Raw genomic sequence first — 57671 nt, 5'->3', positions numbered from 1 at the left:
ACAGAAGCTTTTTCTAAAAATCCAGACAAGCCGGAAGAAAAAAATCCTTCGGATATGGAAATCCAGACAAAGACGCTTTATGGAATGGCAGAAAGTTTCCTAAAAGCGGTTAAGTCCTTAGAAAGGTAGTCCGATATACAATACATAAGACATGGAACGTCGATAGACCGCAAGGATGCGGGCATGAATGGAAGAAAGGAATCAGGATAAATGAAAGTAAACCATAACATGTCAGCTGTAATTACAAATAAACAGTTATTGCGTACAGAAAATAAAGTAACCGAGGCAATGGAGCGTCTGTCCTCCGGATTAAAGATTAATCATTCCAAAGATAATCCGGCAGGTATGGCAATTTCCAATAAATTAAATTTACAGATTGAAGGACTTGACCAGGCATCCCAGAATGCGTCTGATGGTATTTCCGTATTACAGACAACCGATGGAGCCTTAAATGAAGTGACTTCCCTGATACAGAGAATGCGTGAGCTTTCTGTACAGGCAGCCAGTGATTCCAATACACCGGATGATAAGAAAGCAATTCAGCAGGAAGTAGAAGAATTAAAGAAAGAAATTAACCGTGTCAGCAAGGATACCGAGTTCAATACCAAATCCTTACTGGATGGCAGCATCCAGCGAAGAGTATATGGAACCAACGCTACAAGAATGGCAGTATCCAGTAATGTAACCGCAGCAGATTATACCGTAACCATCAATCAGGCAGCTGAGACTGCAAAGAAGGATGCAGATACCGTTGCATTTAATGATATGACAGCAACAATCGGAGCGTCCGGTAAAATGAAAATTAACAGTTCATCCGTAGAAATAGAAGCAACCGATACCTATGAGCAGGTCTTTGAGAAAATCAGAACAGCCGGTGAGTTAGGCGAGACTACCGTAAAAGCAGATGGCGGTAAGCTTTCCTTTGAATCCACTGCATATGGCGAGACAGGCAAAGTAGAAATCACAATCAGCGATGCTGCGTTGGCAGCACAGCTTGGATTTAATTCCATGACACCGGCAGTATCTTACGGAACCAATGCTGAGGTAGATATTCATGCTGCAGGAAGCGGATTTTCAACCACTGCAACTGCCGCAGTCGATGGCAATAAAGTAACTATTACAGACCGTGATGGATTTGAAATGTCTTTTCTTACCAAGAGCGGACTTGCCGCAGGAAGTACTGCTAAATTAGAAGTGACCGACATTGGAACCATGGATCTTCAGGTAGGAGCCAATGAAAACCAGACCATTAAAGTAGATATTCCGGAGATTGATACCGAGACCTTATATCTGGATGATTTAGATGTAACAACTGTAACCGGAGCAGACCGGGCAATCGTTGCATTAGATAATGCACTGGCAAGAGTATCTTCCGTACGTTCTGCCATTGGAGCCTGTGAGAACCGTCTGGATTCTACTGTAGGAAGTCTTGATGAGACCAGCGAGGATATGACATCTGCACTTTCCCGTATTTCAGATGTAGATATGGCAGAGGAAATGACCAATTATACACAGCAGAATGTATTGTCCCAGGCAGCAATTTCCGTATTGTCCCAGGCAAATGACATTCCACAGCAGGTATTACAGTTACTTCAGTAATCAAAGGAGACTGTCATGGATAGTAGAACAAAGCAGGACTTTACCAGAAGGATTACCCAGAGTAACCGCAGTGAACTGGTAGTGGTTTTATATGATATCTGCTTTTCTTATCTTGATGAAGCAGAAAAAAATCTGAAGGAAAAAGATTTTGATGTATACAAAGAAGCCGTCCGGAAAGCTGATGCAGTGATTGGAGAACTTCAGGCGGCATTGAATTTTCAATATGAACTTTCCCCACAGCTTTATCCGCTTTATTCCTATTGCAGAAGAGAGCTGATGCGCAGTATGTATCAGCAGAGCGGTGACGGCATTGCCCATGCAAAAAGAGTTCTGAGCGGTTTGTATCAGGCCTTCTGCGAGGTCGCAAAGCAGGATACCTCAGAACCCTTAATGCACAATACCCAGCAGGTATATGCGGGTATGACGTATGGAAAAGAACAATTAAATGAAAATTTTCAGGAGTCAGATACTTCCAGAGGATTCTTCGCGTAAGAATCCTCTGTTTTTTGTTTTAAGCGGCGTAGCAGAAATTTATATTTCAGCTGCATGGCATTTACTTCATAAATATAGGCATCAATCAGATCCGGTTCTACAACATTCTGAAAATTCGCATATGCGAAGTCTAAGTCATTCTTTGTCCGGTTTAAATCATCTAAAAGTAAGCGGTAGCCGGCATCCGGCGCAGGTGTGTTTTTTACAATTCCAAACAATACGATCCCCACTTTCTTTATGGAAAATAAATCCTCTTTTTACTAAGTATAATCAGAAAAATCCAATCTATACAAAAAAAGGAATATTTTTTTTTGCAGAAAAATATGTTAATGGTAAGGAAATGGATACTTGAAAAGGATTTTAAGCAGTGTAATGAGTAAAGAAACAGGAATTATGGTGATTATAGGCATTTGTCTGCTGGTTTTGTTTATCGGAATCTTAAAACAGAGGGCAGACCTTGTCTTAAATTTTGTTGTCCGGATGGCAGCAGGAGCGGTGGCAATTGTCTTTTGCAACCAGCTGCTTTCGAAGAATGGCATAGACGTTATGGTGGGACTGAATCCATGGAGCCTTACAACGGTGGGACTGCTGGGAGCAGGAGGATTTACCCTGCTTTATGGAATTATGGCATATCGTCTGATGTAATATTTGTGAAATGTGACGAAAGAAAAAACTTTCCCAATTCGACATGTACAAGGTCATGGGGACATCGTATAATGCGATTACAGCGAAGGGGGAAGGAATTATAACAATACTAGTGATAATTATGCTTGGACTGGCAGTTTGCTTTGACTTATGGAAGTCAAAAATACCGAACTGGCTGACGGGCATGGGGGTGATGACAGGATATGCAGCACATATCCGGGGAGAAGGAGAAAAGGGAATTATACTGGTAACAGTAATGATGTTAATTCCCGTGATTCTATTCTATTTATTATTCTTGATGCATGCAATGGGAGCCGGAGACATTAAGCTTTTTATGGCACTCTCCTGCATGACAGATTATTCTATTGTGCTTCACACAATTATTTTTTCCTTATGTTTGGCAGCAGTATACGGATTGTTCCGGCTGATAAGGCAGGGAACATTAATACAGCGTATATTGTATTTTAGAACTTATATGCAGAGCAGTCTGGTGAGAAAACAGTGGGTGCCTTATCGGGAGCAGTCCGGTATGGATGATTCCTGCATGCATCTGGCACCGGCGGTACTGGGCGGCTATTTACTGACATTGGGGGTGGTGTAATGAATCAGATATCAATTGCAATCTGCGATGCGGACAGTGCCTATGGAAATAAACTGGCAGAATATCTTCTAGAGACAGGAAATGTGGCAAAGGCAGAGGTATATACGGACTGGAATAGTGTAGAGGCAGATTTAAATGGAGAAAAAAGAGATATCTGGCTGGTTAATTCAGGGCTGCTGAAAGAAGCAGAAACCCTTCCCTTAAAGGAAGAAATGGTATGTCTGGCAGAAGAACGGCTGGGAGCAAGAGAGGCGGCACTGCCGCATATTTATAAGTACCAGTCTGCCAATGCCATCCTTCAGGAAATGTATGCATTACTGGCGGAGCATCCAACGGAAATCTGTCTGCGGGGAAGCAGGAAGGGGCGTACCATAGGACTGCTGTCACCCTGGTATGACGGGCTGTCTTTATTGGCAGGACTGGCTGTGGCACAGGTTTTGGCAGAGAAGGGAAAGGTTTTATACATTAATACCAGAGGATATTGCGGCATGAAGCTGCCGGAAATGGAAGAAAGCCATAATTTATCCGATGTTCTGCTATCCCTCCGGCTTGGAAGTACCAATGGGGGTGCCAGTGTGATGAGCGGAATTACTACTGTGGGTGAACTTGGCATTATGGTTCCGGTAGAACAGGCAGTTTTATTGGGTGAAGTAAAAGCACAGGATTATCACAGGCTTTTAGAAATTATATGGCAGGAATTGTCCTTTGATTATGTGATATTAGAGATACAGCCGGAGCTTGCTGATACGGGAAGAATTATCGAAGAGTGTGACAGGGTGTATGCATTTTTAAAGCAGGAATATGGAATGGATACGGTAGAACAACAGCTTATGTCACAGGAAGTAAAAGGAAAGATTCAGATAGTAAAGATTCCGGAACGATTGCAGACAGGTGAAAGATATGAAAATTCCGGCAGTCCGGTTGCAGCAGCAGGCTATTTCAAAGATTGGATAGCGCAGGAAATAGAAAGAGAAGAAGGCAATGAAAAAGGAATGCCTTAGGAAAGAAGTAGATAAGGAAATGGATAAGAAAGTGAATAAGAAAGTACATAAGTAAATGCGTAAGAAGATGTATGGGGGAAAGGCATTCAGATGGAGACAAAGGAGAATTTAAAGGAACGCTTGAAGCATCAGGTAATGGAACGGATGGACATTTCAAGAACCATGGAAGATGAAGAAATCTTAGAACTGGTGCAAAAGACTTTGGAAGAAGACAGCCATAGAATGCCTATGAGTATTTCCATGCGGCAGAATCTGATTCGGGAAATCTTTCATTCCCTGCGGAGGCTGGATATTTTGCAGGAGCTTATTGAGGATGCTGACATTACAGAAATTATGGTAAATGGGACCAAAGGAATCTTTTATGAAAAGGCAGGGAGGCTTTATCAGTGGGACAAACACTTTACATCAGAAGAAAAGCTTCAGGATGTCATACAGCAGATTGCAGGAGGCAGTAACCGTATGGTAAATGAATTACATCCTATTGTAGATACCAGACTGCCGGATGGCTCCCGGGTAAATATTGTCTTAAAACCTATTGCCATAGATGGAACAGCGTTGTCCATCCGCCGTTTTCCCAAAGAGCCTGTCCGGATGCAGACACTGATAGAATGGGGGTCTATTTCAATGGAAGTGGCAGATTTTTTAAAGCATCTGGTATGTGCCGGTTATAACATTTTTGTGTCAGGAGGAACAGGAAGCGGCAAGACAACATTTCTAAATGCCCTGTCGGAATTTATTCCAAAAGAAGAACGTGTGGTTACCATTGAGGACTCAGCGGAGCTGCAGTTGCTGGGGCTGCCCAATCTGGTGCGTCTGGAGAGCCGGGATATCAAGCTTCCGGGGGCAGAGGAGATTACCATCCGGGATTTGATAAAAAGCGCACTTCGTATGCGGCCAAACCGGATTATCGTCGGGGAATGCCGTGGGGCAGAAGCACTGGATGTCCTGCAGGCAATGAATACCGGACACTCCGGCAGCCTGAGTACCGGACATGCCAATTCGGCAATGGATATGGTAAGCCGCCTTGAGACGATGGTGCTGATGGGAATGGATATGCCGCTGGCAGCAATCCAGAGCCAGATAGCATCGGCCATTGATATTATCATACAACTTGGCAGAATCCGGGATGGCAGCAGAAAATTGCTGCAGGTTGTGGAAGTGAAGGGGGTAGAAAATGGCAAGGTATGTTTACACGAGCTCTTCCGGTTCCGGGAGAAAAAAGAACAGGGAAGCATCGGCGGAATCTGGGAGAAGAAAGGAGAACTTCTCTATCAGGAAAAATTACAGGCTGCCGGATTATCGTAAATATCATTTTAGGAAAAAACAGTTTTTATTATATGTTGGAGAATTTCTGCTGCTGGATATTCTGATAGGCTGGCTGTTTTATCAGTCCATTCTGGCAATTCTTGCAGGATTTGGTTTATGTCCAGTATTTCTTCGAAACAAAAGGAATTCTGCTAAGATACAGCGCCAGAATGATTTAAAGCTTCAGTTTAAGAATGCACTGCTATCGGCAGCAGGAGCAATGCGGGCAGGATATTCCATTGAAAATGCGTGGCGGGAAGCAAAAAAAGATGTGATACAGCAGTATGGCATGGAAAGTGATATGGCGGTGGAAATGCGCCAGATGATACACCAGATGGACTGTAATGTGCCATTGGAGCAGCTGTTAGAGGATTTTGCAGAGCGGAGCCGGATAGAGGATGTAGAGCAGTTTGCGGGAATTTTTTCTTATGCCAAGCGGAGCGGCGGGGATTTTACTGCAATTATGGGAAATACAGTTCGGCAGATGGCAGACCGGATGGAATTGCAGGAAACCATAGAGACAGCATTGACAGCAAGGAAGATGGAACAGAAGGTAATGAATGTAATTCCCTTATTTATACTGGCATTTGTCAATGTGACATCGGGAAGCTTTTTGGAAGCATTGTATGGGAATGTGGCGGGGGTGCTGATTATGACAGGGTGTCTTATTCTCTATGGACTGGCATATCTTTGGTCAGAGAAAATCGTAAGACGTATTGGAGAAAGTATATGTTAAAGAAAATGAAGAAGCAAAAGAAAAAGCTGGCAATTCTGGTACTTTTGGCAGCAGTTTTACTGGGAATTGCAGCGGAGTGGATGCAAAAGCAGGAATCTCATTTTAAGGAGAACCGTTTAATAAGAAATGAACCGGGGGAAGGAGACTATCAGGAATCTTTAAATTATATAGAAGAAGATAGTGGGGAAAAAGGGCAGATTGTATTAAATCTGCAGGAACGTACTTTAACAGCAGCGGAATGGAAAGAGATATTGCCGGAGGCAGAAAAAGAAGCAGAAGAAGTATTTCGAAACGGGCAGCAGGCAGACCATGTCAGTGGACAGGTGGTTTTATGCGAACGTGTTAAAAATGGTCTCATTTCTGTGGAATGGAAGTTAGAACCGGATATCTGGATTGATTTACAGGGAAATATAGAGGAAGAAAATCTTTTGCCGGGGCAGGTGGTGAATGCTACCGCAATTTTATCGAATGGAAAAAATCAGGCAGAGTATTCCTTTCCTATCTGTCTTTATCCTTCAGAAAACCAGAATGAAACAAATCTGGGGAAAAAGATAGAACAATATCTTTATAATCAAAATGCAGAAGAAAAAGAAGTGGAGCTGCCACAGAATATGGATGGTGTAGCACTTCACTGGGAAGAAGAAACCGAGAAGCCGTTGGTTATTTCTCTCTTCCTGGGGATATTTGCAGCAGTAGTGATTCTATGGAGTGGGAAAAAGGAACAGCAGGATGCAAAAAAACGTTGGGAAGAGGAATTGGTAAAAGATTATCCGGAAATGGTTAGTCGATTGGGATTATTATTAGAAGCCGGTATGTCATTGCGTCAGGCGTGGAAGAAGCTGACAGATACATATGAGAGTAAGCAGAAGAAGCAAAGACTGCCAAAACGTGCCGGTTACGAGGAAATGCTGCTTACCAGAAGAGAATTAGAGGATGGAATGGGGGAAAGCCTGGCATATGAGCGGTTTGGAGAACGATGCGGGCTGGCATCCTATCGCAGGTTTGCATCTATTCTGACACAGAATCTCAAGAAGGGAACGGTAGGAATCGGCAGAATTCTTGCAAAAGAATCAGAGGATGCATTTTCCCAGCGAAAGACTATGGCGCAGCGACTGGGAGAGGAAGCAGGAACAAAATTATTGTTTCCCATGCTAATGATGATGGTGGTGATTATGGTCATTCTTGTTGTGCCTGCATGTATGACCATGCACATATAAGTACCAGGCAGCCGTAAGAAGCTGTCGGTGGCAGGCTTCGGCTGTAAGGAGATAACAGGTAACTAAAACAATAGGTAAATAAAGGAGGAAGGAACATGAAAGATGTAGTAAATGTAAAACGAACAAATCCAATGAACGTTGTAAAAAGAATAAAAGGAAGTCTGACCCGGTTTTTAAAAGAGGAAGATGGAGTAGGTGTTGTGGAAGTGGTTCTGATTCTGGTGGTTCTGATTGGACTGATTGTTATTTTTAAATCAAAACTGACGGTTCTTTTAAACAGTATCTTTTCGACAATTACCCAGCGGACCGGTTCTTTGTAGAAAATGGAAAGAGCAAGGGAAAAAGGGGGTATTACATTGTTCTTAAGCCTTGCATTGACGATGATTTTAAGTCTGGTATTTACTCTGCTGGAATCTGCACGCCTCTATGGATTAGAGGCGCAGAGCAAAATGGAAACGGAGCTTTTGCTGGAATCCAAAATGGCAGAGTATGATACCGCACTTCTTGAGCAGTATCATCTCTATTTTCTGGAGGCAGGCAGGAAAGGAGAGCCGGAACTTAGCAGTCTGGAACAGTCATTGCAGGAACTTGGAGAAGAGAACCTTAAGGCGAAGCCGGGATTCTTAAAAATGTCATATACCAATCTTTATGAGATGCAGTTAGAGAACTGCTATATTACGAATTATACAATGGCAACCGATGATGCGGGAGCTGAATTTCGAAGGCAGGCAGCAGATTATGTAAAGCGTACCATGGGAATTGCGGCCATTGAAAAATTATATGAAAAGGCAACAGAAGCAAAGGAACTGACGGAAGACAATAAAGACATCGAGAAGAAGTTCGAAGCTGCTATTCAGGAGACCGATACACAGAGTGGGCTGGAAAGAAACACAAAACGGAATGCCGCAAATCAGAAGAATGAGAATCCACTGGATTATGTAAAAGAACTTAAGAATAAAAGTATCCTGTCACTGGTGGTAGAAGATGTATCAGCGGTATCGACACAGACCATTGATTTATCCGATGATATTGCAAAGAGAACCTGTTTTACAGGAAATGGGCAGGCACAGCAGGAGGATATGACAACGGGACTTTTCTTCCGGGAATATTTACTGAAGCAGTTTAGTGATTACCGAAATCAGAGTGAGTCGAAAGTGTTGCAATATGAGATGGAATATCTCATTGCAGGGAAAGATTCTGATGTGGCAAACCTTGCTGGCGTTGCAGAACGCATGCTGGCGATTCGTGAGGTGGCAAACTATATTTATTTGAAAGGGGATGCCGAGAAAACGGCACTGGCGAATACCATAGCACTTGTAACTGCGGGCTGGACAGCTAATCCGGCGGTAGTCAAGGTGGTAGAAGAAGGAATTCTTGTGGCATGGGCATTTTCAGAAAGCATAAAAGATGTAAAAACGCTTTTAAAGGGTGGCAAGGTTCCTTTTTTAAAAGGAAATGCCGAGTGGACATTAGACGTTGGAGCATTGTCGGAATCCTTTGCAAAAGAAGAGGAAAGTAAGACCAGTGAAAGTGGTTTAAGTTATGGGGATTATTTAAGAATTTTATTATATCTTACCGGACAGGAGAAGCTTACCTATCGGGCAATGAATCTGATGGAGCAGAATGTCAGGCTGCTGCCGGACCGGGAGAATTTTCGGATGGACTGCATGATTGGTAGTATGGAAATACAGTGCAGTTATCTGTCAAAACCATTGTTCTTCGGGTGGTTTGGAAGTGGCGAAGGCTTCAAAGGAGATTATCATTTTCAGGAAAAAAATTCATTTTCCTATGTTTATTAACAAAAGAAGAAAGGGGGTGCATAAAGGTGTCTCTTCTCAGAATTCAAATAAAAAATCAATATAAAAAAACTCTCTCTAACCCAGATAATACAAATCTATTGTATAGCAATTCTACAAACAGAAAAGAGACACCTTTATGTGCCTCCACAACGGCGTCTATGACAATAGAAGCAGCTATCGCATTGCCACTGTTTGTAATCTGTATACTATCGGTAATCTTTCTTTTCCGGGTATTGGAATTACAGCAGGATGTGGAATATGCCTTGCAATATGCCGCCAGAAAAAGTGCCATTCATGCACATATGACACATGAAAGCGGGCTGGAATCTGTTGTGCCAATTGCAGAAGCAAAAATCCTGTTTCAAAGAAAATTAGAAGAACTGAAGGCACCGGTAATTTATGTGGAAGGGGAAGAAAAGGGGTTCTCTTTTTGGCGTTCTGAATTAATGGGAAATGATATTGATTTATGTGTATCTTATCGGATTGAAAATCCATTGCAGTTATTGGGACTATTTTCTTATGACATGGATCAGCGGGCAAAAGTGCATAAATGGATTGGTTATACAGGCAGTGGAAATGAAGATGGAACTTATGTCTATATTACAGAGACAGGGAAATCCTATCACTGGTTTTCGGACTGTACCTATTTGGATTTGAGCATTCTGGCAGTGCCGGAAGAGACGGTATCCGGATTACGGAATGACTCCGGGGCGAAATATAAAGATTGCGAAAAATGCCGCATAGGAAAGAAAGATACCAAAACAGTATTTGTAACAGAATATGGAGAGGCAGTGCACAATAGTCTTTCCTGCAGTGGGTTAAAGCGTACCGTATACCGTATTTTGCTGGAAGAAGCGGGAAATCATTCACCCTGTGGAAAATGTGAAAAGAGAAAAGCTTCCTGAGGAAATAAATGTATCAGATAAAGAAACGTATCAGATAAAGAAACGGCAGATAGCAGGTTATAAGCAGTAAGTAGTAGCTAGCAAATAACGAATAATAAGGAGATAAGGGGATGGTGACGATATGTTCTGTACTTGGAATGTTGGGGATATGTTCCATCGAAGATATCCGAAAAAAAGAAATACAAAGCGTAAGAGTATTGTGTTTTGGCATTGGTGGGATTTTACTGCATCTCTGGCAGAGAAACCAGTCATTATACAGCATGTTAGGAGGGATTGCCGTCGGGGCAGCAGTTATTATTCTGTCACTGGTGTCTGGTGGAATTATTGGAATTGGCGATGGACTGGTACTTTGTGTAGCGGGAATTTACATTGGAGGAATCAATACCATGCGTCTGCTTCTGACAGGACTTTTCCTGTCCTCTCTGTATGCACTGGTATTGCTGTTCATGCACAGAAAAAGACGAAAAGACACCATTCCTTTTATTCCGTTTCTGTTGGCAGCATATCTCATTCTGTTGATTTTATAAGACAATGGAAAAAGAAATGTTATCTGCCGGCTTCTTATACCATAGAGGCAGCAGTTATAGTGCCAATGATATTGGCACTATTCTGTACCCTGATTGTAGTCAGCTACGAACTGCATGACAGGGTAAAGCTGGCGGCGGAAGAAAGCAGCAAGAACAAAATAGAATGTATGGAGGAAATTTATATTGGAGATATGTTATAAGAGAAATCTGAATCAGAGTTATATGTTTATTACATCAGATCCCGCGTATTCCGGATATCAGATTCATATGTGCCGACAGAATCATATTCATAATTTATTGCAGTTTGAACCGGTAGTTTCAGAAGGGGAGACACAGTTTCGATATGAAATTACCGGAAAACGTTCTTTGGATCATGTTTTGGAGAGCAGTGATTTTGCCATAGATATGTTTGCAAAAATGTTAGAAACTTTATTGGGAATCTGTCAGGAAATCCGGCCATATCTTTTGGAGGAAGAGGGAATTCTATTAGACCCGGAGAGTATTTATCTTGAGAATGGAACCAAGAAGTTCTATTTCACCTATTGCCCCGGCAGACAGGAACCTGTTACAGAAGGATTCCGAAAGCTGATGGAATATCTTCTGGCAAAGATTAATCATGAAGATGAACAGATGGTTCTTGCATCTTATGAGGCATATCAGAAATCAACAGAAGAAGGATTTTCTTTGGGTGAAATCCTAAGGATATTATATCAGTACCGGCAGCAGGATGTAGAGGATTATGTACCGGTCCGGCAGAAATCTGTTTCATCTAAAAAGGTAGAGGCATTGCAGAAGGGCATTATGCCATGGGAGCAGGAAAAGAAAGATGCAGCTGTGGAGGAAAAGCCAACTGCAAAGAAAAAGAAGGGGTATTGGAAAAAATATGAGATAGATACAATTGAAAAGGATGATGAATATTATAAGAAGGATGCTCAAAGCTGTGGCTGGAATATGGCAATGGAAGAAAAATTGCAGGAATGCATTGCTGCAATCAGCCGGATTCCGGCATTCTTAACAGGAAAGATAAATCATGAGAAGGAGGAGGAACCAATCGTGTGTACACCTATGGATTACAAAGAAATGCAGGAGGAAAATCCGACCGTTTATCTTGGAACGGAGCGGGCTCCGGAAGGAGTTCTGCGTTATGATGGAAAAGAGGATATTTCGAATATCCGGATGGAGTATTTCCCTTTTATCATAGGTAGCAGTGAGCAGGCGGACGGAAATGTATGTATACAGGGAGTCAGCCGCATGCATGCCCGCATTACCAGAGAAAAAGAGGATTATTATGTGGAAGATTTAAATTCCATGAACGGAACATGGCTCAATGGGAAAATGCTGGCATATCGGGAGAAGGAGCAGTTATGCATGAATGATGTGATTCAGCTGGGACGTGAGAGGTTTACATTTCTTTAAGAAAAAGGTTATATTTCCTTCGTTGACAGTGTCTTTTGAAAGTGTTATTGTCAGATTCATAAAAGACTGGAAGAAGGATAAGTTATATTGATTCAGAAAATAGATGCATGTTTAAAAGAGCGGGGATATTCCTTTATCAAAGTGTCACCGGAAGAGGTTGGGGTATACTATAGATTTACAGAAGGAAGGGCACAGGTGGTTGCTGGAATATTTATGCATCCGGGATTTGTACTGGAAACAGAAAAATTGCAGGCAATTCAGACAAAACTGCAGGAGCTGTTTCTTCATCCGGAAGGAAGGATTCCGGGCTGTGAACAGAATATGGCAATCTATCAGGTGGAGTTACTGACGTTACTGGTTGCAGATGATATAGGACAGGCACGTATGCTCTGTGGCAGCTGTCGGAATGTCTGGCTTATTAATGAGCAGACAGGGCAGCTTATGATTTTTGAAAACCAGCCGGGAGATTTCTATGGATTAAGAGATACATTACAGGAACAGATATCCGGTGGTGGAAGGCAAAGAGGTTATGCTTCACAGGGGTATGCACAGACGGATAATTACCGTAGAACAGAAGAGAAGCGAGGTTTTACTTTGTGGCAGAGGATAAAACAGTATCCGTCCTGGTGTAACGCCGGCATTGTTTTGATAAATATCATAGTATTTCTGTCATTGAGCGTACTTGGCGATACGGAATCTGCAGCTTTTATGGAACAACATGGAGCAGTATTTCTGCCGGATGTATTTGGACAGGGAGAATGGTGGAGACTGTTTACGGCCATGTTTTTACATTTTGGACTGGCACATCTTGCAAATAATATGATTGTATTATTCTGGACTGGAGACAGACTGGAACGTCTGATAGGAAAGTGGCGCTATCTTATCATTTATTTTGGCGCAGGATTGTGCGGTAATCTGCTTTCACTTCTGGTAACACAGGGCAAAGGAACCCTGACGGTGTCAGCAGGTGCCTCAGGTGCCATTTTTGGTGTATTTGGAGCTTTACTCTGGGTAATAATTGCCAACAGAGGAAGGGTAGAAGAACTGAATATCAGAGGAATTGTAATTATGATTGCATTGAGCCTATATTATGGATTTACCAGTACCGGAGTGGACAACTGGTGTCATGTAGGCGGACTGATTAGCGGATTTTTCCTGTCACTGCTTCTATATCGCAGAAAGGATTGATTTTATTCCGGAAAATTTATATACTGTTGATATATGATTGAATGAAGTAAGATGAAAAACTTAAGATACGGAGGCAGAAATGAAAGTAAATATATATTACGGTGGTAGAGGACTTCTGGATGATCCTACTTTATATGTAATCGGGAAAATGGAAGAAGTTTTAAAAGAGCTTCGTGTCAGTGTGGAACGATATAATATATACGAGCACAAGAATAGCATCTCTACGTTGCCGCAGACCTTAAAGGATGCAGATGGAATCATTCTGGCAACGACAGTAGAGTGGCTTGGAATTGGTGGTTATATGCAGCAGTTTTTGGACTCCTGCTGGCTTTACGGAGACAAGGAAAAGATTAAGACAACCTATATGCAGCCAATCGTTATGTCAACCACGTATGGAGAACGTGAAGGGGAACTGACATTGTCCAATGCATGGGAAATTTTAGGCGGTCTGCCGTGCAGTGGAATGTGTGGCTATGTAGATGATCTGGTAAGCTTTGAAATGAATCATGACTATTCCCTGATTATTGAGAAAAAAGCAGAAAATCTTTATCGTACAATTTCTCAGAAACAGAAGAGTCTGCCGACTTCTAATCAGGCGGTAACCAGAACCATCCTGCGGACACAGCAGATGGATTTAACACCACAGGAGAGTGAGCAGTTATCACAGTACGTGGCAGATGATTCTTACGTAAAGAAACAGAAAGAAGATATTGAAGAATTAGCGTCCATGTTTAAGGATAAGTTAAGTGTACAGCAGAATGACACGCAGACAGAATATATTACAGAATTAGAAAGCCATTTTGTGCCACAGGGGGATTTCACGGCGAACTATCTCTTTATGATTGAAGAGAAAAAGAAACCATTGGTAGTCGAAGTAGCAGGAGAAGAGTTAAACTGCTATTATGGACAACAGGAAAATGTAGATGTATATGCGAAACTTACGGGAGAAGTCATGAATAATATTTTAGCTGGCAGAATGACATTCCAGAGAGCATTTATGACCGGTGAGATGACTGCAAAAGGAAACTTTAAGACATTGCGTACCTTAGATCAGATTTTTATTTTTGAATAGAAAGAAGGAGTAACCATGAAAGACGATAATTGTATTTTTTGTAAACTGGCAGCAGGCGATATTCCGACAAATACCGTATATGAAGATGATACATTCCGTGTCATTATGGATGCTAATCCTGCAACAAAGGGACATTCCTTAATTATTCCCAAAGACCACTTTGCAAATCTTTATGAAATGGATGAGGAAGTAGCAGCAAAAGCAATGAAGCTTGCCAAGAAAATGGCAGTTCATATGAAAGAAAAATTAAACTGTGATGGATTTAATTTACTTCAGAACAATGAAGAGACTGCAGGACAGACAGTATTTCATTTCCATATGCATCTGATTCCAAGATACAAGGGAGACAAGAATGATGATATTTTAAAATATACCCCATTAGAGCTTTCTGATGATGAAATGAAAGAAATTCTGGATATGATAAAAGTAAAATAAAAAGAAAAAATAAAGGTGTAAAGTCTTATATAAAATCAGGACTTTACACCTTTTGCACTTATGCTTTCTTCTTCTTTTTCTCACTGGCTTCTTCAATGAGCTTAAGAATGGTATGAATAGAATCTAACTGCTGGCTGGACTTCATATTAGAAATATAAGTCTCCTTTTCTGTCATGACTTTCTTAATGGCAGCATCTAAGGTTTCTTTGGTCAGATTCTCTTCTTCTATCACATAGCTATACCCCTGTTTTTCAAAAGAGCGGGCATTTAAAATCTGGTCACCACGGCTTGCTGCAGCAGACAGTGGAATCAGAATATTTGGCTTGTGAAGAGCAAGCAATTCACAGATTGCATTTGCGCCGGCACGGGAAATGACAAGAGAGCTTAAAGCAAACATATCCCGAAGCTCTTTTCCAGCGTATTCAAACTGGACATATCCGGAACGGTTGTTATATAATTTATCTATGTTTCCTTTCCCACAGAGATGGATAATCTGATAGTTGGCAAGCAGATCATCTAAGAGACCACGTACCGCATCATTAATAAATTTGGAACCGCTGCTTCCACCGACTACTAAGATAACCGGTTTATCCATGGTGAAACCACAAAGTCTGGCAGCCTGTTCTTTGTCACCACTTAAAAGTTCCTGGCGGATTGGAGAACCGGTAAGAACTGCCTTATCCTTTGGAAGATAGTCTACAGTTTCCGGGAAATTACAGCATACTTTGCAGGCTGCCGGAATTGCAATTTTATTAGCAAGACCAGGTGTCATATCAGATTCATGAATAATAGCAGGAATACGGAGGCGTTTCGCTGCAAGAACGACAGGAACGGAAACGAATCCACCTTTCGAAAAGACAACGTCCGGTTTGATTTTTCTTAAAAGAGATACAGACTGTGCGTAGCCTTTGATCACACGGAACGGATCTGTGAGATTACGGAGATCCTTATAACGACGGAGTTTTCCTGAGGAAATTCCATAATAAGGAATGTTCTGTTCTTCAATTAACTGTTTTTCCATGCCGGCATAGGAACCGATATAAGAGATTTCATAACCAGCCTCTTTTAAAGCAGGAAAAAGAGCTATGTTTGGAGTTACATGACCGGCGGTACCACCGCCTGTTAAAACGATTTTTTTCATGAAAAGAATCCTTTCTTTAATATCAGATTACTTATAATGTAAAATGATTTGCTGAATAATATATTATACTCTTGGTAAAAAAAGTCAACTCAATTTAAAACCTTATACAATCGTAAAAATACCAGAAAATAAAGCGGGGGGTATGTGAAAATGAAAGCATTATATTATCGGTACTTATTTGAAAATGTGGAAAATGGAATGATTCAGGCAGGCAGTATCTATAATGAGGAGAATGACTGCAGTGTGAATTATGTATACTTATCCGGAAATCCTACGAACAGTAACATAAACGGCGGTGTAAGTAGCAAAGACAACAGCAGAACAAATGATATAACAGGCATCGGTATCTTGGACAAAAGAACCATCAGAAGACTGGCCGGGGCACCGATAGATCTTGTGGTAGTAGGAGAATATACGAGGGACTGTCTTGGCATATTGTATGCACTATTGCAAAATACGACGATTCAGACGGTGATTATGCCTTATGTAGCACCGATTCACCGGATGCTGGTGGAGCAGTGGATATCGGAGGAACAGGATATGGAAGAGAAGGCATTACCGGAACAATGGATATTGGGGCCGAAAATGTCACCGGAAAAACGATTAGAATTTTCCTGCCTTATCCGGCATCCTTACCATGCATTAAAGAATATGGGGGTGGAAAATGTCTATTTATTATATGGAAATTGTCCGCCCTGTTCCCTGGACGCAGTGCAGAATGCCAGAAAAGGAAATTATTTCGAACTGGCAGATGCAGAGGATTTAGAAACGATAAAGATTATGGAACGGGAATACATTCCGGTGGTCAAGGCCGGATGCATCATTGAAAATAAGTGGGTATTTTATTTTTCTGCATATGGAATGAATGTAATGGAACTATATCAGTTTACCAGAAGATATTATACGAAAGAAGGCTATGACAGGGCACTTCGTCATCCGGAAAATACACAGTATCAGGCGGGAATGCAACGGTTATTAGAGGCATATAAGAAGACTTACGGTTTGGAAGCATTTGCAGCAGTTATTATGTATGCAGGTCCGGGTCAGGTAAAAGAAAGCGGAAGTAAAATCAATGGTGCCATGTATGAACAGTCTTTTGGCAGAGAAAATCATTGTTCTCCGTATCTGGATGCCGGCAGAACGGTATGCATGTTAAAATGTATCCAGCGAAATGATTATGGAATGCTCCGGAACCAGTTTACCAGGGAGAGCAGAACCCTTCGAATGGGCGTACTGTTTTTGGGAAATATTGATATGCACAAAAATATGGAAGAGATTTTAACGCGTTATCGGGGCTATGGAAAGACGGTACGGATTGTATCGATTCCCGGCAATGACGATGTGTCAAAATGGAATCCGGAATTTCCGTGGAAATTTGAAGGAGAAGGTATCCGTTATTGGGTTGGAAATATCAATGAGCGAATGGATACGAGGATACTAAAAGATATTCTGCTGGCTGGGTCCTATAACCGGATTATCAGCGTAAATGAAGAATATGGCTGCTGCCTTTCCGGCTATATGTTGGATGGGGAAGAATATCAGCAGCTTTTGTAGAAGACCGCAGAAACAAAGGGAAAAATGGAAAAAGATGCGGCGAAAACACGGCGTTGTCCTCTTTTCAAATGGAATGTTCCTTTTTATAATAGAAAGAAAAAGGAAAAGAGGTTATAAGAATGGGAGCTTTCATGAATTTGGTGTATGAATATGCAAATTACATAATTCTGGCAGGAATGCTCTTACAAATGATAATAATTCTGCAGGTTCTGGTTAAAGTGAACCGGACAGGACGCAGATTGCAAATGATACAGGGAAAAGTAGAAGATTATTTGAATGTCATATTAACAGAAGACAGTGGAAAAGAAGAACCATTGGTATCGAGACAGGAAGAACAGATGCGGGATTCTATTGAAAAGAAGAGAAAACAGCAGGAAGAAGCGGTATTTAATGCTGTTTTGAAGGAAATTTTTCCTTGATAAATGCATATAGGTTTGATAAAATAAACTCTAATGAAATTTTATTCATAATTAGGGAATTGTGTATAGAAAAAACAAAGGAGTGAATTTGAAATGAGTAAAGTAACATTTGATTACTCAAAGGCAGCTTCCTTCATCAGTGAAGAAGAAGTTGGCTATATGAGCAAACTTGTAGACAATGCAAAAAAAGAGTTATTGGATAAAACCGGAGCCGGAAATGATTTCTTGGGCTGGCTGGATCTTCCGGTAGATTATGATAAGGAAGAGTTCGCAAGAATTCAGAAAGCAGCAGCTAAGATTCAGTCTGATTCTGAAGTGTTAGTAGTAATCGGAATCGGTGGTTCTTATCTTGGTGCAAGAGCCGCAATCGAATTCTTAAGACATGGATTTTATAATAATGTTTCTAAGGAAGTTCGTAAGACTCCTGAGATTTATTATGCAGGAAACAGCATCAGCGGAAGCTACTTACAGGGACTGCTTGATGTAGTAGGAGACCGTGATTTCTCCGTAAATATTATTTCAAAATCAGGAACAACAACTGAGCCTGCAATCGCTTTCCGTATCTTCAAAGAAAAGTTAGAGAAGAAATATGGTAAAGAAGAAGCTGCAAAGAGAATTTATGCAACCACAGATAAAGCAAAGGGAGCATTAAAACATCTTGCAGATGAAGAAGGATATGAGACATTTGTAGTACCGGATGATGTCGGAGGACGTTTCTCCGTACTTACCGCTGTAGGACTTCTTCCAATCGCAGTAAGTGGTGCAGATATCCAGAAATTAATGGATGGAGCTGCAGAAGGAAGAAAACTTGCTTTAGAGCAGGATTTCACAGAGAATGATGCATTACAGTATGCAGCAGTTCGTAACATTTTATTAAGAAAAGGCAAAGCAGTAGAAATCCTTTGCAACTACGAGCCAAGTCTTCATTATGTATCTGAATGGTGGAAACAGTTATTCGGAGAGAGCGAAGGAAAAGACCAGAAGGGTATCTTCCCGGCATCTGTAGATTTAACAACAGACTTACATTCTATGGGACAGTTCATTCAGGATGGTTCCAGAATTATGTTTGAGACTGTTATGAACGTTGAGACTCCGAAACACAATATCACAATTCAGGAAGAACCGGTTGACTTAGACGGATTAAATTATCTTGCTGGAAAAGATATGGACTTTGTAAATAAGAGCGCAATGAACGGAACCATTCTTGCGCATACCGATGGTCAGGTTCCAAACTTCATGGTAAAGATTCCAGAACAGAACGAATTCTATTTAGGAGAATTATTCTACTTCTTCGAGTTTGCATGTGGTGTCAGCGGATACCTGCTTGGAGTAAATCCATTTAACCAGCCAGGTGTAGAAAGCTACAAGAAGAACATGTTCGCATTACTTGGAAAACCAGGTTATGAAGAAGCAAGAGAAACATTAATGAAACGTTTATAAAAACTGCTGAAGCAGGGTAAGATGGAATCATTTAAATTTGAATCAGTCCTTGCATTACAGCAAAAAAAGAACTCCATCCGATTGGATATCCAGCCGGGTGGAGTTCTTTCTTTGCTTTACAGGAAATTGCTTTCCTGTAAAGAAAAAAGCTCTGCGAGGATGCGCACTGTGGCGTATAAGGTAGATGTCGCAAGCGACCGCCGCAGGCGCGAGAATGTGCCTTGGCACATTCTTTGTTATGCATATTATAAAGTAAATGAATTCATATTTTCTTCCAGGATGGAAGCAATCTCTTTCAGACGATTTGCATTTTCCATGATTTCCTGCATAACATTGCTGACTTCCATAACGGAAGCGGAAGTTTCTTCGGTACTTGCTGCATTCTGCTGGGCAATTGCGGTAAGATTCTGTACGACATCCACAACATCTCCACGGGCTTTATCAAGCTGTGTTGTTTTGGTAGCAATCTCGCCTACGCCACTGATAGAAGAACTGATTCCATCACGAACCTGTTCGAATACCTGACCGGTCTTATGTACGTTTTCGCTCTGCAGGTTCATAATAGTTTTAACCTCATCCATGGTCTTAACTGCTTTTTCAGAATCTTCAATCAAAGCATGGATAATCTGGTCAATCTGGTTTGCAGATTCATTGGACTGGTCAGCCAGTTTCTGAATCTGCGATGCAACAACGGCAAATCCACGTCCTGCCTCACCAGCACGGGCTGCTTCGATAGAAGCATTTAAGGAAAGCAGGTTTGTTTCTTCTGCGATGGAAGAAATCAAAGTTGTAGCTTCTTTAATTTTCAGGGCAGAGATATTAGTTATATTGGTCTGTTCATAAATAACATCAATAGAAGCAATTGCCTGCTGGTTGATGTTGTCCAGCTCTTTCAGGGTGGCAGCAGCTTCCTCGCTGGATTCACGCATCAGGTTAGCAGTGCTTGTAAGACTTTCAACCTGACTGTTGGTATGTTCAATCATGTTACCCATATTAACGATATCATCGGTAGCTTTCTGGGTTTCGGAAGCCTGATTGGTTGCTCCGGTAGCAATTTCATTTACTGCGGTTTCTACATTTCCCACGGTTGATGTTGTGTGGGATGCATTGGTATCCAGTTCAGTAGATGCATTGTAAAGCAGTTCACTCTGGGACTTAATCTGTGAAACAATTGTGACTAACTTCTCACGTAAATCTCCGATAGCTCTTGCCATCTGCCCGGTTTCATCCTTACGTTTGCTGATACGGATGGTAGTTGGGCTTTCTGCAAAGTTCAGGGAAGAGAAACGCTTAATAACGTTGGTAATTTCTACAATCGGACGGGTCATTTTACTTGCAATAAGAAAAGAAATGATTCCCAGTACAATAAAGATAACAATTGCGGCACTAACGGCGCGGACATAAATTACATCTTTAGCACTTAAAATATCTCCACGGTCAGCAGTAATGACTAAAATAGCTGCTTTATTGGAAGTAACATAGTAAGCCGCATATTTTTCAGCACCTCTGAATTCATAGATTGCCATACCCTTCTGCTGTTCTTTACCTGCTTCCAAATCAGCTACCACCTGTTTAATTGCGGTATTTTCTACAGGCTGTCCGACTTTGCTTGCATCCGGATGGTAAATCATGGTTCCATCTGAACCAACCACATAGGCGTAACTGGAATCCAGATCATTGATACGGACATCACCAATCAGAGTTTCAAGATATGCCTGATTTAAAATAATGTTACCGCTCCGGTTCAGGGCAGCATCAACATTTAATCCGCAGGTGTCACAGACATCACGCATATAGCTTTCTGCCAAAGTGGAAATTGCATTATCAGCAACCGGAATAACTATAATCAGAAGAGAAACAACACTGATGATAATACTCAGCAGAACTAACTGTACAACATTAAAACGCATGGAGTGAAGTACGGCCTTTTTCTCCTTCTTCTCCTTAGGCACTTTTGGTGCTTTCGGCACTTTCTGCGCTTTCACAGGCTTTGGAGCCTTTACTGGACTCTGCTTCAAAGCAGAATCTTTTTGCTTACGTTCCTTCATAAAAATACATCCTCCTTGATAACCATTACGAAAAAAGACGAAATCTTTTCTTGTGATTTTGCGTAATTATTATTAGGAAATTATATCATGAATTGGATAAAAAGTACAGAAACTTGACAAATAAAAATTACTTTGTTATAATCCGTGATGTAACAAATTTGTAATAAATGTAATAAAAATGAATAAAATGACATATACTTGTTAATAATCCTTAAAAAAAGAAAAACAGGATATATGTTATGGAGGTCAAAATGAATTTAAGAAAAAGAGTGATTGAGAGCACAATTATAGCAGTGATGCTTACCGTTGTAACCGCAGTCACAGCAGTTATGCAGACAGCACCAGTAGAAAATGTACCGGAACCACAGCAGGAAACAAAGGCTGTGGCAGATGTACAGGCAAATGGCTCCGCCGGCATTATAGAAGAATTGGCATCATTGGGAGACGCGGCAACCGAGCAGGCATCCATTGAACGTGCAGATGTAGTGGTTGTTGCAGAAGCACAGGAAGAGGAGCCTCAGCTTAGTGAGGAGCAGCAGGCATGGAACAGTAAGCTTATGGCAAATGTGGATGATTTCTTATATATAAGAAGCTCCGCAGATGGAGAGTCTGAAGTAATTGGAAAATTATATAAGGGTGCAGCAGCCGATATCGTAGAGACATTAGATGGCTGGTATCATATTACATCCGGTTCTGTAGACGGATATGTAAAGAGCGAATACTGTGTGGCAGGTCAGGAAGCATATGCTTATGCACAGACCGTATGTGACACCGTAGCAACCGTAACCACCGGCGGTCTTCGTGTCCGCAGTGAAGCAAATCCGGATGCATCTGTTATCAAGGCAGCATCAGAAGGAGATAAGCTTGTAGTTGATACACAGACAGAATCTCCGGAAGGATGGGTCGCAGTCAGCTTAAAGAATTCCACTGCATTTGTATCTGCAGATTATGTAACCATATCCTTAAATGTAGCATCAGCAGTTTCCATGGAAGAAGAAAGAGCTGCATTGGAAGAGAAGGCTGCAGAAGAGGCAGCAAAGAAAGCTGCACAGACTACAACAACCATGGTAACACAGAATGCATCTGTAGCAGCAAACTGTGATGAAGTAACACTTCTTGCTGCATTAATCCAGTGCGAAGCAGGCAGTGAGTGTTATGAAGGCCAGCTGGCAGTCGGAGCAGTTGTTATGAACCGTCTGAGAAGTGGTGCATATCCATCCAGCCTTTATGATGTAATTTACCAGAGCGGTCAGTTTACACCAGCAGGAAACGGAAAAGTTGCATCTGTTATTTCAAGCGGTGTCAGCGGAAGCTGTTTACAGGCAGCACAGGAAGCATTATCCGGTGTAGATAATACCGGTGGAGCATTAAGTTTCCGTCGTGCAAGTTCCGGTCAGGCAGGAGTAGTCATCGGAAACCATGTATTTTTCTAGGAAAATGTAAGAAAATATAAGAGAGTATAAAGTCAGGGTGTCAAAAGAAGTTTTTGGCACCCTGTTGTAATCTTGGAAAAAGTATAGTAATATGTGAATAGTTATTCAAAATATAAGTTTTGGAGGGTAAAAATGGAAGGATTAATAGCACTTATCATTTTAGTAATACTAGTACTGGTAATTATTGTATCCTGTATCAAGATTGTACCGCAGGCAAATGCAGTTGTTGTAGAGCGTCTGGGCGGATATCTTGCAACCTGGGGCGTAGGTCTTCATTTTAAAGCACCGTTTATTGACCGTATCGCAAAGAGAGTTCTTTTAAAAGAGCAGGTGGTTGATTTCCCACCACAGCCGGTAATTACCAAAGATAATGTAACCATGCAGATTGACACCGTTGTATATTTCCAGATTACAGACCCGAAGTTATTTGCTTACGGTGTTGAAAATCCGATTATGGCAATCGAAAATCTGACAGCAACCACACTTCGTAATATCATCGGTGATTTGGAATTAGATGAGACCCTTACTTCAAGAGAGACCATCAATACCAAGATGAGAGCTTCCCTGGATGTGGCAACAGACCCATGGGGAATCAAGGTAAACCGTGTAGAGTTAAAGAATATCATCCCACCAAAGGCAATTCAGGATGCCATGGAGAAACAGATGAAGGCAGAGCGTGAAAGACGTGAAGCAATTCTTCGTGCAGAAGGTGAGAAGAAATCTACGATTCTTGTAGCAGAAGGTAAGAAAGAATCAGCAATCTTAGATGCAGAGGCAGAGAAGACTGCCGCAATTTTACGTGCAGAGGCACAGAAGGAAGCAACCGTAAAAGAAGCAGAAGGTCAGGCAGAAGCAATCTTAAAGATTCAGCAGGCAAATGCAGACGGACTTCGTTTCTTGAAAGAAGCAGCACCGGACGATGCTGTATTACAGCTTAAGAGCCTGGAAGCTTTTGCAAAGGCTGCGGACGGAAAGGCAACAAAGATTATCATTCCATCTGAGATACAGGGCGTTGCAGGACTGGTAAAATCAATTACAGAGGTTGCCGGAGATAAATAATTAAAAAGGAAACCATAAACCTAAAATGAAATCGGGCTGCCACATCTATGTAGGACAGCCCGTTTTGTATCAAAGAGTAAGAAGAAAAGAGGAAAAAGCAATGAATTTAAAAGGACGTAATTTCTTAAAATTGATGGATTTTGAACCAGAAGAAATCCTCTATATGATAGATCTGGCAGCAGACCTGAAAGCAAAGAAGAAACAGGGTATTCTGCATGACAGCCTGATTGGCAAAAATATTGCACTGATTTTTGAAAAGACCAGTACCAGAACCCGTTGTTCTTTTGAAGTGGCAGCCCATGATCTTGGCATGCACGTAACTTACCTTGACCCGTCAGGCTCCCAGATTGGAAAAAAAGAGAGCATTCCGGATACCGCAAGAGTTTTGGGACGCATGTTTGACGGAATCGAATATCGCGGCTATGGACAGGATATCGTAGAAGAACTGGCAAAATATGCAGGCGTTCCGGTATGGAACGGACTGACCAATGAATTTCATCCGACCCAGATGTTAGCAGATATGTTAACCATCCGAGAGCATCTTAGCAGATTAAAGGGTGTAAAGCTGGCATATATGGGAGATGCCCGTTATAATATGGGAAATTCCCTGATGGTAACCTGTGCAAAACTGGGAATGCATTTTGTGGCATGTACCAATAAAAAATATTTCCCGGATCCAAAGCTGGTTACATATTGTGAAGATGTGGCATCCCGCACAGGCGGAACCATTACTCTGACAGAAGATGCCATGGAAGGAACCAGGGGTGCAGACATTGTCTATACTGATGTGTGGGTATCCATGGGTGAGCCGGAAGAGGCCTGGAAAGAGCGTATTACAGACCTGATGCCATATCAGGTAAATAAGAAGCTGATGGATAATGCAGGAGAGCAGGCGTTGTTTATGCATTGTCTCCCGGCATTCCATGACCTTAAGACTAAGATTGGACAGGATGTCTATGAGAAATTCGGATACTCCGAGCTGGAAGTAACCGATGAAGTATTCGAAAGTGAGAAATCCATCGTATTTGATGAAGCAGAGAATCGTATGCATACGATTAAGGCAGTTATGCTTGCAACTTTAGGAGAATAAGAACCTATGAAAGCAAAAATACTTGCAGCACTGCGGGAAGCGGAAGGTTATGTTTCCGGACAGGAGCTTTGTGAACGCTTTGGTGTATCAAGAACCGCAGTGTGGAAGGCAATCAATCAGTTGAAAAAGGATGGCTATGAAATTGAAGCGGTGCAGAACCGGGGCTACCGGATTGTAGGCGCACCGGATATCTTAAGCGAAAATGAATTGAGCAGCATCCGTAAAACAGACTGGATTGGAAAGAAAATCTATTATTATGATGAAACAGATTCTACTAATGTAAGAGCCAGCCGTCTTGCAGAAGAGGGTGCAGAGCATGGAACCCTTGTGGTGGCAGACCAGCAGGATGCCGGAAAAGGCAGACGGGGAAGAGGCTGGAGTTCCCTGCCGGGAACCGGAATCTTTATGACACTGATTTTAAAACCGGAGCTGAATCCTTCCAATGCATCCATGCTGACACTGGTGGCAGCCATGGCAGTGGCAAAGGGCATTACCCGCTGCACCGGTATGGAAGCAAAGATAAAGTGGCCAAATGATATTGTCATCAACGGTAAGAAAGTAGTAGGAATTCTGACGGAAATGAGTGCACAGATGGATTATGTAAACCATATTGTGGTTGGCATAGGCATCAATGTAAATAATGAAAGTTTTCCGGAAGAAATTGCGCAGAATGCCACCTCACTTCTGTTACAAAGTGGAAAACGGGTAAACCGCGCAGCATTAATAGAAGCTGTCTGGGAAGAATTCGAGCATTATTATGACCGGTTTATGGCATATCAGGATTTACGGGATCTGCGGAAGGAATACGATGCAAGTCTTGCCAATAAAGGGCAGAAGGTAAGAGTGTTAGACCCGAAAGAGCCATTTGAGGGAGTGGCACAGGGCATTACCGACCGGGGCGAATTAATCGTGGATACCTGGGAAGCAAGAAAATTGGTGTCTTCCGGGGAAGTATCTGTCCGCGGGATTTATGGATATGTATAGATATGCATAGAGATAGATGTTTATAGGATAGACAGGAAAAACCACATTTACCAGATATAAAAAAGGCATAAATAAGAAAAAGGAGTATGAATATATGGAGCAGGAAGAAATCGTTTTATGCGGTTCCAGCGCTTATACCAAGAAATTCTATCTGAATCCGTTGTTTAACGGACTTCCGGAGGGAATCAAAGAGGACTTGAATATTCTTTGTGTACTGTATACAGAGGATATCGGAGGAACACTGCAGCTTATATTTGACAAAGAGGGAAATCTTAATTTCCGGACGGAATGTGAGGATGGAGATTTCTTCTATGATGAAATCGGCAGTGTGTTAAAAATCAAACAGATGCAGCGGGAAAAGACAGAGCTCTTTGAATCGCTTGAAATGTATTACCGTGTATTTTTCCTGGGAGAAGAATTCACAGAAGATAAGGAGGACTAATATGTTACTGGCAATTGACGTAGGAAATACCAACATTACCATTGGAGTGTTTGATAAGGAAAAATTAATCACAACATTTCGTATGACAACAAAAATGCAGAGAACTTCTGATGAATACGGTATTACAATCATTGATTTATTAGAGCATAACGAGATTTCCCATAATGAAATCAAGGATGCCATCATTTCATCGGTAGTACCAAATGTCATGCATTCCCTCTGCAGTGGAATGATTAAATATTTTGAGATTCAGCCAATGGTGGTGGAGCCGGGCGTGAAGACAGGAATCCGTATCACATCCGAGAATCCGGCGCAGATTGGCGCGGATAGAATCGTAGACGCTGTAGGTGCATATGAGCTTTATGGCGGACCGGTTGTAGTAATCGACTATGGTACAGCAACCACCTATGACTTCGTCAATGGAAATGGAGATTTCTTCGCAGGAGTAACTTCCCCGGGAATCCGCATTTCTGCAAAGGCACTCTGGGAAGATGCCGCAAAGCTTCCGGAAATCGAGATTAAGAAACCGTCTACCATCCTTGCAAGAGAAACTATCAGCAGTATGCAGGCAGGACTGATATTCGGACAGATTGGACAGACAGAATATATCGTAAAAAATATGATAAAAGAATCCGGACTTAAGGATGTAAAAGTAGTTGCAACCGGCGGACTGGGTAAAATCATTGCAAATGAGACAAAATATATTCAGTACTACAATCCGACACTGACATTAGAAGGAATGCGTCTTATTTACGCAAAACAGAAACGATGAAACTGACAATAGGAAATGTAACACTTGATAATAATTTGATATTAGCACCAATGGCAGGGGTAACAGACCTGCCATTTCGTGTACTTTGCAAAGAACAGGGAGCAGGACTTATCTGCATGGAAATGGTCAGTGCTAAAGGCATTTATTATAATAATAAGAATACCGAGAGCCTGCTTGCCATTGATGAGCGGGAGCATCCGGTTTCCCTGCAGCTTTTTGGCTCCGACCCGGAAATTATGAGCGAGATGGCAAAGCGTATCGAGCATCGACCGTTTGATATTCTTGACATCAATATGGGATGTCCGGTGCCAAAGGTAGTCAATAATGGTGACGGCTCTGCACTGATGAAAAATCCGATTCTGGCAGGTGAAATCATCGAAAAAACAGCAAAAGCCATAAAGAAGCCTCTGACGGTAAAAATCAGAAAGGGCTTTGACGATGCCCATGTCAATGCGGTAGAAATGGCACATATTGCGGAAGAGTCCGGGGCAGCTGCCATTGCGGTGCATGGACGGACCAGGGAACAGTATTACTCCGGCAAAGCGGACTGGGAGATTATCCGGAAAGTGAAAGAAGCAGTAAAGATTCCGGTCATTGGAAATGGTGATATTTTTACCCCACAGGATGCGTACCGGATGCAGCAGGAAACCGGCTGTGACGGGCTGATGATAGCAAGGGGAGCACAGGGAAATCCGTGGATATTTGCACAGATTAACCATTTCTTAGAAACAGGTGAAGAACTGCCGAAGCCATCCGCCAAAGAAATGGTGGATATGGTGCTGCGTCATGCAAAGATGCAGATTGCCTTTAAGGGCGAATTTACCGGAATGCGGGAAATGCGTAAGCACGCAGCCTGGTACACCGGCGGCTACAAGCATGCATCCAGGCTTCGAAGCCTGCTCAATGAAGTGGAGACTTACGAACAGCTGGAGGAATTATTAGAAACCTTTGCATCATATAATGAAGCATGAAATGGTGGAAAAAATTAAAAAGTCTTTTACGCAGAAATAAAAGCAATCTGCAATCAGAAAACAGGAACAGCCGTCAGGAACAGAATAACTTTATTGAAAAAGAAATTTATTTTCCCTGCAATGCATTTTTTCGGAAAATAATCGAAGCAGTATTAGAGCAGAAAGGCATTTCCTACCGGGACATGCGGCTGTTTGTCATTGATGCGGAAGCGGGGGAATATCTTCAGCAGGAGGAAGAACAGTATATGCTCCGGCAGCTTTATCCGGGACTTAATGTATATACGCTTTGCACCGATCAGTCAGAACATCACCAAGGGGAAATAGAGTATCTCTATGAGGAACTGGGACTGATTGTAGAAGTGATTGGAAAAGAGGAAAATGCAATTCAAAAGGGAACCGGCCAGGAAGAGGGCAGACTGATACTGGATTTTGAAGCTGACGGAAGAATCCGGGAAGAATTTCTATCGGAAAAAAGTATCTATATTTCCATTTATAAAAGGAACTGGTATCAGCGGGCAAATCTTGACATTGAGGTACCTATTGGGTATAATATTATGATTGTTAAGGGAACCGGTTTTACAGGCTGTGAAGCGGTTTCAGATCGATTAGAGCGAGAATTTTATGCAGAATAGAAAATCTATAAAAGGAAGGGCTAATAAGCATGGATAAGAAAAACATTTTGACCTATCAGGGTTTACAGAAACTGGAAGACGAGTTACAGAATCTGAAAGTGGTCAGAAGAAAAGAAGTTGCACAGAAGATTAAAGAAGCAAGAGAGCAGGGAGACTTATCTGAGAACGCTGAGTATGATGCAGCAAAAGATGAGCAGCGTGATATCGAAGCAAGAATCGAACAGATCGAGAAAATCTTAAAGAATGCAGAAGTCGTAGTAGAAGAAGAAGTTGATTTAGACAAGATTAACATCGGATGTCAGGTAAAAATCCTTGATATGGAATTCGATGAGGAACTGGAATATAAAATTGTTGGTTCTACAGAGGCAAACAGCTTAAAGGGAAAGATTTCCAACGAGTCTCCGGTTGGTAAAGCATTAATCGGTGCCGGCGTTGGTGACGTAGTAGAAGTTGAGACCCAGATGGGTAACTTAAAATATAAAGTATTAGGAATCCAAAGATCAAACTAACAGATTAGGAGAACAAAGATGGCGGAACAGAAGAACGTACAGGAACAGGATATTAACCAGTTAATCAAGGTGCGCCGTGATAAGTTAAAAGAACTTCAGGAAAATGGAAAAGATCCGTTCCAGATAACCAAATATGATGTAACAAACCACAGCACAGATATCAAAGACGACTTTGATGCTTTTGAGGGAAAAGAGGTATCTATCGCAGGCCGTATGATGTTTAAGCGTGTGATGGGAAAAGCTTCTTTCTGTAATGTACAGGATTTAAAGGGAAGCATCCAGGCATACGTAGCAAGAGACGAAATCGGAGAGGATTCCTATAAAGATTTCAAGAAATATGATATCGGAGATATTTTAGGAATCAAAGGAAAGGTATTTAAGACCAAGACAGGAGAAATCTCTATCCATGCATCTGAGGTAACTTTATTATCCAAGAGCTTACAGATTTTACCGGAGAAGTTCCACGGACTTACTGATACCGATACCAGATACCGTCAGCGTTATGTAGACCTTATCATGAATCAGGATTCCAAGCAGACTTTCATCAAACGTTCCCAGATTATCAAGGAAATCCGTAATTTCTTAGCTGGACGTGACTTCATGGAAGTAGAGACTCCGATGCTTGTATCCAATGCCGGAGGAGCTGCAGCGAGACCATTTGAAACACATTACAATGCATTAAATGAAGATGTAAAGCTCCGTATTTCTCTTGAGTTATACTTAAAGAGACTGATTGTTGGTGGCTTGGAGCGTGTTTACGAAATCGGACGGGTATTCCGTAACGAAGGTGTTGATACCCGCCATAATCCGGAATTTACATTGATGGAGTTATACCAGGCATACACTGATTATGAAGGCATGATGGAACTTACCGAGAGCATGTTCCGTTATCTTGCAGAAAAAGTATGCGGCACTACAAAGATTACTTACAATGGCATTGAAATCGACCTTGGAAAGCCTTTTGAGCGTCTGACCATGAACGATGCCATTAAGAAATATGCCGGCATTGATTTCGACACCATAACAGATGATGAGGCTGCAAAAGCTTTAGCAAGAGAGCATCACATTGAATTCGAAGAGCGTCATACCAAGGGTGATATCATCAACCTCTTCTTCGAAGAATTTTGTGAGAAAGAACTGATTCAGCCGACTTTTATCATGGATCATCCGGTAGCAATTTCTCCGCTTACCAAGAAGAAACCGTCTGACCCAACCAAGGTAGAACGTTTTGAATTATTTATCAATACATGGGAAATGTGTAATGCATATTCCGAGTTAAATGACCCGATTGACCAGCGTGAGCGTTTTGCTGCACAGGATGCTGCATTCGAAGCTGGCGATGAGGAAGCAAACCATACCGATGAAGATTTCTTAAATGCATTGGAGATTGGTATGCCGCCTACCGGTGGAATCGGATATGGAATCGACCGTCTGGTTATGCTGCTGACAGACTCACCAGCAATCCGTGACGTATTACTCTTCCCGACAATGAAGAGCTTGGATAAATAAACCCAGTGTTTATGCGGGATTGAGGCATTTGAGTACGTCAAAGGACGCATTAAAAGACGTATTTTGGCATAGTCATTTACATCAGTATGAAAGAATACACAATCTGAAAAGAATAAGATTCAATCGAATATGAACTACTAAGAGGACATTTTCTAAAGAAATTTAGAAGATGTCCTCTTTTTTGCGTTATGGAGAAAATACGTCATTTGTTATGAAGTCAAAGTGAAAGGAGCACAGCAATGGATGAATCAAAGAAGAAAGATAGATATGAGGCTGCAAAAAAGTTTGTAAGATATTCTGATGGTGCAAAGATGTACAGTATGGGAATGACAAAATTTCAAGAAGTGGCTAAGTATGCTAAGGCTTGTTATAAGATTGGTCAGCTTGTACTTGTTAATACAGAAATATTGGATAAGTATCTTGAAACTTTTCATATTACAGATTCTGAGTTTTATAAGTAGGTGATGTTATGGTAAATACATTGAGTGGTTCAGTTAGTGCCTATAGAAAAGAAACTGTAAAACCAAGATTTATTCGTATTGATGAAGTAAAGGCTTTATTTAATGTAACGCGAGATGAGGCAATGGATATAGCATTAGCTGCTGGAGCAAGATATCAGCTTGCAAAGATTATATTAGTACATAAGGAAAGGTTGATGAAATTTATGAAACATTTTGCAAGAGTGCCTAGTTCAAACAAAATCGTAGAAAAGAAGTTTGTAAGAATTGGGGAAGCTTCAATGACATATAGCATAGGGCATCATAGATTTATTGAAATGGCTAGAGCAGCGGGTGCTGTATATAAGATTGGAACAGCTAAGGGAAATACTATATTAATAAATTTGGAAATTTTTGATGATTATATGGAGCAATTCAGAGAACCGCCAACAGAAATGAAACATCCATTGCCAAATGTGAAAGGAGACTGATGAATGAGTTACTCATATAAGTGCTATTCAGATACAAAGGATTTTATGAAAAAATTTGTCAATGCAGAGGAAGGAGCGATTATTTATGGGATAAGTAAATCTAGAATCATAGTAATTGCGAGAGAGGCAGGAGCAGTCTATAAAGTCGGTAATTCAGCATTAATCAATACGGAATTATTTGAGAAATATCTTGAACGATTCAGAGAGCCGGCAAGAGAACTGCCTAAGCATACATGGAACAAATTAAAGGAAATGACAAATACACCAAAAACTGGTGAAAATTCGTAAAAATACACCAGTGGTGTCACTTCCGTAAAATTAAAGTACATTGTAGAATATCAATTGTCCAAGAGAGATTGGACATAACAATTGAATAATCAGTTACAGATTTGCAAAGTAGTTTGCACTGCAGAGTATCTGTAGGTAGTAAATTTACGGGGCATGTACCTGGAAGATGAAAGTCACAGCTATCATATTAGTAGTCTGACGGATCGAAAGATGAAGGGCAAGAAGTTGGATGGAAATCTGGTAAAGGGATTCGGCATGTTGCGTAAGGATAATCAACCACAGAGGGCGAGAAGTTCGTCCTTATCCTCAAAAGGCTAAAAGAGGAGAAAGTGCTTCTGATAATTCAGAGGGGCGTCGTGAAACACATTTAGTGGCTCGTCTGTAACTCCCGGAGGTGAGAACACCTCTTTGTACACGGGGCGATATAGGAGTCTAGAAGACTGGCGTGTACCTACATGCTTAGAATTAAGCATAGCCATGTAGACTATATCACTTCCAAATTCAAATTTTGTCTATATGGCAACTAATTTGAAGGAGGATAAAGTGATGATGGGATTTAGCATAGCATTTATAATTATTGTTCTTATCGTATTGTATTCATTAGCAAGGACGGCAGGTGAATCGGACCAGATATTGGAAAATATAAGAGAGCAATCACTCCTTGGAAGGGAGGAGAGCTCTGGTGGGAACAGTTGAAAAAAGAGATAAGCATAAGAAACGCAGGTTTGTATCTCCAGAAGAGAAGCTTGAGAGAGACTTAAAAGATTGTATGCATTGTAGATTCTTCTGGGGACATAACAACAGATGTGCCAATGGAACATGTTGTAAATCATCTAAGAAAAAAGAACAGAAACTTCCGACGGAATGTGTCGGATGTCCATATTATCAAGGGAATGGTTATTGTTTTCCTTGTATGCGAAAGCTGATAGGAAAGTAGGTGGTTAAGATGTTCAAGTGGCTGTTTAAGAAGAAAGGATGTGCAGAACATATGAATAACAAATTAGAAGTAATCGGCATTGATCATGGATGGTCAATGATGAAAACAATCTCTCAGGTATTTGTCACAGGCGTTAAGGAGATTACAACAACTCCGGCACTTTTCGGTGATGTACTTGAGTATGAAGGAAAGTTTTACAAGGTCGGAACTGTGAGGCAGGAGGTTAAAGATACAAAGGTCGAAGATGACAGCTTTTATCTTCTTACTCTTGCAGCAGTTGCTAAGGAACTTAAAAGAAGAGGTCTTGCAGAGGCAAAGATATTCCTTGCTGTAGGACTTCCACTTACAAGATTTGGAGCTGAGAAGAATGACTTTATTAAGTACCTGACAAAGAATAAGCGTGTAAGCTTCAAATATGAGAATGAGCCGTATCATATTGAAATTGATGATGTGGCAGTATTCCCACAGTGTTATGCAGCAGTAGTGGACAAGATTCCTACAATGGCAAAGAAGACATTGATTGTTGATATTGGTAGTTGGACAATCGACATTATGCCGGTAATCAACAAGTCACCGGATGAATCAAAGTGTGTAACGATTCCCAAAGGTCTTATTACCTGTATGCGTTCTATCAATGAGCAGTGTGTAAGACAGCTTAACGGAGAGGTAGATGAGTCAGAGATACAGAACATCATGCGATATGGCAGATCAGATATTGATGATGAATACTTTGCCATTATCAAGGCAGAGATAGAGGATTTTGTTGATAAGGTATATAACTCAATCCGTGAGTTTGGGTATAACTTAAAGACTACACCGATTGTATTTGTCGGAGGTGGTGCTGTTGTGATGAAGAATTTTGGTAGTCACGATGCCAAGAACATTTCCTATAACCTTGATGTAAAGGCAAATGCAAGAGGATATGAGCAACTTGCCACGATGGGACTTAAAAGCACTAAGCGATTATCATAAGGAGGCAGATGATGGGAAGAAGACTAGAATATGAAGTAAAAACTTCTGTCCGCCTCAACATGAGTAATCCTCAGCATGTGAAAATCAATGATGTGATTCAGAACCTTGATCCGAAGATTTTCAAATCTAAGAACCAGTTCATCATAGATGCGATTCAGTTTTACATTGATAATTATGGAAAAGAAACCTTTGTTATCAAGAAGAAGGAAAAAGAGAGGGCTGAATATATCCGGTCAGAAGATATTGATGACATTAAGGAAGAAGTCATTGAAGCAGCAACCAATGAGGCAAGAAAAGAGGTAATAAAGCTGTTAGGCGGAGTGATATCCGGGATGAATGTTGGTCAGCCGGTAATTATGCAGGCAGCCAATAGTGAAGCACAGGAACCTACAGAAGATGTTATGGACGATGCAGATGTTGCAGGTCTTGCAATGGGATGGATGTCGAAAGGAGACTGATTATTATGAGAAGAGTTATGGGAGCCGTAGGAACAGTGATTTTAGAGATACTCAAGTGGATATTAAGGATAATTCTTGGAGCTTTGAAGCTGGTCTTAGGACTTGCCAGAATAATTCTTCTTCTATTCGCAATGGTGGCAAGGGTATTTCTTTCATTCGTAAGAATGGGCACATTCTGAGAGGAGGTGAGCGTATGCAGGTAAAGGGTTTATTCTTAAATTATAAGAAAAACAGAAGACTTATGCAGTATTTCTTTAAAATAAGAGAGCTGGTATAATGAAAGGAGTTTAAGATGCACAGAATACGGGACAGTCCTATGTGTCCCGTGCATTACAGATAAATAGTTCACTGCAAGGGTGGATGGCACGGAACACAAAGCCCGTCCATCTTGCGGAGAAGGGATGGGTAATTACTATGAAGAAGATAAGCATTATCTTATTATCCGCAGTACTGGTCTTTTCAATGGCTGCCTGTAATGGTGGTAAGGAAAAGGCTGATAATCAGACAGAGAAACAGACGGAAAGCGTAAAGCCAACTGAAGAAGCAGAAATGGCAACGGAAGCTGTCACAGAGGTAACAACCGAAGCTGGAAGTGAAGAGACAGAGAAAGATATTGTCGAGGCTAAAGATTCAGAAGAGAACACTGATAAAGAAGATAACCGGTCCGCTGATAATGAAACTGCTTCAAAGCAGGAAGAAAAGTCAGATCAAAATGACGAGCCGGAACAGAAAGCTCCTGCAAGTGGTAATAAGGAAGCTGGTGGAAATCAGAGTAATGCAGGTAATGGTGGTCAGACTACAGACAGTCCGAAAGACAATGTGAGCAATCCACAGCCTGCATCCGTGGCATACAGTCCACAGAATGTTGTGTCACTTGCAACAGCAAAGTGTCAGGCAGGAGGGATGATTACCACACAGCAGAATTTACAGAACCATTTGAATGACGGCAGTATCACGCAGGAAGAGTACAATGAGTATTATCCTTACGATGGTATGGAAGGCTCTTATTATAGTGTGTTTGTAGAGACAGACCTCAACAAAGCAAGTACCATTGATGGACAGCGGTTATCATCTGAGGATGCAATCGCAGAATATATTGCAAGTATGTTACTTTTGGAAACAGATCCGGTATTCTACATCAGTTATGATGGAGTTTACACGACAGGCGGCACAGACTATTACGAGTTTCGATGTCACAGATAAATAAAAACGAATAGAAGCAGAAGGAAGAAAGATGTAAGCCATAAACTTATGTCTTTCTTTTTTTATGTGTAAATTAAGGAGGAAAGAGCACATGAAACAGAAACTAAAGCGTTTTATGGCAGGATTTATGGCTATGCTCACACTGGTTGGAACACTCTTTGCGAATGGTACAACAGCATTTGCAGCCAGTCCGCAGGCAAATATTGCGTTCTGGAATGCATCAGTAAAAAATTCGGGAGAAGTAAGTGAGCTGAAGCCCGGATATAATCATGGCAAGATTCTGTATTCAATTCTTGACGGCAATTCGGCATATTGTATGAATTTCGGATTAAGAGCAGATGGCGGTCAGCTTATGAACAGCTACGATGATGCGAGCACATCAATGTCAGCACAGCAGAGAAAGCTTTTAAGTTACTGCCTTTATTATGGGTTTAACAGTACACAAAAGGCGGCACCAAGCAATAGCCAGTGTGATGAGTATATCGCAACTCAGGCAATGGTATGGGTTATTGTAGCAGATATCTTTGGAACCGGAAGCGGTGATTCAGCAGCAAGAAAGCTCTGTAACACAGCACCAAGTCCTGATTCTTCATACAGCTATTATGAGAGGCTCAGAGACAATATCAGCAGTTCTTACAATGCAACGCTTCCAAGTTTTGCATCACGCAGAACCAGTGAGGCACCAACTTATGAGCTGAAGTGGAATGAGGGAAGTCAGAGATTTGAAACAACATTATCTGACAGCAATGGTGTCTTATCAGACTTTGATTTTGGCATCAGCGGATATTCTGTTGATAAGAATGGCAACAGTATTACAATCTCTTCAACGAGCGTGAATACCACAGCTACAACAGGAACATTCACATCCAATGCTGGCAAGGTTGAGACAACATCAAGCTGTGTATTCTGGCTTACAGGAAAGAGCGGATATCAGGAGTTTATTTCTGAAAGACCGACAGCAGATCCTATCAAAGCCTATATCAAGGTCAAGACAGAGAACATCGGATATGGTGAGCTTACAAAGACAGATGAGTCAAGCGGAGTGAAGCTTTCCGGAGCAGTTTATGGAATCTATTCTGACAGCGGATGCACAAACAGAGTACAGACCATGACAACAGATGGAAACGGATATGCAAAGTCAGCTGCACTTGTTGCAGGCACTTATTATGTGAAAGAGATTACCGCTCCAAAGGGATATGTCCTTTCCGATAAGGTTCATACACTTACTGTAAAAGCAGGACAGACAACGGGAATCTCTGCAACAGATAAAGAGCAGCTTGGAGCAATCACAATCTATAAAGAGGGTGAGGTTCTTAGCTCATGGAATGGAAGCAATTTCACTTATGAGAAAAAGAAGCTTTCTGGAGTAGCATTCAAGGTAACTGCAGGAGCAGATATCTACAAGGCAGATGGTACTAAGGTGTATAGTGCTGGCGATGTAGTGGCAGAAAGCCTTACAACAGGAACTGACGGACAGGTGGTATTATCTGACCTTCATCTTGGAACTTATGTGGTTACTGAGATTAAGAGCATTGACGGGTATACAATCAATACCACACCTCAGACAGTAGCAGTTGAGTATAAGGACCAGACTGTGACAGTACAGTATGAATCAACTACGATTGAGAATGCAAGACAGAAAGCGGATGTATCTGTCGTAAAGAAGGACTCTGACACAGAGAATCCTCTTGATGGCGGCAAGTACACACTTTATGCCGGAAATGACATCAAAAACTATGCCGGACAGGTTATTGTGACAAAGGGTACAGCTCTTGAGACAGTAACTACAGGTGAGGACGGAAAGGCAAGCTACAGCGTGGATCTGCCAATCTCTAACGGATATTATATCCAAGAGACACAGGCTCCATATGCGTATATCAGAAACAGTAAAGATGTTTACAGCTTCAATTTCAATGTATTACCTGAAACACAGGCAAAGGCATCATTCAGTCACACATTTGTAAATGACAGAACTACAGCAAAGATTCATATCTACAAGGTAGACAAGGAATCAGGCAAGGCAGCAGCCCAGGGAGATGCAAGTCTTGAAGGTGCAGTTTATGGTCTTTATGCGAGAAACGATATCGTGCATCCGGACGGAGCAACAGGAGTCGTATTCAAAGCAGGTGACCTTGTAGCAACACTTACAACAGATAAGAATGGAGAGGCAGAGGTCAATAACCTTTACCTTGGAAATTATTATGTAAAGGAAATCACTCCATCAGAGGGGTATCTTTTAGACGAAGAGGAGCACGATGTAGTATGCGACTATGAGGGAGACCTTGTAGCAGAAGTATCAAGAAGCACAACCACAGCAGAGCAGGTCATCAAGCAGCCATTCCAGCTTATCAAGGTATCTGACAATGGAGATGATACTGAAGCAGGACTGCTTGCAGGTGCAGAGTTTACAGCTTATTTGAAATCATCTTTACCTGTAAAGGCAGATGGAAGCTATGACTTTGACAAGGCAACTCCGGTAGTAATCGGGGAAAACGGAGCAACAACAATCACATCCGATGGCAAGGGACATGCAGTTTCCATTGCAATTCCTTATGGAACCTATGTGGTAGTTGAGTCAAAGACTCCACACAATATGAAAACAATCAAGCCATTTGAGGTGAAAATCAGCGAGAATCATCCTGACAAGCCTCAGACATGGAGAGTATTCCTTGACAGGGAGTTTACTGCAAAGCTTCGTATAATCAAGAAGGATTCCGATACAAAGCAGACAGTACTTGTACCAAACGCAGAGTTTAAGATCTTCAATATTGATAAGAACGAATATGTGAAGCAGTACACAACTTATCCGTCAAAGGTAGAGCATACTTCATTCTTTACTGATGAGGATGGAGATTTAATCTTACCGGAGGCACTGAAAATCGGTAACTACCGTATTGAGGAAGTATCTGCACCATTTGGATATGTTGTAAATGATAAGTATATCAACATCTCTGTTGATACTGATACAGCATTTGAAACAGATGGTGATACAAATGATGCAATCATTACTGTGGAATATTCCGATGCCCCTGCAGTCGGAGAGCTGACTGTAGAAAAGAAGGGAGAGGTACTTGAAGGATTCAAGGGCGGACTCCTTGCAAGCTCATATGAGAAAGAGTTTGTTTATAAGGAAGGCTCACTTGCCGGAGCAAAATTCAAAGTTTATGCTGCGGAAGATATTTACACAGCAGACAACCAGAAGGATGCAGACGGAAACCGCATTAAGTATTACGGCGAGGGAGACCTTGTGACAACTCTTACAACTGGTAAGGATGGAAAGGCAACAGCTAAGAATCTTCCTCTTGGACAGTACAGAGTTGTGGAAGTGGAAGCTCCATACGGATATGTATTAAATCCGAATGAGCAGAAAGTGACATTCACATATGTGAGTGATAAGACACCTGTTATCAAGGAGAGCCTTACTTTCTTAGATGACAGACAGAAGCTTGATATGTCAGTGACTAAGCTTGATGCAGAAGATAACACACCGATTGCAGGTGCAGTATTTGGTCTTTATGCAGACGAGGATATCAAGAATGTTGATGGCAAGGTAATTATCGAGAAAGGCACACTTCTTGAGAAGGCAACATCTGATGAGAATGGAAAGATTGCTTTTGTTAAGGATTATCCATTTGCAAAATATGTTGCAAGGGAGCTTGTAAAGCCTGCCGGATATGTGACAAATGAGGAAGTAGTAAACTTTGATACAAAATATCAGGGACAGGATGTTAAGACTGCTGTATATAACAGCGAGTATAAAAACACTCCTACAACCTTTGAGTTTACAAAGACAGATATCACAAGCGGTGCAGAGCTTACAGGTGCAACACTTACTGTACTTGATAAGGATGGAAATGTGGTAGACACTTGGACATCTGATGCTAATGAAGCACATGTAATCAAGAGACTTGTCGTAGGCGAGACTTACACACTTCGTGAGGAATTTGCACCTTACGGATACCTGAAAGCAACCGATATTCAGTTTACAGTAGAGGATACAGGTGATGTGCAGCATGTTGAAATGAAGGACGAGGTTCCAACAGGTTCTATCGTAATCAATAAGGACGGAGAATTTGTAACAGATACCACTCTTATGAAGGGTAACTGGTTTGATTTCATCTTCAATTATTTTAAGGACAGCCTCGCAGGTGTTACTTTTGATGTATATGCAAAAGAGGATATCGTGAGTGCAGACGGACTTGGAACCATTTACCACAAAGCAGGCGACAAGGTGGCAACTATCGTGACAAACGATAAGGGCATTGCAAGAATTGATAATCTTCCACTTGGCAAGTATTATCTTGTAGAGACAAAGACATTAGATGGATTTGTGCTGGATGATACACCGATTGATGCAGACCTTTCTTATATCGATCAGGATACAAAGGTTGTATTTGCAGGAATGGATGTGACGAATGAGCGTCAGAAAGTGCAGATTACTGTTACAAAGACTGATTCAGAGACAAAGAAAGAGCTTGAAGGTGCTGTATTTGGTTTGTTTGCGAAAGAAGATATCGTAAATAAGGATGGAAAGGTTATTGTCAAAGCAGATACACAGATTGAGAGAGGTGTTACTGGAAAGGATGGCAAAGTAACATTTACTTCTGACCTTCCACTTGGACAGTATTATGTCAAAGAACTTGAGGCACCAAAGGGCTATGTGAAGTCAGATAAGACATTTGATGTGGATGCTTCATATCAGGGAGATAAGGTAAAGGTTATCGAGTTTGAGGCAGCATTTGAAAATGCACCTATTAAGGTAGAAATTTCAAAGACTGATATCACAGGAGAGAAAGAGTTGCCTGGAGCAAAGCTTTCAGTAATTGATGCTGATGGAAAGCTTGTAGAAAGCTGGACATCAGAAGCAGGAAAGACTCATATGATTGAGAGACTTCCTGTTGGCAAGTACACACTTCGTGAAGAATCAGCTCCTTATGGATACAAGGTGGCAAGTGATGTAACCTTTGAGGTAAAGGAGACCACCGAGATTCAGAAGGTATCCATGAAGGATGAGCAGGCAGTCGGCAAGATTGTCATTGAGAAAACTGACAAAATAACAGGAAAGCCAATCGAGGGTGTTGTATTTGAAGTAAGGAATAAGGATGGAAAGGTGCTTGATACACTCACTACTGACAAGAATGGTCATGCAGAGAGTAAGGAGCTTCCTATCTGCACTTACAATGAGGATGGAACATTTAAGGAAGATATCCATTATACAGTAGTTGAGACTAAGGCAGCTGACGGATATATCCTCGATGAGACAGCTCACGATGTTACACTTCGATATGATAACAATGCACCGGATGTTGTTGTAACAACTCTTAAACTTGTCAATGTACCGACAGAGCCTAAGCTTCCACAGACAGGTGACAATGCAAATCCGCTTCTTTATCTTGGAATCGGTGCACTTGCACTTATTACAGGTGTTGGAGTAGGACTTCGTGGAAGAAAGAAAAAGAATAAACAGTAACAATTAACCTTGCGGGGAATGTGAGCCAGTGACTTATGTTCTCCGCTTTTTTAGATTAAGGAGGAACCGTAATATGATGAATTATGAGATTTTTAAGGAAGTAGTAAAAGAAAAGTTTATGGATTATATGCCTGAGAAGTTCAAAGGAATGGAGCTTGTGGCAGAACCCGTGGAAAAGGTGAATGTGACTCTTGATGGCATCATCTTAAGAGAGGAAGGCAGGAATATTTCGCCTACGATTTATATCAATGACATGTATAAGAAGTATCAGGATTGTGGTGATCTTGAGGAAACACTTATGGCTGCATGTGACTTCATGGAAAGGGCATATGAGCAGGCTCCGGTTGTTGATGTGGACAGCATTATGAGGGATGCTAACGAGAAGATTGTATTCCAGCTCATCAATACAGAGCAGAACAAGACATTTTTGGAACAGGTGCCGCACAGGGAGTTCCAGGATCTTTCTATTGTGTATAAGGTAATTATCAGTTCCGATAAGGATGCGGTGCAGAGTTCAAAAATCACAAATGAATTTGCGAAAAGACTTGGGATGAGTGAGGAACAGCTCTTTAAGTGTGCTGCTGAAAACACAAGAAGAATCTTCCCACCGGTAGTACGAAGCATGAATGATATTATGAGAGAAATGTTCGCAAGAGATGGGATGCCACAGGAGATTGCGGATATGATGATAGCCGAGATTCCACCGGAACAGACGATGTGGGTGATTTCCAATGAAAAGGGTATCAATGGTGCAGCATCCATGCTTTATGAGAATGAGCTTCATGAGCTGGCAGAGAGTTTAGAGAGTGACCTTTATATTCTCCCTTCAAGTGTGCATGAGGTTATTGCTGTATCTTCAGATATGGGAAGCCCTGAGATGCTTGCACAGATGGTAGTTGAGGTAAATATGCAGGAGGTGTCTTTGGACGAGAGACTTTCCAATCAGGTATATCACTATGATAAGGATTTAAGAAAACTTACCCTTGCAACTGATACACCGAACAAGAGACTTGATGGTATCGTTGCAGAACCTCCCCTTGTATATGATGCGAAGGAAAAGTCCAGATAGGAGGCAGTTATGGAGCAGGAACTTACAATGGAAGAACTCATTGCTCTCATAAACAGCCAGAAAGGTGACTTTGTTATCCGTATCGAGTTTGGAGAGGAGGTGTCTGATGCCAAAGAAGAATGACTTCAAGCTTGATGTGGTTTCGGTAAGACTTGTAAAGGATGCTCCGATTTATTCGGAGCACACCTTTAATAATCCAGCGGATATAGCTGCTGTCATGGGAGACTGTATGTGCCAGTTTGACAGGGAAGTAGTGTGCGTGGTCAATCTAAGGTCAGATTTAAAACCTATCAATGTGCATTTTGCAAGTGTTGGCTCTTTAAATGAGGCAATGGCACATCCGAGAGAACTGTTTAAATCAAGTATCTTAAGCAATGCTGCAAGCATGATGTTAATCCATTGTCATCCATCCGGGAACGTATTCCCAAGCAAAGCAGACACGATGATGACGGACCGCATGAACAAGCTGTGTGAGCTGATGGGAATACCTCTCATTGACCATATCATAGTCGGTGGAGACAATCGTGAATTTTTCAGTTTCAGGGAAAAAGGCATGATTGATAATCCTAAGATTACCCTGAGCACAGATTACCGGACACTTGATATCAAGTCACCACTTGTAGCAGAGCAGGGAAAGGCAAGGTGAAAGCATGGATGGAAGATTTACGGATGAAGAGCTTGCCATAGCAAAGAGTGTTGACCTGTGTGCAGTTGCAGAAAGCCTTGGATATACTGTAAAGAGGATTGGCAAATACCACACTTTAAAAGAGATGGATTCCATCCGCATTTACAACAGAAGCCATTGGTACAGATGGTCAAGGCAGTTTGACAAAGGCAACAATGGCGGCTCACAGATAGATTTCTTACGGGTATTTTGTGGAATGAGTGTAAAAGAGGCTGTGTTCTGGCTTTTAGATTTTGCAGGATACAGAAGAATCGAGAATCCTGTAAAGCAGCCACTTGTTCATCAGGTATCGCAGAAGCAGGCAGAGGAGAGAAAGCCATTTGTCCTACCGGAACCGGCAGGAGATAATTCCTATCTTATTTCCTATCTGAATCAGGAGAGAGGAATCAGCAGAGTAGTCATAGATCTGTTTTTAAAAGATGGACTGATTTATGAGAGCAGGCATTATCACAATGTTGTTTTCAGAGGAAATGATAAAAATGGAGTGACAAGGTTTGCAAGTATGCGGGGCGTGTTTGATAAGCAGGGCAAGCCATTCAAGTGTGATGTCACAGGAAATGATAAGAACTATGGATTTAATGTGGTAAATGAAAACAGTACAGAGCTTGTAGTATTTGAGGCTGCAATCGACCTTATGAGTTATGTGGATATCTTCTCGGATTATGAATCAAATAAGCTGGCGCTTGGGATGCTTGCAGATGCACCACTTGAAACATTTCTTCGGGAACATCCGCAGATAACTTCCATCCGGTTCTGTCTTGATGGAGATGAGCCGGGAAGAAATGCGGCAGCTGAACTTATGAGAAAGTATTATGAGCTTGGATATGAGGTAGAAGACTGCCCGCCTCCATCCGGATATAAGGATTATAATGAGTGGCTTGTGGCTGCAAAGCTTAATCTGAACCAGATGAATCAGAGAGCAGATGAACCAGTCAGGGCATGAGAACCCGGATTTTGATGTGTGGGGGCAGAAAGCGCCCCCAAAACAGCAAAGTGGGGGCAGAAAGCGCCCCCAAAATGTCAAAGTGGGGGCGAAAAGCGCCCCCGCAATTCGGACACGACAAAATCCGGATGAAAGTCAGTATAAAAGTGGGGGCAGAAAGCGCCCCCAAAATAACAAAGTGGGGGCAGAAAGCGCCCCCAAAGTAGCAAAGTGGGGGCAAAAAGCGCCCCCACTTCCATAAACAGAGGGTTTTAGGGAGATTTTCTCCCTAACTAGATGGCATTAGGACAGAGATGTCTCTAATGCGTATCTAGCAGTCGCCGGGGACTAACCGGAGACTGGAGCTTTGGTGAATATTTACAAAACACGGATAAGGAGGTGCAAGGAAGCAATGGATGCAGAAGTTACGTTATTTTCAAAACCAGAAGAACTGATTGCCTGGGCAGATACATTTGATATCTTACTTAACCCTTCGATAGAAGATGCTACAATTCTGCTTAACTATATGGAAGGTCATGATTATGCTATTGGCATAGATTCTGATGGGAAGATGTACAGACAGGATGAGGCTGAGGAGAATGGTGAAATTGAGCCATACCCGATAGATGATGTTATAGATACTGTTTGTGAATGGAATTATGAACTGATACTTGATGCTGATGCACATAGGAATGATCCAAAGGATTTTAAAGATTACAGTGAGTATCAGGATAAGTATGACAGTTTGAAAGCAGATGAAAAGAGGCTGGACAGATTGTTTGAAAAGACCTGTTATGCAAAGGAGATTGATGAAATGGCAGCTGCTTTGGTGGAATCATTCATTAGTCATCTAAGTAGCAGGGATGATTTGGAAAAAGCTGCAGTGACAGTTGCAGAAGGAATTAAAGATTATAGTACGGGTAAGAGAGGAAGGTGAGTCTATGGCAGATAAAGTTCATTGTATTAGGAAAACACTAAGACTAATGCCAGAGGAAGCTAAGATGCTTGCAAAAAAGGCATGTGATAATGGAATGAATGAGGCAGAGTATATCCGTCTTCTTATCAGTCAGAAACCAAATGATTATCCGGAAGTAAGGAAAATTCTGAAAGAACTCATTAATGAAGTCAACAGAATTGGAATAAATATCAACCAGATAGTATTTAACAATAATGCCGGACTGTATTCCAAGGAAGATAAGACACAGCTGATAGCTTATATGCGAAAACTGAATCAGAAGGTAGATGAGGCGGTGGTAAAGATTGGCAATCAGTAAAATCCTTAATATGAAGGATTGTGGTGGGCATTTTCACGGAAAACATCTGAAGAGATCTCTTGATTATGTGATGAATCCGGAGAAAACACAGGATGGAAGACTCGTAGGTTCAATCAACTGTCAGGTCGATTCTGCTTTTGAACAGATGAGAGCGACCAAACGGAAGTTTGGAAAAGTTGATAAAAGGCAGGGATATCATATCATTCTTTCATTTAAGGAAGATGAAGTGAATCCTGATACGGCATTTGAGATAACCCGCAGATTTGTGGAAGAGTATCTTGGAAAATCATACGAGGCAGTATATGTGGTGCATGATAATACAGCACATGTTCATTCACACATTGTATTTAACAGTGTGAGGTTTGTGGATGGGAAAAAGTACCGCTATGAAAAGGGAGACTGGGCAAAGTATATCCAGCCAATCACGAATAAGCTGTGTCAGGAATATGGTCTTTCAATCATTAATGTCGATGATGGCAGCAAGGAAAAAGAGCATGAAAGCTATAAGGACTGGAGCGAATATCGTGAAGGCAGTTTTGTGTGGGCAGATATGATCAAGAGAGACTTGGATTCTTGCATTCTGCAGGCTGGAAATTATGAGCAGTTTCTAGAGCTGTTATCTGACAAAGGATATGAGGTCAAGCAGGGAAAGTATCTGGCGGTCAAGCCACAAGGAATGACGAGATTTCGCAGATGTAAGACATTAGGGGACATGTATTCTGATGAGGCAATCCGGGAAAGGATAGAAAAAGAGGATATTTCATTTTACAGGGAACAGCAGAAAGAGGTACAACCGGTCCTTTGTAAGTGTAAGGTGAGAAGATACCGAAGGGCAAAGATGTCGGGGCTTCAAAAGAGATACTATGCAAAGCTATACAGGATAGGAAAGCTGAAAAAGAAGCCATACAGTCAGGTATGGAAGTATAAGGAAGATATCCGTAAGATGCATAAACTGCAGGAGGAGTATTTGTTCCTTGTCAATCATGACATTCATTCAGCAGAGGAGCTTGTCAGTGTAATCAGCTCATTGACAGATAAAAGAAAAGAAGTCTCAGCAGAGAAAAGCCGCATTTATAAGGCTAGGGAGAGAAGTCGAGAACTTTTTGATATAGCAGATGATATGAAAGAGTTAGAACCTGCTGAGAAGTCTTTCCTTCAGGGAGATGAATTTTTTACGGATGAGCATATGCAATGGGAAACTTTGAAACAGAAGCTTTTATCACAAGGATATGGTCTTGAAGAGGTGGAAGCACTGCGTAAACATTATAAAGAGGAGTATTCCAAAGCATGTGCAAAAGAAAGGGCAGTATTCAAAGAGTTGAATATTGGTAAATCTATATGGAAGAGTCTTATTCCAGACAGCGTATCAGATGGAAAAGATGCACAGTACAATAAAGAGACAATACGAGACAGGAAAGAACAGCCAGAACGTTAGGGCTGTTTTTTTAGTAGTTAGGAGGCATATATGGAAGAAAACAGAGAACCGCTTAGTGCGATAGCAATCGAGAAAAAATTGCAGCTTCTCCGAAATAAGCATTTCAGTGAAGATACGATTGCTCTTGTAAAAAGTGATTATGAATATGGACTGACAGAGGAGGAAATCAGCCTTTATCTCAATAAGTCCTACGACATTGAACAGATGAAGATTTTATCGGAGTGTCTGCATAAGGATGTTCCAAAAGATGTGATTGATATTATCAAGAATACCAAGTATTCGGTTCATCAGATGCAGGTGTCTCTCGAATTTTATGAAAAGGGTGTACCTGTTCAGACAATTAAGGAGGTCATGGACAAAGGGGAAAAACCTATCACCATGCGCCGATTATATGAGGAAGTTCTGGAACAGCTGAATAAAGTCAAGGAACAGATTCCGGAAGAGTCTGAGTATGTGAAAGCACTCATTTCTCAGATGGATGAAGTGGTTGAAAAGATCAATCACCAGAATGAAAGGTATGATGCCCTGAATAATAAGCTTTCTGAAATAGAAACTTCCAAAGATGATGAGGAAGTCAGGGAGCGTCTGGTCAAGGAGAACCAGGATAAGGATGCTCTTATCAACAGTCAGCAGAATGAACTGAATAAGGCAAGCAGTACGATTGCAAGACTCAGGGATGATATTGAGAAAAAGGATAAGGAGATGAAGCGTATGGGAGACAGAATAGAGTCATTGGAAGATAAGATCATAAGTGTTGCCACAGAGAATAAGAAAGAGGCAGAAAGTAAGGCAGAGCCGCAGGAAAGCCAGTCCGTACCACAGGCAGATAAAAAGATGGTAGATACAGTTGCAGTTCCGCAGAATATGCAGGCTGTGGCAAATGGTATTCCGGTCTATTATCAGATTCCGGTAGTTGATGGAACCGGAAATGTGGTGCAGAGACTTCCGATTGAGCGAAGTGTGAGAAAGAGCAGCAACAGCGGAGTGGCGAGCCTTTTTGCAAGACTTTCCTTTAAGAAAAGGTCAAGAGCAGACATCGTCAGACTTGTAGCAACAGGAGACCTTGTTCCGGCGCAGCTTGTGCAGATTAAGAGTGCAATAGAAAAGGGACTTACTGAGTCACAGCTTGTAGAACTTATAAACAACAACATTTCAGCGGAAAAGATGAAGGAGATCATTGAGATTGCTGTGCTTGAAAACAGCATGGCAGATTAGGAGGAACTTATGAATTTAGCAGTAGTAAATGAAGCAGTAACAGAGATGAATGGTGTGGAGCATCAGTTTACAGAGGAAGAGAAAAACTTTGTTGTTCAGTTCGCATTCAGAAGCGGCAGCAAGGAAGATACGATTTGTCTTATTGAAGCTTTGGGACATTCGGCGGATAAGGCTGAGTCGGACGAGATTATGGTCACATACAGAGCTAAATATGATATGAAGCCTGCATGGGTGGAACAGGTGGAAAACCTGCTTGTGGCACTTGAAATGTACCGTATCGAGGAGGAGAAAGCAATCAATCATCTGGCAGATATTTTGACTGCTTATGGTATTGATGTATCAGCCGAGGAAATCCGTACTACAGAGACAGAAACACTTAAAACAACAGTCAGAGAAAAAGTGGAGGTGCGATAATGGCAGAGGAAATTCAGGAAGCGGTGCAGATCATCCGTGTTGCTTATGATGGCATTGAGATTGCCATGAAGGTAGGAAGTGGTGGAATAGCTGCCATGCAGAAGGCAATAGATTTCTTAAAAGGGATGCTTGATTATGAAAAGTCACTAGGCAAGACATCCATGAGAAAGCTGCTCTTAAAGGGTGGCGATTTACAGGTGTTACAGTTTAATACCGAAGATATGAAAAAAGTTGAAAAGACGGCAAAGAAGTATGGAATCCTATATTCGGTACTTCCGGACTGTAACAGGAAAGACGGATTGAGTGAGGTTATCTTCCACACTGAGGCAGTTCCACGTGTGAATATGATGATACAGAAGCTCAAGTTTGGTAAGATTGCCACATTTGACGATTATCTGAAGAATGGAGATGAAAAATCCCTTGGCAAGCTGATGGATTTTTTGAAGAAACAGCAGGGAAACGAGAAAAGCCACACGATAGAAGGTGATAAGGTTAATTCCGCCATTGACGGGCTGATTGAGAAGGTCGGAATGTTTGCAATGGAAAAGAAAGCTATCAGTGTGGATCAGGTCAAGGAGAATTTCAGTATCAATGGTGAGCAGGCTGAAAGTGTTATCAGACAGCTTGAGACAATCGGTGTGCTTGGCAGCAAGAATGAAGATGGCACCCATACAGTAATGATGGACAAGGATGCATTTATCAATCGTGTCAGAGGTTATCAGGACCTTGCTGAGAGAATGAGGGCAGTTGCAGCATCAAAGAATGCGAACCTGTCAGATGTGACTATCAGCAAGAAGCTGATTATCGAAGAGAATGACCATGCTGTTAAGACCAGAGTTCCCGGCACATGGGGAGAAGAGGCAAAATATGTATGGCTCCGTAAGGAAAACATCATGGAGATTCATGGTGGAAAGACAATGCTTACCTTCCTTGATTCAAACAAGGATTATAAGCTCTACGATGAGCAGAATCGTGTGGTGACAACTCAGAAAGGAACCGAGCTTTATACTCACTACGACAAGGTGGAGTCATCTGTCAGGGAGCGTTACGAGAAAGTGCAGAAGCAGCAGAAAAAGACCACACAGAAGAAAACTGTTACCACAAAGAAAGCGAGGTAGCAGCCTATGCAGACAACAAAGAAAAAGCCGTCACTGATATTCATTATTGTGGGTGCAGTGTTATCCGGGTATCTTGGTTATCTGATAAATGGTGCGTGGACAAAAGGGATTGCCTTCAATGAATTTATGGACAGATTCAATGATATATGTGCAATTCCCTTTGCCAATTATTACAATTCCAATACAGTAAAAGCAGTAGCCATTGCATTAGGTATCTATGCGATGGCTATTGTCATGTATTACACCAGTCAGAGAAATTATATGCCCGGCAAAGAATTTGGTACGGCAAGATTTGAAAATCCGAAGCAGGTCAATAAGATTCTTGCAGATAAGGATGAGAATTTCAATCGGATACTCAGCCAGAATGTGAAGATGTCGCTTGATTTCAGGAGACTCAAGCTCAATGGAAATATACTTATCTGTGGTGGTTCCGGAGCAGGAAAAACATTTTATGAAGTAAAGCCGAATCTTATGCAGATGCCGCATAACTGTTCTTTTATCTGTACTGATCCAAAGGGAGAAATCCTTAGAAGCTACGGTCAGATGCTAAAGAATAACGGATACAATGTGAAAGTCATAAATCTGTTAGAGATGGATAAATCAGACTGTTACAATCCGTTTTCCTATATCAGAGAGGAAACAGATGTGGTCAAGCTGATTACAAACCTTATCAGCAATACGACACCAAAGGGAGCGACACCAAGTGATCCGTTCTGGGAAAAAGCGGAAGGATTGTTCTTACAGTCTATCTTTTATTATGTGTGGCTGGAGGTACAGCCGGCAAAGAGAAACTTCGAGACAGTACTGAAGCTTCTTGGAGAGGCAGAGGTTACAGAGCAGGGGAAGGCATCAAAGCTGGATGTGCGTATGAAGTTTTTAGAGGAGAGTTCCCCACTTGGAGCAAATCATCCGGCAGTCAAGCAGTACAACAAATGTATGAGAGGTGCAGGAGATACCGTCCGTTCCATTATCATCAGTGCCAACTCAAGACTTGCATTTCTTGAGAATAAGCAGGTTTTACGATTGCTCTCCAAGGATGAGCTTAATCTGTCCGATATCGGTATTGGAGTAAATGGGGATGGGGAGACAAAGACAGCACTGTTTTGTGTAATCCCGGATAGTGATAAATCCTATAACTTTATTATCGGTATGTTATATACGCAGATATTTCAGGAATTGTACTATCAGGCAGACTTTAACTGTGGTGGCAGACTGCCAATCCATGTGACTTTTATGTTAGATGAATTTGCGAATGTCGCATTGCCCGATGATTTCTGTTCGCTGTTATCGACAATGCGAAGCCGTGAGATTTCAAGTATCATCATCATTCAGAACTTTGCCCAGTTAAAGGCACTTTTCAAAGATACCTGGGAGACAATTCCCGGCAACTGTGATACGTTTATCTATCTCGGTGGAAACGAGCAGAGTACGCATAAGTATGTGTCGGAGTTGCTTGGAAAAGGTACGATTGATAAGAAGTCAAGCGGAGAGACAAAGGGCAGACAGGGAAGCTCTTCAAGGAATTATGATGTGTTAGGAAGAGAACTGTTTACACCCGATGAGGTCAGAAAGCTGGATAACAAAAAGTGTATTATCTTTATCCGTGGTTTTGTTCCTATCATGGACAATAAGTTCATACCATTCAATCATCCGATGTTTAACCAGACAGCAGATGGCAAGGGAGAGCCTTATGTTCATCAGATAAGGGGAGCAGATAATCTTATCGGTCCGCCATTTGAGATTCTTTCAGACAAGGCGGTTAAGTATTATGAAAAACTGAAGGATAAGGGCGAGAATGTGTATATAGACACTCTTACCTATGAGCAGTTTATGATGCTTGGTGATGCGGAATTAAGCAGAAGATTCTCCATGCAGGATGAAGCAGAACAGAAAGCAAAGATAGACAGAGAACAGGCAAATGAGCTTGAGTATGTTGATGAATCACAGAAGTCAGATGCTTCAGAAAGTGCTAACGCTTCTAGTGGAAGTGCTGGTGCTAAGCCTGTAAGGAATCCTGAGAGGGAAAAGCCTAAGTGGGAGGATACAATCACAAATCGAATGCTGCACTGGTCATATACGCCGGAGCAGAAAGAAGAGGTGAAGAAAGCACTGGCTGCAGGTGTTCCCAAAGCAACGATTCTTACTTACTTTTATCCGGAGGTTACTGTGGAGAAGATGAGTTCATACAGAAAGAAGCAGTAAATGTTATCGCATAGGCACAGGAAATGTGGTATACTGTGCCTATGTGAAATGAATATGTTTTACAAACCGGAATTTGGCAGATGTAAAAGGATTTTGACACGCATAATAAGTGATGTCAAAGCTATTTTGTAGACAATAGTGAGTGTTTTTCCTACAATAAAAGTGCAAGGAGGTATAGTGGCATGGAGCATGATATTGGATGCAAAATCAAGGCAGCCCGAATTGAAAAAAAGCTGACGCAAGAACAGGTTGCCGAATTGTTGGGTGTGAGTCGTCAGACCATCTCAAATTGGGAAAATGAAAAATCCTATCCAGATATTATCAGCGTCATTAAAATGAGCGAATGCTACGATGTCTCTCTTGACTATCTATTGAAAGGAGAACAAAAAATGAAAAGCTATTATGATTATCTTGCAGAAAGTACGAATGTTGTGAAAAGCAATGCCAACAGAAACAAGATTATTACGATTCTCTCCTATCTCTTGATTTGGGCGTTTGCAATGATAGTGTTCTGGTTTTTTACAAGTGGAAGTGACGCTATGGGTTACAGTTTGATGTTTCTTTGGTTTATTCTTCCTATATCCACATTTATTGTGTCTATTGTTATTGGTAAAAATAACTTTTGGGGAAAAGGAAAATGGGCATTCACTCTTTTCTTTGGCGTAATGTATATGCTTGCTGAATATGGCACATTCAAAATGGCAAACAACATTGCTTTTTACAAACTGAATGCCCCTGACTTGGGAATGATTGTAGCCGGAGCAATAATCTCTGCAATCGGTATGTTGGTAGGTTCACTGTGGAATAAGAAACGCCACAATCAAAAAAATAATTAACAAGAAAAATTCAAGTTTGTCTGATTCACACACAATTTAATAATGAACTAATAAAAGCACTTTAGCCAATATGGTTAAGGTGCTTTTTTGCGCCTTGAAAGGAGGTGGTTGAAGCATACCACATCGGGAAAAGCCCGATTTAATCATTACAACAGGCATTGCCTGATCATATAGAGTAACTTTTAACAGCCAGTTAGGGATTATCCCTGCTGGCTTATTTTTTTATCGAAAAGGAGACAAAACAACATGAGAAAAGAACAGATTATTACAACTAACAACAATCAGATGGAGGAGAAAGGCATGATGAGCAGATTCATTCACTTTAAAAAGAGATTCGTTCCGGCATTATCCGGAGCACTTATGGGAGTAATGCTTATGAGCACTACTTGTTTTGCAGCAGGAGATACTTCCGCAGTAACACAGCCGCTTGAGAATTTAAAGACACTTATCATTGCAGTCATTGGTGCGGTCGGTGTCATCATTCTTGCAAAGAATGTCATGGAGTTCGCACAAGCCTACCAGCAGCAGGATTCATCTACTATGAACTCCGCTCTGAAAGGAATTGTAGCAGGTGTCATGATGGCTGGTATTTCAACAGTTCTGACATTCTTAGGCTTCTAAGATTGGGGAAATGCATTTTCCCTTTTAGTAAAAGGAAAGAGGTGAACAACAAGTATGGATATTTTTAAGCTTGGAGACAAGATCCTTGCACTTCTTGAGGCAGTGTTTGGGTTTTGGAACAATCAGATATCCCTGGTCTTTGCAATGCTTGGACAGTCACCGGTCAGTTTCAAGGGCGGAGGTCCCTGGGCAGTCATTGAGGGTATTGAGCCGGTCTTTGTAGCGGTCGGCTCATCCCTCGTTGTGCTGTTCTTTGTTATCGGTTTCTGCTCGGAAAGCATAGATGTTAAAGATGAGATGAGGTTTGAATCAATCCTGCGTATGCTTATCCGACTGGGACTTGCAGAATGGTTTGTTGCAAATAATGTCACGATCATGAAAGCATTTTTTACTTCCATAGGAAATCTGGTAGGACTTATATCTGCCGGGACAACGACGCAGCTTGCCATCGACAGTACACAGGCAGACATCATTAAGGGACTTGGATTTGGTGAAAGTCTGGTAATGCTGATACTTACAGCTTTGCTTGCAATCATCATTATTATCTGTGGATTCTTTATCATCTACACAGTGTATTTCAGGTTCTTAAAGATTCTGATTATTGTGCCACTTGGTGCGATTGCCTGCTCCACGATGGCAGGAAACAGAATGGTCAGTCATACAATGGCTACCTATTGCAAATATTTCCTGTCATGCGTATTTGAGGCAGTAACGATGGCACTTGCAATTGTGGTATGTAATGCATTTATCAATGCAGGACTTCCGGCATTTACAGGAAGTTACGCTGACTGGGCACAGACGCTTATTTATTTGTGTGAAATGACATTTACGATAGCAATGACTGTTGGAAGTGTGAAGGGTGCACAGACACTTACAAGCAAGGCATTTGGATTATAGAAGGAGGCAGAAATGGATAATGAAAAGAAACAGGTTACTTATAATTCAAGCATAACCGGAGAAACGCAGGTGACATTTGATATCCAGCAGTATATGAATAACAGGGCAATGTTTATCGGTCTTATGTGTAATGAAGATGGATATGAGGAGCCTTTTGGGGATGTGACTGTGAATTTGTCGGTTGCAGCACCAAATTACTGCGGATATCTGAATGTGAATGACATGCCGGATATTGAAAAGTTTATTACAGACAATGACATTGGAGAGTTTACAGGATTCACGCAAAGGAGCGGTTTCTGTGAATATCCGCTTTATCTGTTCAATGTAGATAAGCTTAGAGAACTGTGTCCGGATGGAATGGATAAGTATGAGGCAAATATCGGAATGACAAGAAAGCCAGAGATAAAGGATTTATCAAGATAGGAGGCAGGGACAATGGTAATCGAAGTAAACAAGGATATTGACCGCTATCAGGAATCGGTTGCAATGGGACTTACTGCAAGGCAGCTTATATTTTCCATTGCAAGCGTAGTGGTTGGTGGCGGTATCGTCCTTCTTCTTTACAAGTATATCGGTCTTACGGGTTCTGCTTATGTGGCAATTCCCTGTGTGGCACCGATTGCACTTGGTGGTTTCTATTCCTTTAATGGGATGAATTTCTACGAGTATATGGGAAAGAAACTGCATTTTATGTTTGGCAACAGGGCGCTTACCTATGTATCAACAGAAGGAGAGCCTGCAATAAAGCAGTTAGAAGCAGAACAGAATGAACAGGTAAAGAAGAAAGGCAGAAAGGCTGAACCGGAGACTGTAACAGCTGATTCGGCTGTAAAGAAGCAGGAGGAGTTTGAAGCGATGAAGAAAAAGACGAGAAATATGCTGCTTGGACTTGTCGCAGTCATTGTGGCGGCAGTAGCAGGCATTGCAGCATATAAGGCAATGCATTAGAAACGAATAGTATCTGACCGCAAGGTCGGGAACACAGCCCGCAGGGTGAAGTTCCCGGCGGGCTTTCATTATAAGAAAGCGAGGTTAGAGACATGGGTTTATTTACAGACGGATTTAAGTTATTAAAGAAGGCGAGTGAGCCTTTGTATAAGACACCTAAATCCATTCAGGAAACCATAGAGATTATGGCGGTGGCTGAAAACGGCATTTTTGAAGTAAGCAAAAATAAGTATTCCAAATGCTACCGCTTTCAGGACATCAATTACACAACAGCAACGGAGGATGAGCAGATCGGCATATTTGAGAGATACTGCAAGTTCTTAAATTCGCTGGACTGTAATTATAAGATTACGATCAACAATAAGAACAAAAACATGGATGAACTCCGTGACAAGGTTCTGATTGCTGAGAAAAACGATGGCTTCAACAATTATAGAAGAATCTACAATGACATCATTGAGGAGAAGATTATTGAGGGCAGACAGGGGATTGAGCAGGAGAGATACCTGACAATCACGATTGAGAGAAAGAACTTCGAGGAGGCAAAGGCACAGTTTGCAACCCTTGAGGCAACGATACACAAGGCTTTCATTGAGCTTGGTGCGGAGATTGTACCACTTAATGGCAATGAGAGACTGAAAGTGCTCTATGACTATTATCATCTTGGAGATGAGGGCAGCTTTGATTTTGATATCAAAAAGGCAAAGAAGGTCGGGGCAGATTTTAGAAATGATCTGTGCAATGGGATGGTGAAATATTTCCCAGACCATTTTGAGGATGAGAGTAAATTCTGCAAGGCACTTTTTATCAAAAAGTATCCGAGCAGTTTGTCAGACAGATTCATCAATGAGATTACTTCCCTTCCGGTTCATTCCATCACGAGCATTGATGTGGTGCCTGTTCCCAAGGATCTGACAACAAAGGTGCTTCAGAAGAAATACCTTGGTATTGAGTCGGATATCATTAAGCAGCAGAGAGTCCGTAATAAGAATAACGATTTTTCTACGGAAATCTCATATGCCAAAAGGACGGAGAAAAAGGAGATTGAGGAAATCATGGATGATGTCCGTGAGAATGACCAGTGCCTTTTCTTTGTGGGAGTAACCATTATTCTTATGGCAGAAAGCAAGAAGGAGCTTGAGAGTGTATGTGAGACAGTAGAGACTATCGGAAAGCGTAACAGCTGCACGATTGACACACACTACTTAAAGCAGAGGGAGGCACTCAACACAGCACTTCCGATTGGTGTAAGACAGGTGGAGACAATGCGTACACTTCTTACCCAGTCACTTGCGGTGCTTATGCCATTTAATGTGCAGGAATTAAATGACAGCACAGGAAACTATTATGGCATCAACCAGATCAGCAAGAATGTGAATATCGGTAACAGAAAGAAGCTCATCAATGGAAATGGCTTTGTATTTGGTGTGCCGGGTTCCGGTAAATCCTTCTTCTGCAAGATGGAAATGGGCAGCGTATTCTTGTCGGGAGATGATGAAATAATCGTTATAGATCCAATGAACGAATACTTTGATATTGCTGAGACTTATGGTGGAACAGTGGTAAATATGTCCACCTACACGGATAACTATGTGAATCCGCTGGAGATGGATGTATGGAGCCTTGATCCGAATGATTCCAAGGGAATGGTAAGAGAAAAGGGCGAGTTCATGCTTGGTCTTTGTGAGCAGTGCATCGGTGACAGCTTAAATTCAAGACAGAAGTCAATCATCGACCGCTGTGTGAGAAAACTGTATATCGACATTGCAAGGAGCAAAGAGAAGTATATCCCGGTAATGAGTGATTTTTACGATATTCTCATGGCACAGCCGGAGGACGAGGCAAAAGACATTGCATTGTCTTTGGAACTTTTTGTAAATGGTTCGCTTAACATCTTCAACCACCAGACAAATGTGGATGTGGATAATAGATTCACAGTATATGGCATCAGGGACTTAGGTACAGAGCTTAGTCCTATCACAATGCTTGTTATGATGGAGTCCATTCAGAACAGAATTGTTGAGAATGGTAAGAGAGGCAAGGCAACATGGCTCTATATTGATGAGTTCCATGTCTTACTTAATTCAGAGTATTCTGCGAAATATTTACAGCAGCTCTGGAAGAAAGTAAGAAAGCAGGGAGGTCTTTGTACCGGTATCACGCAGAATGTAGTCGATCTGTTGCAGAATTACACAGCAACCACAATGCTTGCAAACTCAGAGTTTGTGGCACTTTTAAAGCAGGCGAATACAGACAGTTCCAAGATGGCAGAGGTTATCGGAGTATCAGAGGCACAGCTTAGATTTGTAACCAATACCGCATCGGGAATGGGACTTATCAAGTGTGGCTCGGTGGTGATTCCGTTTGATAATCAGATTAGTAAGGATACAGATTTGTACAGGCTGTATAATACCAACATTCATGAGAAGATTGCGGAACAGAAGAAAAAAGAAGCAATGCTGCAGTGATAACAGATGAATTTTTATAGAATCTATAGTATAATCAAGAGGTCGGATGAATGTCCGACCTTGATGATAATAAATTAGATATTCCCTATTTTTAAGAAGAAAGCATATAAGATTCGATATGAAAAATAAATAAGGAAGCAGTTCTAAAATGTATCATTTGTACCGGAGAACATGTGGCTGGATTTTAAGATATGCTTATCGTACACTTTGACGAGAATATGTTGATTGGGGATGCAGCGGACCTGGATGCATTTATGGAAATGTATGGTGTGGAAGCAATTTCCAAGGAATATTTGTAATTATTAGGGAAAAGAAAATTTGAAGTTTATGGAGGAATAAAGATGGATTGTTTAAGATGTAAAGAGGAAAT

59 protein-coding genes and 1 pseudogene (1 of these 60 cut by a window edge) are annotated in these 57671 nt (G+C 41.5%); 57 read left to right on the top strand and 3 right to left on the bottom strand.

Annotated elements, in window-relative coordinates; all coding sequences use genetic code 11:
* The 3 genes from DWY37_RS09965 to DWY37_RS09955 form a co-directional block, all read left to right on the top strand.
* Window positions 1–129 carry the 3' end of a DUF6240 domain-containing protein gene (locus DWY37_RS09965; RefSeq protein WP_118544496.1) on the top strand. The gene continues 2973 nt to the left of window position 1, outside the view, so 129 of the gene's 3102 nt are visible here — the last part of the coding sequence; its start codon lies beyond the left edge, outside the window; its stop codon occupies window positions 127–129.
* 81 nt (window positions 130–210) lie between these two features.
* Complete coding sequence (locus DWY37_RS09960) at window positions 211–1599, top strand: flagellin N-terminal helical domain-containing protein (RefSeq protein ID WP_117841879.1); 1389 nt, start codon at window positions 211–213, stop codon at window positions 1597–1599.
* Between the two features lie 15 nt (window positions 1600–1614).
* The gene (locus tag DWY37_RS09955; RefSeq protein WP_118173474.1) at window positions 1615–2091 is read left to right on the top strand and encodes a flagellar export chaperone FliS; all 477 of its coding nucleotides are present in this window, start codon (window positions 1615–1617) and stop codon (window positions 2089–2091) included.
* Here the strand turns inward: DWY37_RS09955 and DWY37_RS09950 are convergent.
* Window positions 2055–2309: a YaaL family protein gene (locus tag DWY37_RS09950; RefSeq protein ID WP_227700759.1), complete on the bottom strand. Its 255-nt coding sequence runs from the start codon at window positions 2307–2309 to the stop codon at window positions 2055–2057. The genes DWY37_RS09955 and DWY37_RS09950 overlap by 37 nt on opposite strands.
* 154 nt (window positions 2310–2463) lie before the next feature.
* Here DWY37_RS09950 and DWY37_RS09945 point away from each other — a divergent pair, with 154 nt between their 5' ends.
* From DWY37_RS09945 to DWY37_RS09885, 14 genes are all read left to right on the top strand, one after another.
* Window positions 2464–2736 carry a pro-sigmaK processing inhibitor BofA family protein gene (locus DWY37_RS09945; protein ID WP_117698791.1) on the top strand — a complete coding sequence of 91 codons (273 nt, stop codon included), beginning with the start codon at window positions 2464–2466 and terminating at the stop codon, window positions 2734–2736.
* A 55-nt stretch (window positions 2737–2791) separates the two neighbouring features.
* Window positions 2792–3337, top strand: coding sequence for an A24 family peptidase (locus DWY37_RS09940; protein ID WP_158552112.1), 546 nt, complete (start codon window positions 2792–2794; stop codon window positions 3335–3337).
* On the top strand, window positions 3337–4338 hold the full coding sequence (locus tag DWY37_RS09935; protein WP_118540757.1) for a hypothetical protein: 1002 nt from the start codon (window positions 3337–3339) through the stop codon (window positions 4336–4338). Before DWY37_RS09940 ends, DWY37_RS09935 begins: the two co-directional genes overlap by 1 nt.
* A gap of 90 nt (window positions 4339–4428) precedes the next feature.
* On the top strand, window positions 4429–5643 hold the full coding sequence (locus DWY37_RS09930; RefSeq protein ID WP_118540755.1) for a CpaF family protein: 1215 nt from the start codon (window positions 4429–4431) through the stop codon (window positions 5641–5643).
* 729 nt (window positions 5644–6372) lie between these two features.
* Window positions 6373–7596 carry a type II secretion system F family protein gene (locus tag DWY37_RS09925; protein ID WP_118540753.1) on the top strand — a complete coding sequence of 408 codons (1224 nt, stop codon included), beginning with the start codon at window positions 6373–6375 and terminating at the stop codon, window positions 7594–7596.
* Window positions 7597–7691: 95 nt separating this feature from the next.
* Entirely contained in the window at window positions 7692–7916 is a 225-nt protein-coding gene (locus tag DWY37_RS09920) for a Flp1 family type IVb pilin (RefSeq protein ID WP_330408293.1), read from the top strand.
* 36 nt (window positions 7917–7952) lie between these two features.
* Window positions 7953–9395: a DUF5702 domain-containing protein gene (locus DWY37_RS09915; protein ID WP_118540751.1), complete on the top strand. Its 1443-nt coding sequence runs from the start codon at window positions 7953–7955 to the stop codon at window positions 9393–9395.
* A 158-nt stretch (window positions 9396–9553) separates the two neighbouring features.
* Window positions 9554–10300: a TadE family protein gene (locus DWY37_RS09910; protein ID WP_118088016.1), complete on the top strand. Its 747-nt coding sequence runs from the start codon at window positions 9554–9556 to the stop codon at window positions 10298–10300.
* 110 nt (window positions 10301–10410) lie between these two features.
* Window positions 10411–10827, top strand: a complete 417-nt coding sequence (locus DWY37_RS09905; RefSeq protein ID WP_022242876.1) for a prepilin peptidase — start codon at window positions 10411–10413, stop codon at window positions 10825–10827.
* A 65-nt stretch (window positions 10828–10892) separates the two neighbouring features.
* Window positions 10893–11027: a hypothetical protein gene (locus tag DWY37_RS16295; protein ID WP_256385713.1), complete on the top strand. Its 135-nt coding sequence runs from the start codon at window positions 10893–10895 to the stop codon at window positions 11025–11027.
* Complete coding sequence (locus tag DWY37_RS09900; protein WP_118544495.1) at window positions 11011–12243, top strand: DUF6382 domain-containing protein; 1233 nt, start codon at window positions 11011–11013, stop codon at window positions 12241–12243. The genes DWY37_RS16295 and DWY37_RS09900 overlap by 17 nt, the downstream gene beginning before the upstream one ends.
* Window positions 12244–12330: 87 nt before the next feature.
* A complete protein-coding gene (locus DWY37_RS09895; RefSeq protein WP_243092120.1) occupies window positions 12331–13431 on the top strand; it encodes a rhomboid family intramembrane serine protease in 1101 nt (366 codons plus the stop codon).
* Window positions 13432–13510: 79 nt separating this feature from the next.
* Window positions 13511–14503: an SCP2 sterol-binding domain-containing protein gene (locus DWY37_RS09890; RefSeq protein WP_117698112.1), complete on the top strand. Its 993-nt coding sequence runs from the start codon at window positions 13511–13513 to the stop codon at window positions 14501–14503.
* A 15-nt stretch (window positions 14504–14518) separates the two neighbouring features.
* Window positions 14519–14938 (top strand): HIT family protein, encoded by a 420-nt coding sequence (locus tag DWY37_RS09885; protein ID WP_022242880.1) that lies wholly within the window; start codon window positions 14519–14521, stop codon window positions 14936–14938.
* Window positions 14939–14996: 58 nt separating this feature from the next.
* Here the strand turns inward: DWY37_RS09885 and DWY37_RS09880 are convergent, their stop codons facing one another.
* Window positions 14997–16079 (bottom strand): undecaprenyldiphospho-muramoylpentapeptide beta-N-acetylglucosaminyltransferase, encoded by a 1083-nt coding sequence (locus tag DWY37_RS09880; RefSeq protein WP_117947307.1) that lies wholly within the window; start codon window positions 16077–16079, stop codon window positions 14997–14999.
* A gap of 150 nt (window positions 16080–16229) precedes the next feature.
* Between DWY37_RS09880 and DWY37_RS09875 the strand changes: the two genes are divergently transcribed.
* The 3 genes from DWY37_RS09875 to DWY37_RS09865 all read left to right on the top strand — a co-directional run bounded on the left by DWY37_RS09875 (window position 16230) and on the right by DWY37_RS09865 (window position 19492).
* Window positions 16230–17633: a hypothetical protein gene (locus DWY37_RS09875; RefSeq protein WP_118540745.1), complete on the top strand. Its 1404-nt coding sequence runs from the start codon at window positions 16230–16232 to the stop codon at window positions 17631–17633.
* A 119-nt stretch (window positions 17634–17752) separates the two neighbouring features.
* On the top strand, window positions 17753–18052 hold the full coding sequence (locus tag DWY37_RS09870) for a hypothetical protein (RefSeq protein ID WP_118177342.1): 300 nt from the start codon (window positions 17753–17755) through the stop codon (window positions 18050–18052).
* A 93-nt stretch (window positions 18053–18145) separates the two neighbouring features.
* Entirely contained in the window at window positions 18146–19492 is a 1347-nt protein-coding gene (locus DWY37_RS09865) for a glucose-6-phosphate isomerase (RefSeq protein ID WP_117698116.1), read from the top strand.
* A gap of 245 nt (window positions 19493–19737) precedes the next feature.
* On the opposite strand, the gene DWY37_RS09860 is transcribed toward DWY37_RS09865, so the two are convergent.
* Window positions 19738–21540: a methyl-accepting chemotaxis protein gene (locus DWY37_RS09860; protein ID WP_118540743.1), complete on the bottom strand. Its 1803-nt coding sequence runs from the start codon at window positions 21538–21540 to the stop codon at window positions 19738–19740.
* A 251-nt stretch (window positions 21541–21791) separates the two neighbouring features.
* Here DWY37_RS09860 and DWY37_RS09855 point away from each other — a divergent pair, with 251 nt between their 5' ends.
* The 37 genes and pseudogenes from DWY37_RS09855 to DWY37_RS09675 all read left to right on the top strand — a co-directional run bounded on the left by DWY37_RS09855 (window position 21792) and on the right by DWY37_RS09675 (window position 57301).
* The gene (locus tag DWY37_RS09855; RefSeq protein ID WP_118540741.1) at window positions 21792–22973 is read left to right on the top strand and encodes a cell wall hydrolase; all 1182 of its coding nucleotides are present in this window, start codon (window positions 21792–21794) and stop codon (window positions 22971–22973) included.
* Window positions 22974–23105: 132 nt separating this feature from the next.
* Window positions 23106–24032 carry an SPFH domain-containing protein gene (locus DWY37_RS09850; RefSeq protein ID WP_022242887.1) on the top strand — a complete coding sequence of 309 codons (927 nt, stop codon included), beginning with the start codon at window positions 23106–23108 and terminating at the stop codon, window positions 24030–24032.
* Between the two features lie 100 nt (window positions 24033–24132).
* Window positions 24133–25122, top strand: coding sequence for an ornithine carbamoyltransferase (gene argF / locus DWY37_RS09845; RefSeq protein ID WP_118540739.1), 990 nt, complete (start codon window positions 24133–24135; stop codon window positions 25120–25122).
* 6 nt (window positions 25123–25128) lie between these two features.
* The gene (locus DWY37_RS09840; RefSeq protein ID WP_022242889.1) at window positions 25129–26106 is read left to right on the top strand and encodes a biotin--[acetyl-CoA-carboxylase] ligase; all 978 of its coding nucleotides are present in this window, start codon (window positions 25129–25131) and stop codon (window positions 26104–26106) included.
* Between the two features lie 94 nt (window positions 26107–26200).
* Window positions 26201–26548, top strand: coding sequence for a DUF6145 family protein (locus tag DWY37_RS09835; protein WP_022242890.1), 348 nt, complete (start codon window positions 26201–26203; stop codon window positions 26546–26548).
* 1 nt (window position 26549) lies between these two features.
* Window positions 26550–27320, top strand: a complete 771-nt coding sequence (locus DWY37_RS09830; protein ID WP_118057615.1) for a type III pantothenate kinase — start codon at window positions 26550–26552, stop codon at window positions 27318–27320.
* Window positions 27317–28291, top strand: a complete 975-nt coding sequence (dusB, locus tag DWY37_RS09825) for a tRNA dihydrouridine synthase DusB (protein WP_117947315.1) — start codon at window positions 27317–27319, stop codon at window positions 28289–28291. The genes DWY37_RS09830 and dusB overlap by 4 nt, the downstream gene beginning before the upstream one ends.
* A complete protein-coding gene (locus DWY37_RS09820; RefSeq protein ID WP_118540737.1) occupies window positions 28288–28923 on the top strand; it encodes a hypothetical protein in 636 nt (211 codons plus the stop codon). Before dusB ends, DWY37_RS09820 begins: the two co-directional genes overlap by 4 nt.
* A 29-nt stretch (window positions 28924–28952) precedes the next feature.
* A complete protein-coding gene (greA, locus tag DWY37_RS09815) occupies window positions 28953–29432 on the top strand; it encodes a transcription elongation factor GreA (RefSeq protein ID WP_117841898.1) in 480 nt (159 codons plus the stop codon).
* An 18-nt stretch (window positions 29433–29450) separates the two neighbouring features.
* Window positions 29451–30935 (top strand): annotated as a pseudogene (gene lysS / locus DWY37_RS09810) (lysine--tRNA ligase); the annotation flags it as partial.
* A 245-nt stretch (window positions 30936–31180) separates the two neighbouring features.
* Window positions 31181–31402 (top strand): DUF6462 family protein, encoded by a 222-nt coding sequence (locus DWY37_RS09805; protein WP_118540733.1) that lies wholly within the window; start codon window positions 31181–31183, stop codon window positions 31400–31402.
* Between the two features lie 8 nt (window positions 31403–31410).
* Window positions 31411–31869, top strand: a complete 459-nt coding sequence (locus DWY37_RS09800) for a DUF6462 family protein (protein ID WP_118540731.1) — start codon at window positions 31411–31413, stop codon at window positions 31867–31869.
* 3 nt (window positions 31870–31872) lie between these two features.
* Window positions 31873–32157 carry a DUF6462 family protein gene (locus DWY37_RS09795; RefSeq protein WP_005340582.1) on the top strand — a complete coding sequence of 95 codons (285 nt, stop codon included), beginning with the start codon at window positions 31873–31875 and terminating at the stop codon, window positions 32155–32157.
* A 153-nt stretch (window positions 32158–32310) separates the two neighbouring features.
* Window positions 32311–32475: a hypothetical protein gene (locus DWY37_RS15985; RefSeq protein WP_199650046.1), complete on the top strand. Its 165-nt coding sequence runs from the start codon at window positions 32311–32313 to the stop codon at window positions 32473–32475.
* A gap of 228 nt (window positions 32476–32703) precedes the next feature.
* A complete protein-coding gene (locus DWY37_RS09790; protein WP_243092119.1) occupies window positions 32704–32853 on the top strand; it encodes a hypothetical protein in 150 nt (49 codons plus the stop codon).
* Complete coding sequence (locus DWY37_RS09785; protein WP_118540727.1) at window positions 32840–33094, top strand: hypothetical protein; 255 nt, start codon at window positions 32840–32842, stop codon at window positions 33092–33094. Before DWY37_RS09790 ends, DWY37_RS09785 begins: the two co-directional genes overlap by 14 nt.
* Window positions 33095–33145: 51 nt before the next feature.
* Window positions 33146–34066 carry a ParM/StbA family protein gene (locus DWY37_RS09780; RefSeq protein ID WP_118540785.1) on the top strand — a complete coding sequence of 307 codons (921 nt, stop codon included), beginning with the start codon at window positions 33146–33148 and terminating at the stop codon, window positions 34064–34066.
* A gap of 11 nt (window positions 34067–34077) precedes the next feature.
* The gene (locus tag DWY37_RS09775; RefSeq protein ID WP_227733088.1) at window positions 34078–34524 is read left to right on the top strand and encodes an ATP-binding protein; all 447 of its coding nucleotides are present in this window, start codon (window positions 34078–34080) and stop codon (window positions 34522–34524) included.
* A gap of 5 nt (window positions 34525–34529) precedes the next feature.
* Window positions 34530–34703, top strand: coding sequence for a hypothetical protein (locus tag DWY37_RS09770; protein ID WP_172622380.1), 174 nt, complete (start codon window positions 34530–34532; stop codon window positions 34701–34703).
* A gap of 181 nt (window positions 34704–34884) precedes the next feature.
* Window positions 34885–35727, top strand: a complete 843-nt coding sequence (locus DWY37_RS09765; protein WP_118540725.1) for a hypothetical protein — start codon at window positions 34885–34887, stop codon at window positions 35725–35727.
* A 91-nt stretch (window positions 35728–35818) separates the two neighbouring features.
* Window positions 35819–41197: a SpaA isopeptide-forming pilin-related protein gene (locus DWY37_RS09760; protein ID WP_199650044.1), complete on the top strand. Its 5379-nt coding sequence runs from the start codon at window positions 35819–35821 to the stop codon at window positions 41195–41197.
* Window positions 41198–41270: 73 nt separating this feature from the next.
* Window positions 41271–42266: a DUF5688 family protein gene (locus tag DWY37_RS09755; protein ID WP_118332342.1), complete on the top strand. Its 996-nt coding sequence runs from the start codon at window positions 41271–41273 to the stop codon at window positions 42264–42266.
* 106 nt (window positions 42267–42372) lie between these two features.
* Window positions 42373–42912, top strand: a complete 540-nt coding sequence (locus DWY37_RS09750; protein ID WP_004611525.1) for a JAB domain-containing protein — start codon at window positions 42373–42375, stop codon at window positions 42910–42912.
* A 4-nt stretch (window positions 42913–42916) separates the two neighbouring features.
* Window positions 42917–43894, top strand: a complete 978-nt coding sequence (locus DWY37_RS09745; RefSeq protein ID WP_118332343.1) for a DUF3991 and TOPRIM domain-containing protein — start codon at window positions 42917–42919, stop codon at window positions 43892–43894.
* A 391-nt stretch (window positions 43895–44285) separates the two neighbouring features.
* A complete protein-coding gene (locus DWY37_RS09735; RefSeq protein ID WP_118332345.1) occupies window positions 44286–44810 on the top strand; it encodes a multidrug transporter in 525 nt (174 codons plus the stop codon).
* A 4-nt stretch (window positions 44811–44814) separates the two neighbouring features.
* Window positions 44815–45147 carry a plasmid mobilization protein gene (locus DWY37_RS09730; RefSeq protein WP_005340557.1) on the top strand — a complete coding sequence of 111 codons (333 nt, stop codon included), beginning with the start codon at window positions 44815–44817 and terminating at the stop codon, window positions 45145–45147.
* A gap of 10 nt (window positions 45148–45157) precedes the next feature.
* Window positions 45158–46582 (top strand): relaxase/mobilization nuclease domain-containing protein, encoded by a 1425-nt coding sequence (locus DWY37_RS09725; protein ID WP_118540783.1) that lies wholly within the window; start codon window positions 45158–45160, stop codon window positions 46580–46582.
* Between the two features lie 30 nt (window positions 46583–46612).
* A complete protein-coding gene (locus DWY37_RS09720; protein ID WP_118332346.1) occupies window positions 46613–47797 on the top strand; it encodes a hypothetical protein in 1185 nt (394 codons plus the stop codon).
* Between the two features lie 9 nt (window positions 47798–47806).
* Window positions 47807–48211 (top strand): hypothetical protein, encoded by a 405-nt coding sequence (locus DWY37_RS09715; protein WP_117715741.1) that lies wholly within the window; start codon window positions 47807–47809, stop codon window positions 48209–48211.
* Complete coding sequence (locus DWY37_RS09710) at window positions 48211–49329, top strand: PcfB family protein (RefSeq protein WP_118540721.1); 1119 nt, start codon at window positions 48211–48213, stop codon at window positions 49327–49329. The genes DWY37_RS09715 and DWY37_RS09710 overlap by 1 nt, the downstream gene beginning before the upstream one ends.
* A gap of 6 nt (window positions 49330–49335) precedes the next feature.
* Window positions 49336–51531, top strand: coding sequence for a VirD4-like conjugal transfer protein, CD1115 family (locus DWY37_RS09705; RefSeq protein WP_118332348.1), 2196 nt, complete (start codon window positions 49336–49338; stop codon window positions 51529–51531).
* Between the two features lie 182 nt (window positions 51532–51713).
* Window positions 51714–52367: a helix-turn-helix transcriptional regulator gene (locus tag DWY37_RS09700; RefSeq protein WP_117715678.1), complete on the top strand. Its 654-nt coding sequence runs from the start codon at window positions 51714–51716 to the stop codon at window positions 52365–52367.
* Between the two features lie 246 nt (window positions 52368–52613).
* Window positions 52614–52988 (top strand): electron transporter RnfA, encoded by a 375-nt coding sequence (locus DWY37_RS09695; protein ID WP_117715677.1) that lies wholly within the window; start codon window positions 52614–52616, stop codon window positions 52986–52988.
* Window positions 52989–53042: 54 nt separating this feature from the next.
* A complete protein-coding gene (locus tag DWY37_RS09690; protein ID WP_008120647.1) occupies window positions 53043–53885 on the top strand; it encodes a hypothetical protein in 843 nt (280 codons plus the stop codon).
* A gap of 12 nt (window positions 53886–53897) precedes the next feature.
* Complete coding sequence (locus DWY37_RS09685) at window positions 53898–54308, top strand: DUF4313 domain-containing protein (RefSeq protein WP_117690979.1); 411 nt, start codon at window positions 53898–53900, stop codon at window positions 54306–54308.
* A 12-nt stretch (window positions 54309–54320) separates the two neighbouring features.
* The gene (locus DWY37_RS09680) at window positions 54321–54833 is read left to right on the top strand and encodes a PrgI family protein (protein WP_008120650.1); all 513 of its coding nucleotides are present in this window, start codon (window positions 54321–54323) and stop codon (window positions 54831–54833) included.
* A 92-nt stretch (window positions 54834–54925) separates the two neighbouring features.
* On the top strand, window positions 54926–57301 hold the full coding sequence (locus DWY37_RS09675; RefSeq protein ID WP_117813352.1) for a VirB4-like conjugal transfer ATPase, CD1110 family: 2376 nt from the start codon (window positions 54926–54928) through the stop codon (window positions 57299–57301).
* The last annotated feature ends 370 nt before the right edge of the window (window positions 57302–57671 follow it).

The sequence above is a fragment of the Roseburia sp. AF25-13LB genome, assembly GCF_003478915.1.
In the GTDB taxonomy this organism is placed as follows: Bacteria; Bacillota; Clostridia; order Lachnospirales; family Lachnospiraceae; genus Roseburia_C; species Roseburia_C amylophila.
The sequence above is the reverse complement of the archived record's forward strand: the minus strand, read 5'-3'. Positions and strand labels throughout refer to the sequence as shown.

Excerpts from the sequence above, each read along its gene's own strand:
- DWY37_RS09960 (WP_117841879.1), top strand. The coding sequence starts at position 211 with ATGAAAGTAAACCATAACATGTCAGCTGTAATTACAAATAAACAGTTA.
- DWY37_RS09955 (WP_118173474.1), top strand. The coding sequence starts at position 1,615 with ATGGATAGTAGAACAAAGCAGGACTTTACCAGAAGGATTACCCAGAGT.
- DWY37_RS09945 (WP_117698791.1), top strand. The coding sequence starts at position 2,464 with ATGAGTAAAGAAACAGGAATTATGGTGATTATAGGCATTTGTCTGCTG.
- DWY37_RS09940 (WP_158552112.1), top strand. The coding sequence starts at position 2,792 with ATGGGGACATCGTATAATGCGATTACAGCGAAGGGGGAAGGAATTATA.
- DWY37_RS09935 (WP_118540757.1), top strand. The coding sequence starts at position 3,337 with ATGAATCAGATATCAATTGCAATCTGCGATGCGGACAGTGCCTATGGA.
- DWY37_RS09930 (WP_118540755.1), top strand. The coding sequence starts at position 4,429 with ATGGAGACAAAGGAGAATTTAAAGGAACGCTTGAAGCATCAGGTAATG.
- DWY37_RS09925 (WP_118540753.1), top strand. The coding sequence starts at position 6,373 with ATGTTAAAGAAAATGAAGAAGCAAAAGAAAAAGCTGGCAATTCTGGTA.
- DWY37_RS09920 (WP_330408293.1), top strand. The coding sequence starts at position 7,692 with ATGAAAGATGTAGTAAATGTAAAACGAACAAATCCAATGAACGTTGTA.
- DWY37_RS09910 (WP_118088016.1), top strand. The coding sequence starts at position 9,554 with ATGACAATAGAAGCAGCTATCGCATTGCCACTGTTTGTAATCTGTATA.
- DWY37_RS09905 (WP_022242876.1), top strand. The coding sequence starts at position 10,411 with ATGGTGACGATATGTTCTGTACTTGGAATGTTGGGGATATGTTCCATC.
- DWY37_RS16295 (WP_256385713.1), top strand. The coding sequence starts at position 10,893 with ATGATATTGGCACTATTCTGTACCCTGATTGTAGTCAGCTACGAACTG.
- DWY37_RS09890 (WP_117698112.1), top strand. The coding sequence starts at position 13,511 with ATGAAAGTAAATATATATTACGGTGGTAGAGGACTTCTGGATGATCCT.
- DWY37_RS09885 (WP_022242880.1), top strand. The coding sequence starts at position 14,519 with ATGAAAGACGATAATTGTATTTTTTGTAAACTGGCAGCAGGCGATATT.
- DWY37_RS09880 (WP_117947307.1), bottom strand. The coding sequence starts at position 16,079 with ATGAAAAAAATCGTTTTAACAGGCGGTGGTACCGCCGGTCATGTAACT.
- DWY37_RS09875 (WP_118540745.1), top strand. The coding sequence starts at position 16,230 with ATGAAAGCATTATATTATCGGTACTTATTTGAAAATGTGGAAAATGGA.
- DWY37_RS09870 (WP_118177342.1), top strand. The coding sequence starts at position 17,753 with ATGGGAGCTTTCATGAATTTGGTGTATGAATATGCAAATTACATAATT.
- DWY37_RS09865 (WP_117698116.1), top strand. The coding sequence starts at position 18,146 with ATGAGTAAAGTAACATTTGATTACTCAAAGGCAGCTTCCTTCATCAGT.
- DWY37_RS09860 (WP_118540743.1), bottom strand. The coding sequence starts at position 21,540 with ATGAAGGAACGTAAGCAAAAAGATTCTGCTTTGAAGCAGAGTCCAGTA.
- DWY37_RS09855 (WP_118540741.1), top strand. The coding sequence starts at position 21,792 with ATGAATTTAAGAAAAAGAGTGATTGAGAGCACAATTATAGCAGTGATG.
- DWY37_RS09850 (WP_022242887.1), top strand. The coding sequence starts at position 23,106 with ATGGAAGGATTAATAGCACTTATCATTTTAGTAATACTAGTACTGGTA.
- argF (WP_118540739.1), top strand. The coding sequence starts at position 24,133 with ATGAATTTAAAAGGACGTAATTTCTTAAAATTGATGGATTTTGAACCA.
- DWY37_RS09840 (WP_022242889.1), top strand. The coding sequence starts at position 25,129 with ATGAAAGCAAAAATACTTGCAGCACTGCGGGAAGCGGAAGGTTATGTT.
- DWY37_RS09835 (WP_022242890.1), top strand. The coding sequence starts at position 26,201 with ATGGAGCAGGAAGAAATCGTTTTATGCGGTTCCAGCGCTTATACCAAG.
- DWY37_RS09830 (WP_118057615.1), top strand. The coding sequence starts at position 26,550 with ATGTTACTGGCAATTGACGTAGGAAATACCAACATTACCATTGGAGTG.
- dusB (WP_117947315.1), top strand. The coding sequence starts at position 27,317 with ATGAAACTGACAATAGGAAATGTAACACTTGATAATAATTTGATATTA.
- DWY37_RS09820 (WP_118540737.1), top strand. The coding sequence starts at position 28,288 with ATGAAATGGTGGAAAAAATTAAAAAGTCTTTTACGCAGAAATAAAAGC.
- greA (WP_117841898.1), top strand. The coding sequence starts at position 28,953 with ATGGATAAGAAAAACATTTTGACCTATCAGGGTTTACAGAAACTGGAA.
- DWY37_RS09805 (WP_118540733.1), top strand. The coding sequence starts at position 31,181 with ATGGATGAATCAAAGAAGAAAGATAGATATGAGGCTGCAAAAAAGTTT.
- DWY37_RS09800 (WP_118540731.1), top strand. The coding sequence starts at position 31,411 with ATGGTAAATACATTGAGTGGTTCAGTTAGTGCCTATAGAAAAGAAACT.
- DWY37_RS09795 (WP_005340582.1), top strand. The coding sequence starts at position 31,873 with ATGAGTTACTCATATAAGTGCTATTCAGATACAAAGGATTTTATGAAA.
- DWY37_RS15985 (WP_199650046.1), top strand. The coding sequence starts at position 32,311 with ATGTACCTGGAAGATGAAAGTCACAGCTATCATATTAGTAGTCTGACG.
- DWY37_RS09790 (WP_243092119.1), top strand. The coding sequence starts at position 32,704 with ATGATGGGATTTAGCATAGCATTTATAATTATTGTTCTTATCGTATTG.
- DWY37_RS09780 (WP_118540785.1), top strand. The coding sequence starts at position 33,146 with ATGAATAACAAATTAGAAGTAATCGGCATTGATCATGGATGGTCAATG.
- DWY37_RS09775 (WP_227733088.1), top strand. The coding sequence starts at position 34,078 with ATGGGAAGAAGACTAGAATATGAAGTAAAAACTTCTGTCCGCCTCAAC.
- DWY37_RS09770 (WP_172622380.1), top strand. The coding sequence starts at position 34,530 with ATGAGAAGAGTTATGGGAGCCGTAGGAACAGTGATTTTAGAGATACTC.
- DWY37_RS09765 (WP_118540725.1), top strand. The coding sequence starts at position 34,885 with ATGGCACGGAACACAAAGCCCGTCCATCTTGCGGAGAAGGGATGGGTA.
- DWY37_RS09760 (WP_199650044.1), top strand. The coding sequence starts at position 35,819 with ATGAAACAGAAACTAAAGCGTTTTATGGCAGGATTTATGGCTATGCTC.
- DWY37_RS09755 (WP_118332342.1), top strand. The coding sequence starts at position 41,271 with ATGATGAATTATGAGATTTTTAAGGAAGTAGTAAAAGAAAAGTTTATG.
- DWY37_RS09750 (WP_004611525.1), top strand. The coding sequence starts at position 42,373 with ATGCCAAAGAAGAATGACTTCAAGCTTGATGTGGTTTCGGTAAGACTT.
- DWY37_RS09745 (WP_118332343.1), top strand. The coding sequence starts at position 42,917 with ATGGATGGAAGATTTACGGATGAAGAGCTTGCCATAGCAAAGAGTGTT.
- DWY37_RS09735 (WP_118332345.1), top strand. The coding sequence starts at position 44,286 with ATGGATGCAGAAGTTACGTTATTTTCAAAACCAGAAGAACTGATTGCC.
- DWY37_RS09730 (WP_005340557.1), top strand. The coding sequence starts at position 44,815 with ATGGCAGATAAAGTTCATTGTATTAGGAAAACACTAAGACTAATGCCA.
- DWY37_RS09725 (WP_118540783.1), top strand. The coding sequence starts at position 45,158 with ATGAAGGATTGTGGTGGGCATTTTCACGGAAAACATCTGAAGAGATCT.
- DWY37_RS09720 (WP_118332346.1), top strand. The coding sequence starts at position 46,613 with ATGGAAGAAAACAGAGAACCGCTTAGTGCGATAGCAATCGAGAAAAAA.
- DWY37_RS09715 (WP_117715741.1), top strand. The coding sequence starts at position 47,807 with ATGAATTTAGCAGTAGTAAATGAAGCAGTAACAGAGATGAATGGTGTG.
- DWY37_RS09710 (WP_118540721.1), top strand. The coding sequence starts at position 48,211 with ATGGCAGAGGAAATTCAGGAAGCGGTGCAGATCATCCGTGTTGCTTAT.
- DWY37_RS09705 (WP_118332348.1), top strand. The coding sequence starts at position 49,336 with ATGCAGACAACAAAGAAAAAGCCGTCACTGATATTCATTATTGTGGGT.
- DWY37_RS09700 (WP_117715678.1), top strand. The coding sequence starts at position 51,714 with ATGGAGCATGATATTGGATGCAAAATCAAGGCAGCCCGAATTGAAAAA.
- DWY37_RS09695 (WP_117715677.1), top strand. The coding sequence starts at position 52,614 with ATGAGAAAAGAACAGATTATTACAACTAACAACAATCAGATGGAGGAG.
- DWY37_RS09690 (WP_008120647.1), top strand. The coding sequence starts at position 53,043 with ATGGATATTTTTAAGCTTGGAGACAAGATCCTTGCACTTCTTGAGGCA.
- DWY37_RS09685 (WP_117690979.1), top strand. The coding sequence starts at position 53,898 with ATGGATAATGAAAAGAAACAGGTTACTTATAATTCAAGCATAACCGGA.
- DWY37_RS09680 (WP_008120650.1), top strand. The coding sequence starts at position 54,321 with ATGGTAATCGAAGTAAACAAGGATATTGACCGCTATCAGGAATCGGTT.
- DWY37_RS09675 (WP_117813352.1), top strand. The coding sequence starts at position 54,926 with ATGGGTTTATTTACAGACGGATTTAAGTTATTAAAGAAGGCGAGTGAG.